General features: G+C 61.3%; 49 protein-coding genes, 1 tRNA gene and 2 pseudogenes (2 of these 52 cut by a window edge). 41 read left to right on the top strand and 11 right to left on the bottom strand.

The window, feature by feature from the left end; genetic code table 11:
- From ACTAQJ_RS03450 to ACTAQJ_RS03440, 3 genes are all read left to right on the top strand, one after another.
- Positions 1-848: the 3' portion of a circularly permuted type 2 ATP-grasp protein gene (locus ACTAQJ_RS03450; protein WP_498700712.1), read on the top strand. 709 nt of this gene lie to the left of the window's left edge; 848 of the gene's 1,557 nt are visible here — the last part of the coding sequence; its start codon lies off the left edge, out of view; it ends in the stop codon at positions 846-848.
- A gap of 97 nt (positions 849-945) precedes the next feature.
- Positions 946-1,872, top strand: coding sequence for an alpha-E domain-containing protein (locus tag ACTAQJ_RS03445; protein WP_216925742.1), 927 nt, complete (start codon positions 946-948; stop codon positions 1,870-1,872).
- The gene (locus tag ACTAQJ_RS03440; RefSeq protein WP_477515641.1) at positions 1,869-2,720 is read left to right on the top strand and encodes a transglutaminase family protein; all 852 of its coding nucleotides are present in this window, start codon (positions 1,869-1,871) and stop codon (positions 2,718-2,720) included. Before ACTAQJ_RS03445 ends, ACTAQJ_RS03440 begins: the two co-directional genes overlap by 4 nt.
- Before the next feature lie 75 nt (positions 2,721-2,795).
- Here the strand turns inward: ACTAQJ_RS03440 and ACTAQJ_RS03435 are convergent, their stop codons facing one another.
- Both ACTAQJ_RS03435 and glgC read right to left on the bottom strand, forming a co-directional pair.
- Positions 2,796-4,247, bottom strand: a complete 1,452-nt coding sequence (locus ACTAQJ_RS03435) for an SDR family NAD(P)-dependent oxidoreductase (protein WP_498700707.1) — start codon at positions 4,245-4,247, stop codon at positions 2,796-2,798.
- 75 nt (positions 4,248-4,322) lie between these two features.
- A complete protein-coding gene (glgC, locus tag ACTAQJ_RS03430; RefSeq protein ID WP_431115247.1) occupies positions 4,323-5,735 on the bottom strand; it encodes a glucose-1-phosphate adenylyltransferase in 1,413 nt (470 codons plus the stop codon).
- A gap of 93 nt (positions 5,736-5,828) precedes the next feature.
- On the opposite strand from glgC, the gene glgA reads away from it, so the two are divergent.
- On the top strand, positions 5,829-7,025 hold the full coding sequence (gene glgA / locus ACTAQJ_RS03425) for a glycogen synthase (protein ID WP_498700702.1): 1,197 nt from the start codon (positions 5,829-5,831) through the stop codon (positions 7,023-7,025).
- A gap of 135 nt (positions 7,026-7,160) precedes the next feature.
- Here the strand turns inward: glgA and ACTAQJ_RS03420 are convergent, their stop codons facing one another.
- Positions 7,161-9,299, bottom strand: a complete 2,139-nt coding sequence (locus tag ACTAQJ_RS03420) for an acyl-CoA dehydrogenase family protein (RefSeq protein ID WP_498700698.1) — start codon at positions 9,297-9,299, stop codon at positions 7,161-7,163.
- Between the two features lie 46 nt (positions 9,300-9,345).
- Positions 9,346-10,146: a TetR family transcriptional regulator gene (locus ACTAQJ_RS03415; RefSeq protein WP_498700697.1), complete on the bottom strand. Its 801-nt coding sequence runs from the start codon at positions 10,144-10,146 to the stop codon at positions 9,346-9,348.
- Between ACTAQJ_RS03415 and ACTAQJ_RS03410 the strand changes: the two genes are divergently transcribed.
- The 6 genes from ACTAQJ_RS03410 (at position 10,145) to ACTAQJ_RS03385 (ending at position 15,652) form a co-directional block, all read left to right on the top strand.
- The gene (locus ACTAQJ_RS03410; protein ID WP_498700696.1) at positions 10,145-11,533 is read left to right on the top strand and encodes an acetyl-CoA C-acetyltransferase; all 1,389 of its coding nucleotides are present in this window, start codon (positions 10,145-10,147) and stop codon (positions 11,531-11,533) included. The two genes, ACTAQJ_RS03415 and ACTAQJ_RS03410, sit on opposite strands and share 2 nt — an antisense overlap.
- Before the next feature lie 9 nt (positions 11,534-11,542).
- Positions 11,543-12,883: a 3-oxoacyl-ACP reductase gene (locus ACTAQJ_RS03405; RefSeq protein ID WP_431115252.1), complete on the top strand. Its 1,341-nt coding sequence runs from the start codon at positions 11,543-11,545 to the stop codon at positions 12,881-12,883.
- Complete coding sequence (locus ACTAQJ_RS03400) at positions 12,880-13,806, top strand: MaoC/PaaZ C-terminal domain-containing protein (protein ID WP_498700693.1); 927 nt, start codon at positions 12,880-12,882, stop codon at positions 13,804-13,806. The genes ACTAQJ_RS03405 and ACTAQJ_RS03400 overlap by 4 nt, the downstream gene beginning before the upstream one ends.
- A 72-nt stretch (positions 13,807-13,878) precedes the next feature.
- Positions 13,879-14,820, top strand: a complete 942-nt coding sequence (locus tag ACTAQJ_RS03395) for a glycosyltransferase family 2 protein (RefSeq protein WP_498700690.1) — start codon at positions 13,879-13,881, stop codon at positions 14,818-14,820.
- A 34-nt stretch (positions 14,821-14,854) separates the two neighbouring features.
- Positions 14,855-15,307 carry an SRPBCC family protein gene (locus tag ACTAQJ_RS03390; RefSeq protein ID WP_498700687.1) on the top strand — a complete coding sequence of 151 codons (453 nt, stop codon included), beginning with the start codon at positions 14,855-14,857 and terminating at the stop codon, positions 15,305-15,307.
- 60 nt (positions 15,308-15,367) lie between these two features.
- On the top strand, positions 15,368-15,652 hold the full coding sequence (locus ACTAQJ_RS03385; protein ID WP_498700685.1) for a hypothetical protein: 285 nt from the start codon (positions 15,368-15,370) through the stop codon (positions 15,650-15,652).
- Positions 15,653-15,750: 98 nt separating this feature from the next.
- Here the strand turns inward: ACTAQJ_RS03385 and ACTAQJ_RS03380 are convergent.
- Positions 15,751-15,833: transfer RNA gene (locus tag ACTAQJ_RS03380), tRNA-Leu, on the bottom strand.
- A 268-nt stretch (positions 15,834-16,101) separates the two neighbouring features.
- Between ACTAQJ_RS03380 and ACTAQJ_RS03375 the strand changes: the two genes are divergently transcribed.
- Both ACTAQJ_RS03375 and ACTAQJ_RS03370 read left to right on the top strand, forming a co-directional pair.
- Complete coding sequence (locus tag ACTAQJ_RS03375; protein ID WP_477515653.1) at positions 16,102-17,406, top strand: M20/M25/M40 family metallo-hydrolase; 1,305 nt, start codon at positions 16,102-16,104, stop codon at positions 17,404-17,406.
- Between the two features lie 29 nt (positions 17,407-17,435).
- Complete coding sequence (locus ACTAQJ_RS03370) at positions 17,436-18,596, top strand: acyl-CoA dehydrogenase family protein (RefSeq protein WP_498700681.1); 1,161 nt, start codon at positions 17,436-17,438, stop codon at positions 18,594-18,596.
- Between the two features lie 30 nt (positions 18,597-18,626).
- Here the strand turns inward: ACTAQJ_RS03370 and ACTAQJ_RS03365 are convergent, their stop codons facing one another.
- Complete coding sequence (locus ACTAQJ_RS03365; RefSeq protein WP_216925728.1) at positions 18,627-18,860, bottom strand: DUF5703 family protein; 234 nt, start codon at positions 18,858-18,860, stop codon at positions 18,627-18,629.
- A 39-nt stretch (positions 18,861-18,899) separates the two neighbouring features.
- Between ACTAQJ_RS03365 and ACTAQJ_RS03360 the strand changes: the two genes are divergently transcribed.
- The 13 genes from ACTAQJ_RS03360 (at position 18,900) to ACTAQJ_RS03300 (ending at position 33,893) form a co-directional block, all read left to right on the top strand.
- Entirely contained in the window at positions 18,900-19,157 is a 258-nt protein-coding gene (locus ACTAQJ_RS03360; protein ID WP_431115260.1) for a hypothetical protein, read from the top strand.
- Between the two features lie 276 nt (positions 19,158-19,433).
- Positions 19,434-21,140: a sugar transferase gene (locus ACTAQJ_RS03355; protein WP_498700680.1), complete on the top strand. Its 1,707-nt coding sequence runs from the start codon at positions 19,434-19,436 to the stop codon at positions 21,138-21,140.
- A 62-nt stretch (positions 21,141-21,202) separates the two neighbouring features.
- Entirely contained in the window at positions 21,203-22,312 is a 1,110-nt protein-coding gene (locus ACTAQJ_RS03350) for a Gfo/Idh/MocA family protein (RefSeq protein ID WP_431115262.1), read from the top strand.
- Positions 22,309-23,328 (top strand): NAD-dependent epimerase/dehydratase family protein, encoded by a 1,020-nt coding sequence (locus ACTAQJ_RS03345; RefSeq protein ID WP_498700676.1) that lies wholly within the window; start codon positions 22,309-22,311, stop codon positions 23,326-23,328. The genes ACTAQJ_RS03350 and ACTAQJ_RS03345 overlap by 4 nt, the downstream gene beginning before the upstream one ends.
- On the top strand, positions 23,325-24,491 hold the full coding sequence (locus ACTAQJ_RS03340) for a DegT/DnrJ/EryC1/StrS family aminotransferase (RefSeq protein WP_498700673.1): 1,167 nt from the start codon (positions 23,325-23,327) through the stop codon (positions 24,489-24,491). Before ACTAQJ_RS03345 ends, ACTAQJ_RS03340 begins: the two co-directional genes overlap by 4 nt.
- Positions 24,488-25,150, top strand: coding sequence for an acetyltransferase (locus ACTAQJ_RS03335; RefSeq protein WP_431115265.1), 663 nt, complete (start codon positions 24,488-24,490; stop codon positions 25,148-25,150). The genes ACTAQJ_RS03340 and ACTAQJ_RS03335 overlap by 4 nt, the downstream gene beginning before the upstream one ends.
- Positions 25,147-26,610, top strand: a complete 1,464-nt coding sequence (locus ACTAQJ_RS03330) for an oligosaccharide flippase family protein (protein ID WP_498700671.1) — start codon at positions 25,147-25,149, stop codon at positions 26,608-26,610. Before ACTAQJ_RS03335 ends, ACTAQJ_RS03330 begins: the two co-directional genes overlap by 4 nt.
- Entirely contained in the window at positions 26,607-27,872 is a 1,266-nt protein-coding gene (locus ACTAQJ_RS03325; protein WP_498700670.1) for a glycosyltransferase family 4 protein, read from the top strand. Before ACTAQJ_RS03330 ends, ACTAQJ_RS03325 begins: the two co-directional genes overlap by 4 nt.
- The gene (locus ACTAQJ_RS03320) at positions 27,872-29,932 is read left to right on the top strand and encodes a glycosyltransferase (RefSeq protein WP_498700669.1); all 2,061 of its coding nucleotides are present in this window, start codon (positions 27,872-27,874) and stop codon (positions 29,930-29,932) included. Before ACTAQJ_RS03325 ends, ACTAQJ_RS03320 begins: the two co-directional genes overlap by 1 nt.
- Positions 29,932-30,663 carry a hypothetical protein gene (locus ACTAQJ_RS03315; RefSeq protein WP_498700667.1) on the top strand — a complete coding sequence of 244 codons (732 nt, stop codon included), beginning with the start codon at positions 29,932-29,934 and terminating at the stop codon, positions 30,661-30,663. Before ACTAQJ_RS03320 ends, ACTAQJ_RS03315 begins: the two co-directional genes overlap by 1 nt.
- Before the next feature lie 2 nt (positions 30,664-30,665).
- Complete coding sequence (locus tag ACTAQJ_RS03310; RefSeq protein ID WP_498700666.1) at positions 30,666-31,331, top strand: YveK family protein; 666 nt, start codon at positions 30,666-30,668, stop codon at positions 31,329-31,331.
- Between the two features lie 2 nt (positions 31,332-31,333).
- Positions 31,334-32,758, top strand: coding sequence for an O-antigen ligase family protein (locus ACTAQJ_RS03305; RefSeq protein WP_498700664.1), 1,425 nt, complete (start codon positions 31,334-31,336; stop codon positions 32,756-32,758).
- A complete protein-coding gene (locus tag ACTAQJ_RS03300; RefSeq protein ID WP_498700663.1) occupies positions 32,739-33,893 on the top strand; it encodes a glycosyltransferase family 4 protein in 1,155 nt (384 codons plus the stop codon). The genes ACTAQJ_RS03305 and ACTAQJ_RS03300 overlap by 20 nt, the downstream gene beginning before the upstream one ends.
- 18 nt (positions 33,894-33,911) lie before the next feature.
- On the opposite strand, the gene ACTAQJ_RS03295 is transcribed toward ACTAQJ_RS03300, so the two are convergent.
- The gene (locus tag ACTAQJ_RS03295) at positions 33,912-36,536 is read right to left on the bottom strand and encodes a WecB/TagA/CpsF family glycosyltransferase (protein WP_498700661.1); all 2,625 of its coding nucleotides are present in this window, start codon (positions 36,534-36,536) and stop codon (positions 33,912-33,914) included.
- A 441-nt stretch (positions 36,537-36,977) separates the two neighbouring features.
- Here ACTAQJ_RS03295 and ACTAQJ_RS03290 point away from each other — a divergent pair, with 441 nt between their 5' ends.
- On the top strand, positions 36,978-37,838 hold the full coding sequence (locus ACTAQJ_RS03290; protein ID WP_498700657.1) for a glycosyltransferase: 861 nt from the start codon (positions 36,978-36,980) through the stop codon (positions 37,836-37,838).
- Here ACTAQJ_RS03290 and ACTAQJ_RS03285 read toward each other — a convergent pair.
- Together ACTAQJ_RS03285 and rfbB are read right to left on the bottom strand one after the other, a co-directional pair.
- Complete coding sequence (locus ACTAQJ_RS03285) at positions 37,830-39,239, bottom strand: sugar nucleotide-binding protein (RefSeq protein WP_498700655.1); 1,410 nt, start codon at positions 39,237-39,239, stop codon at positions 37,830-37,832. The two genes, ACTAQJ_RS03290 and ACTAQJ_RS03285, sit on opposite strands and share 9 nt — an antisense overlap.
- 3 nt (positions 39,240-39,242) lie before the next feature.
- On the bottom strand, positions 39,243-40,241 hold the full coding sequence (rfbB, locus tag ACTAQJ_RS03280) for a dTDP-glucose 4,6-dehydratase (RefSeq protein WP_431115276.1): 999 nt from the start codon (positions 40,239-40,241) through the stop codon (positions 39,243-39,245).
- Positions 40,242-40,295: 54 nt separating this feature from the next.
- Here rfbB and rfbA point away from each other — a divergent pair, with 54 nt between their 5' ends.
- Positions 40,296-41,162, top strand: a complete 867-nt coding sequence (rfbA, locus tag ACTAQJ_RS03275) for a glucose-1-phosphate thymidylyltransferase RfbA (RefSeq protein WP_431115277.1) — start codon at positions 40,296-40,298, stop codon at positions 41,160-41,162.
- Positions 41,163-41,174: 12 nt separating this feature from the next.
- Here the strand turns inward: rfbA and ACTAQJ_RS03270 are convergent, their stop codons facing one another.
- Positions 41,175-42,107, bottom strand: coding sequence for an aldo/keto reductase (locus ACTAQJ_RS03270; protein WP_498700651.1), 933 nt, complete (start codon positions 42,105-42,107; stop codon positions 41,175-41,177).
- 51 nt (positions 42,108-42,158) lie between these two features.
- Between ACTAQJ_RS03270 and ACTAQJ_RS03265 the strand changes: the two genes are divergently transcribed.
- Entirely contained in the window at positions 42,159-42,992 is an 834-nt protein-coding gene (locus ACTAQJ_RS03265) for an undecaprenyl-diphosphate phosphatase (RefSeq protein WP_431115279.1), read from the top strand.
- A 15-nt stretch (positions 42,993-43,007) separates the two neighbouring features.
- Positions 43,008-44,285 (top strand): cysteine--1-D-myo-inosityl 2-amino-2-deoxy-alpha-D-glucopyranoside ligase, encoded by a 1,278-nt coding sequence (gene mshC / locus ACTAQJ_RS03260; protein ID WP_498700648.1) that lies wholly within the window; start codon positions 43,008-43,010, stop codon positions 44,283-44,285.
- On the opposite strand, the gene ACTAQJ_RS03255 is transcribed toward mshC, so the two are convergent.
- Positions 44,282-45,187, bottom strand: coding sequence for a PAC2 family protein (locus ACTAQJ_RS03255; RefSeq protein ID WP_431115281.1), 906 nt, complete (start codon positions 45,185-45,187; stop codon positions 44,282-44,284). The two genes, mshC and ACTAQJ_RS03255, sit on opposite strands and share 4 nt — an antisense overlap.
- Before the next feature lie 122 nt (positions 45,188-45,309).
- Between ACTAQJ_RS03255 and ACTAQJ_RS03250 the strand changes: the two genes are divergently transcribed.
- The 12 genes and pseudogenes from ACTAQJ_RS03250 to ACTAQJ_RS03195 all read left to right on the top strand — a co-directional run.
- Positions 45,310-46,029 carry an HAD family hydrolase gene (locus tag ACTAQJ_RS03250; protein WP_498700644.1) on the top strand — a complete coding sequence of 240 codons (720 nt, stop codon included), beginning with the start codon at positions 45,310-45,312 and terminating at the stop codon, positions 46,027-46,029.
- A complete protein-coding gene (locus ACTAQJ_RS03245) occupies positions 46,030-47,193 on the top strand; it encodes a site-2 protease family protein (protein ID WP_431115283.1) in 1,164 nt (387 codons plus the stop codon).
- 119 nt (positions 47,194-47,312) lie between these two features.
- Positions 47,313-48,400, top strand: a pseudogene (locus ACTAQJ_RS03240) (tRNA (adenine-N1)-methyltransferase).
- A gap of 97 nt (positions 48,401-48,497) precedes the next feature.
- Positions 48,498-50,308 (top strand): annotated as a pseudogene (gene arc, locus ACTAQJ_RS03235) (proteasome ATPase).
- A 50-nt stretch (positions 50,309-50,358) separates the two neighbouring features.
- On the top strand, positions 50,359-51,978 hold the full coding sequence (gene dop / locus ACTAQJ_RS03230) for a depupylase/deamidase Dop (RefSeq protein WP_498702145.1): 1,620 nt from the start codon (positions 50,359-50,361) through the stop codon (positions 51,976-51,978).
- A 117-nt stretch (positions 51,979-52,095) separates the two neighbouring features.
- Complete coding sequence (locus ACTAQJ_RS03225) at positions 52,096-52,299, top strand: ubiquitin-like protein Pup (protein WP_216925702.1); 204 nt, start codon at positions 52,096-52,098, stop codon at positions 52,297-52,299.
- 80 nt (positions 52,300-52,379) lie between these two features.
- The gene (gene prcB, locus ACTAQJ_RS03220; RefSeq protein WP_431115287.1) at positions 52,380-53,189 is read left to right on the top strand and encodes a proteasome subunit beta; all 810 of its coding nucleotides are present in this window, start codon (positions 52,380-52,382) and stop codon (positions 53,187-53,189) included.
- 1 nt (position 53,190) lies between these two features.
- Complete coding sequence (gene prcA / locus ACTAQJ_RS03215) at positions 53,191-53,898, top strand: proteasome subunit alpha (RefSeq protein ID WP_431115289.1); 708 nt, start codon at positions 53,191-53,193, stop codon at positions 53,896-53,898.
- A gap of 1 nt (position 53,899) precedes the next feature.
- Complete coding sequence (gene pafA, locus ACTAQJ_RS03210) at positions 53,900-55,264, top strand: Pup--protein ligase (RefSeq protein WP_477515676.1); 1,365 nt, start codon at positions 53,900-53,902, stop codon at positions 55,262-55,264.
- A gap of 129 nt (positions 55,265-55,393) precedes the next feature.
- Positions 55,394-56,323 (top strand): FKBP-type peptidyl-prolyl cis-trans isomerase, encoded by a 930-nt coding sequence (locus tag ACTAQJ_RS03205; RefSeq protein WP_216925698.1) that lies wholly within the window; start codon positions 55,394-55,396, stop codon positions 56,321-56,323.
- 87 nt (positions 56,324-56,410) lie between these two features.
- Positions 56,411-56,806, top strand: a complete 396-nt coding sequence (locus ACTAQJ_RS03200; RefSeq protein WP_216925697.1) for an FKBP-type peptidyl-prolyl cis-trans isomerase — start codon at positions 56,411-56,413, stop codon at positions 56,804-56,806.
- Between the two features lie 98 nt (positions 56,807-56,904).
- Positions 56,905-57,671 carry the start of a helix-turn-helix transcriptional regulator gene (locus tag ACTAQJ_RS03195; protein WP_498700640.1) on the top strand. Its footprint extends 1,273 nt past the window's final position, so the window shows 767 of its 2,040 coding nt (coding positions 1-767); the start codon lies at positions 56,905-56,907; the stop codon falls past the right edge of the window.

Raw genomic sequence — 57,671 nt, 5'->3', positions numbered from 1 at the left:
ACTTTGAGCACACCCTCCTTGCCGGACTCATGGGCGTGGAATTGGTGGAAGGCCGGGACCTGATCTGCCGCGGCAACCGTGTGTACATGCGGACCACAGCCGGCGAACAGCGCGTGGATGTCATTTACAAGCGCATCGACGACGACTTCCTGGATCCCTTGCAGTTCCGTTCCGATTCCATGCTCGGTTGCCCTGGCCTGGTCAACGCAGCCCGCGCTGGTGGCGTGACCATCGCCAACGCCGTAGGCAACGGCGTAGCCGATGACAAGCTCGTGTACAGTTACGTGCCTGACCTGATCCGGTACTACCTTCACGAAGAGCCGATCATCGCCAACGTCGACACTTTCCGGCTCGAGGAAAAGGAAGCCAGGGAACATGTTCTGGACCGCTTGGAGGAGCTGGTGGTCAAGCCAGTCGATGGTTCAGGCGGCAAGGGCCTGGTCATTGGCCCGGATGCTTCCAAGGACGAGCTTGACGCTTTGCGGAAGCGCGTGATTGCAGATCCGCGTGGCTGGATCGCCCAGCCCGTTCTTCAACTCTCCACAGTGCCCACGCTCTCCGGAGACAAATTCGGCCCGCGGCACGTGGACCTCCGCCCCTTTGCAGTCAACGACGGCGACGACGTCTGGGTCCTTCCCGGTGGCCTGACCCGTGTGGCGCTCAAGGAAGGTTCCCTGATTGTGAATTCCAGCCAGGGCGGCGGTTCCAAGGACACCTGGGTGTTGGCCAATTCGCCACAGATGCCTGCCGAGATCATTCCGCGCCAGTCCGTGACGGTCCGCGAACAGGTTTCTGTGTGGCCCGTGGAAAGCAATTGGCGGGACCGCCAGACGGAGCAGCAGCAATGATCCGGATTGCAGGCCTGAGAAGGACCCCTGCTCCATTGACCCCAGCTCCATTGACCCCTGAACTTCGACAAGCACCACGCGAAGGAGGCGCAGTTTCATGCTGAGCCGTATTGCCGAGTCACTTTTCTGGATCGGACGCTATGTAGAGCGGGCCGACGGCACTGCCAGGATCCTGGACGTGCACCTGGAGCGCCTGAACCACCTGCCCCTTGAAGAGCAACGCAGTGTTGCCCGTGAACTCCTCGCCGTAATGGGCGCGAAGCCACAAAGCGAAGACTTCGGCCTGCCCGAGCTGCTGCATGCACTTGCGTATGACAAGCAGAGCGCGTCCTCCATCGCGGGCTCGCTTGGCGCTGCACGTGAGAACGCCCGCAGGGCGCGGGAGACCGTCTCGCAGTCACTCTGGGAAAGCCTGAACACCACGTATTACGGCCTCAGCCAGCATCGCAAGGACGTCGTGGGAACCTACCGTTTCTGCAACTGGGTCCTTGAGCGGACCGCCATGGTGCGCGGGCTGGCCGACACCACCGTCAGCCATGACGAGAGCTGGCTGTTCATGGTCCTCGGGCGTTCGCTTGAGCGTGCCGACATGACAGCGCGCATGTTGTCCACGCGGGATGTGCAGTCCGCCGGAATGTCCTGGGTGAACATGCTGCGGTGCGCTGGCGCGTACGAGTCCTTCATCCGGACCCGGAGGGCCGCATTTGGCGACCAGCACGCAGCCGAGTTCCTGCTTCTGGACCGGTTGTTCCCTCGCTCGATCGTCTACGCCCTGCGCGACGCGGATGAGTGCCTGGCAAAGCTGGACCCTTCAGCCCAGCGGGTCGGCTTCATCAACGATGCCCGTCGGATTGTTGGGCAGGCCAGAACGTTCCTTGAGTTCCACCGGACGGATGACCTGATGTCCGAATTGCCCGAGCATATGGAACGTGTGCAGAAGGCTGTGACCCAGGCTTCGGACGCGATTTCCCGTAAGTACTTCAATCAGGCTGATGAGCATGCCTGGGTGGGAGAAGTTTCATGACCCGGCTGAGCATCGTCCACAAGACGGCCTACAAATACAACCGACGCGTGACGTTGTCCTACAACGAGGCCCGGATGACTCCGTTGACGGACGGCCAGCAGGTGGTCCTGGAATCCTCGTTGAAGGTTTCACCCAACCAGGCTTCGGTCAGCACCTACCGCGACTACTGGGGCACGCGCGTCACTGCCTTCGATATGCAGATGCCCCACGAGAGCCTCGAGGTCCTTGCCACGGCCACCGTGGAAGTGCACCGGACCGAGCGAGTGGCAACCGAGGACGACATCGTGGGCTGGGACGTCATCGCCTCGGAGAAGATCCAGGACGAATTCAGCGATTGGCTGCCCCAGTCACGCTTGAGCGGTCCAGGTGAGGAAGTCCTCGGCATCATCCCAGGCGTGGTCGATGGCAAGAACCCCCATGAGGCGGCGTTGGCCGTCTTTTCGTGGATGGCCGGGGAGATGACGTACATGAAGGGCACCACAGGCGTCACGACGAATGCCGAGCAGGCGTGGACGCAACGCCAGGGTGTCTGCCAGGACCTTGCCCATTTGGCCATTGGCGCGTTGCGTAGCCGGGGCATACCGGCCCGCTACGTTTCGGGCTACATCCATCCGCGGTCCTCCGCTGACATCGGCGAAACCGTTGCCGGGCAGTCCCACGCGTGGCTGGAATGGTGGGACGGCGAATGGCGCAGCTGGGATCCCACTAACCATAAGCCTGCCGGCGACTACCACGTGACTGTGGCGAGGGGACGGGATTACCGGGATGTTCCGCCCCTGAAAGGCATTCTTTCCGGCGGCGGAGGTTCGGGGCTATCCGTTTCCGTGGAGATCACCCGCCTCGCATAAGTAGTTTGTGAACAGATAGGCCCCCAAGAAGCGCTTGGGGGCCATATCTGTAAACACACTCGAAGAATTTTGGATTTACCAGGGGGAGGGCTTGTAGTCCTTGAGGAACACTCCGTACTGGTCCTCGCCGTTCTCGCCCATCACGATGGGGTCGTACACGCGGGCAGCACCGTCCACCAGGTCCAAGGGCGCATGGAATCCTTCTTCCATGAGCCGCACCTTGGTGTAGTGCGGACGTTCATCGGTGATCCAGCCGGTGTCCACGGCGGTCATGAGGATGCCATCGGAATCCAACATTTCCTGGGCACTGGTGCGCGTCATCATGTTCAAGGCAGCCTTGGCCATATTGGTGTGAGGATGTCCCGGACCCTTGTAGGCGCGGGAGAACTGCCCCTCCATGGCCGAAACGTTCACGATGTACTTTCGCCATGCCGTTGAACGCTTCATGGCATCGCGGAGACGGCTGACCAGCAGGAACGGAGCTGTGACGTTGCACAGCTGAACTTCGAGCATTTCGAGCGGATCCACTTCGTCCACTACCTGCGTCCAGCTGTTAATGGAGGCGAGGTCAGGGACCAGCCCACCGGCATCGATGGCCGTTCCGGATTCGATCCGGGCCAAAGACGCCGAGCCAGTAGAGAGCGCCAGGGAAGTGATGGCGTCTCCGGCAAGGACAGGATGTTCGGTGACGCTGCTGGCCAGGGCCAGTGGATGCTTGTCATGGGCGTGGCCGAACGTGACCAGCTCGGGGCCTCCGTTGGCAGCCTCCAATGCGGCCGGCAAGGGCTCGTCCTCGGCGTCAACCAAAGGTTTGTAGGCGTTGCCGGAGCGTCGCACGGTTTGCGCGGCATTGTTGATGATGATGTCCAGCGGGCCGGCCTTGTTCAGGGAGTCCGTCAGGGCCATCACCTGGGCGGGATCACGGAGGTCAATGCCAACGATCCGCAGGCGGTGCAGCCAATCCGCGCTGTCTTCCATTGCGGCAAATCGACGTGCCGCGTCTTTGGGGAAGCGTGTTGTGATGGTGGTGTGGGCGCCATCCCTGAGCAGACGGAGCGCAATGTACATACCGATCTTGGCGCGGCCACCGGTCAACAGGGCGTTGCGGCCCGTGAGGTCGGTGCGGGCGTCGCGTTTGCTGTGGCTGAATGCAGCGCACTCGGGGCACAGCTGGTGGTAGAACGCATCCACCTGCGTGTAGTGCTGCTTGCAGATGTAGCAGGGCCGTGAACGGATCAGGTGGCCCGCGACCTCGCCGGTTGCTGAAGGAGCAAGCTTGTTGCCACGGGTTTCGTCATCAATGCGGTCCGGCGCAGCTGTTGCGGTGAGGGCAATGACTGCACGGTCGGCTTCCGCGATCAGGTCCCGCTTGGTGACGCGGCGGTGCCGTTTGACGGCTTTGAACATCTTGCCCGTTGCACGACGGACGGCGACGTAGTCCGGGTGCTCCTCGTCATAGACGTGGATTGTGGTCAGAACCTTGAGGCAGGCCTGGATCTCTTCAGGCGTCAGATCGGTGGAGCTCATTGACCTGATTTTACAGCCTTGGGAGCCTGAGGCCTGCCTCGGGTTCTACCAGCGCAGCCGGTGCTGGGCGGGAGCCTAGCGGCCAGCGCCCTGCGATGCTGCGTCTACCACCCGGGCCTGGATGCCGGCAGCTACCTTTTCTGCAGAATCCCGGATATCGGGGTCATCCTGCGTGGCAGCCTTAACGGCTTCCGGCAGGCCCCGGCGGTACTCTGCGGACAACGCGAGCTCCTCTTCGCCAGGTTCAGGAACAAGCTGTCCCTTGGCAAGGACTGTGATCCCGGATTCGGTGACCTTGTAGCCACGGGCCTTGTCCAACGCCGGGTCCAGTCCGATCGCGGCGCCGGCCGGGACCTTGACGTTCTTGTCCAGGATTGCCCGCTTGATCACTGCACCTTCGCCGACGCGGACCTTATCCATCAGTACTGAGTCCTGGACACGGCTGCCCGCCTCCACGAAGACGTCGTTGGAGAGCACGGACCCTTCAACGATGCCGCCTGAGATGACCACACCGCTGGCCACGATGGAGTCCAGCGCGGTACCCACCGTGCTGTTCCCGCCGCGGACAAACTTGGCGGGAGGGGAGATGCTCTGGCGGGTGTAGATGGGCCACTCGGAGTTATAGAGATTGAAGATGGGAACGGGGGAGATGAGGTCAACGTGGGCGTCGTAGAAGGAGTCGATGGTGCCAACGTCCCGCCAGTACGTACGGTCACGTTCCGTCGCACCAGGGATGTCATTAAGCGTGAAGTCATAGACTCCGGCCTCACCCTTGTCCACGAAGTAGGGAATGATGTCCCCGCCCATGTCGTGCTTTGTATCCAGGCGCTCGGCGTCCACATGCAGCGCCTCAACAAGGGCGTCCGCGTTGAAGACATAGTTGCCCATGGAGGCGAGGAACTGAGTGGGATCGGCCGCAAGCCCGGGCGTGCTGGCCGGCTTCTCCACGAATGCCGCGATCTTCTGGGGATCGTTCTGGTCAACTTCAATCACACCGAATTGGTTGGCCATGTTCAGCGGCTGCCGTACGGCTGCGACGGTAGCCTTCGCGCCACTGGCAATGTGCTGTTCCACCATTTGTGAGAAGTCCATGCGGTAAACGTGGTCTGCGCCGACCACAACCACAATGTCCGGAGCGTCATCGTGAATAAGGTTCAGAGACTGGTAGATGGCGTTGGCACTGCCAAGGAACCAGCTCTTGCCGACGCGCTGCTGTGCGGGAACGGAAGCTACGTAGCGGCCCAACTGTGTGGACATGCGCCAGGTCTCGGAGATATGGCGGTCAAGGCTGTGCGATTTATACTGCGTCAGAACCACGATTTTCAAATATCCCGAATTGACCAGATTCGATAGTGCAAAGTCAATAAGCCTGTAGCCCCCCGCAAACGGAACAGCTGGCTTTGCCCTGTCCGCCGTCAAAGGCATGAGGCGATTGCCTTCGCCGCCAGCCAACACGATTGCCAATACTTTCTTCAACGCCATGGTCATAGCTCCCCGTACGTCTTCGTAGCCCCCAAAAGTCCGATTTTCCGGACCCTTTCACACTAGAACACATACGCCGGAACGACTACGTTGGGTAACGTGCGAATAGACATTGTGACTAAAGAATTCCCTCCGGAAATTTATGGCGGTGCCGGTGTCCACGTTGCCGAGCTCAGCCGTGTGCTGGCGAAGCACGTGGATCTTCATGTCCGGGCGTTTGGCGCCCCACGTGATGCCGACTACCATGGTGCCACCGTGGCCTCCTACGCCACACCTGAGGACCTCGGCGACGCCAATGCTGCGCTCCAGACGTTGGGCGTGGATCTTCGGATCGTTCCGGACATTGCGGGAGCGGACCTCGTCCACTCGCACACCTGGTACGCCAACATGGCAGGACACCTCGCTTCGCTGCTGCATGGCATTCCCCACGTGTTGAGCGCCCACAGCCTGGAACCGCTGCGTCCGTGGAAGGCCGAACAGCTCGGTGGCGGCTATGCGTTGTCCTCATGGGTGGAGAAGACGGCCTACGAAGCGGCCGCGGCGATCATTGCCGTATCGGATGGAATGCGGCAGGACATCCTGCGCAGCTACCCTGACGTTGACCCGGCGAAGGTCCGGGTTGTACATAACGGGATCGACGTTTCCCTCTGGGAACGGGACGAAGAGGACGACGCCATCCGCGCGTTGGGTATAGATCCGGCCAAGCCAAGCGTCGTGTTTGTTGGCCGGAACACCCGCCAAAAGGGCGTCCCCTACCTGCTTCGCGCCGCTTCCAGCCTTCCCGCCGATGTTCAACTCGTCCTCTGCCTGGGCGCAGCTGACACTCCCGAATTGGCAGCTGAAACAGCACGCCTCATTGAGGAGCTCCAAAGCAAACGCGAGGGCGTGATCCTCATTGAGCGGATGCTCCCGCGCCGGGAACTCATCCAGGTCCTCAGCCATGCCACGGCATTCGCCTGCCCCTCCATCTACGAACCGCTGGGCATCGTAAACCTTGAAGCGATGGCTTGCGGCGCCGCTGTGGTAGCAAGCGCAACCGGCGGCATTCCAGAGGTGGTCCAGCATGGCGAAACCGGCCTGCTGGTCCCCTTGGAGCAGATTACCGACGGTACGGGAACGCCCCTGGATCCACAGAAATTTGTGGCCGACTTCGCCGCAGCCTTGAACGAGGTTGTGGCAGATCCAGAGCGCGCGCGCAAGATGGGCATGGCAGGCAGGCGCCGCGCCGAGGAACATTTCTCGTGGGAATCGATCACTGAAACCACCCTTGAGGTATACCGCTCAGTTCTTAACTGAGCAGCGTTGGTTCAGCCCCGGCCCGTCCGGAAAAGCAGTCAAAACCACGACGGCGCCGCCCCCTTGAGTGGGGACGGCGCCGTCGTGGTTTTGCGAAACTTCCGAAAAAGTTCACTGACCAGAAATCTCGTACTGTTACCGGGACTTGGACGCCTTCAGCGCCAGGAGTGACTTCTCGTCCGCTGGTGCGGATCCGCTGGCGCGTTGCTTACGGAAGTGGGTACTGGCCTCGTCCTGGCGGCTTGCTTCAGCGCCGGTCGCGATAGCTGCCCGCAGGTGCTCAGGACCATAGCCAAAGGCATCCACGAGGTCCAGGGCGTGCGGACGGATCTTGACCAACAAACGGTTGATGTACGTCCCTACGGTCCGGCCGCGCTGCATCGACAACCGGCCGTTCATGAGGTACCACGACAAGTGCTTCTCGATGAGCGAAAGCCCGAACAGATCCCGCAGCCAGGTGAGGACCCGCTTGGTTCCCTCATCGGAAACCTCGGCCAGCGCCTCCGTGAATGCCTCCCACTGGAGGAGCTCGGCATGGGCTTGAGCGGCTTCGATGAGTTCATGCTGGTGCTGGTTGAACAGGGCTGCCGCCTGGTGCTGCGGCAGCTTATTGGCGCCCTTCAGCGCAGCACCTACTTCTGCCACCATGGACTGCACGCGGTCAGTCAGCAGGGTCCGCTGGCCTTCCTCGTCGCGCAAAGCCAGTGCTGCTTTCTGCACCGAACCCGTGTCCGCTACGAACTGGGCAACCTGGCGAAGGCCCGTCCTGTGCAAGGCGACACCCGCGGCCTGGTCCACTACATAGCGGGCAAGCACGCCGAAGTCTGCGCTGCGGAATTCCTTGGCGTAATCGGCCAGGAGACGCTTGGCCACCAACTGCAGCAGGACGGTGTTGTCGCCTTCAAAAGTCACATAAACGTCAAGGTCCGCGCGCAACGAGGCAAAGCGGTTCTCAATCAGGAATCCCGCGCCACCGCAGGCTTCGCGGCATTCCTGCAAGGTGTCCAGCGCATGCCAGGTGCTGAGGGGCTTCAGCGCGGCCGCCAAGGTTTCCAGATCCTGGCGGTCGGCGTCGGTGTCATGGGCACCGGAGAAGACGTCGTCGAACTTTTGCAGGAGCTGCTCGTGGGCAAAACTGGCGGCGTAGGTCGTGGCAAGCCGCGTGAACAGGCGCCGCTGGTGACGCTGATAGTCCAGCAGGACTTCTTCGTCAGTGGGGGAGGAAGCGTTGAACTGACGGCGTTCGGTGGCGTACTGGATGGCTGTTTTGAGCGCCACCTTGCTGGCCGCCACAGCTGCCCCGTCCAAGGAGACCCGGCCCTGGACCAGGGTTCCTAGCATCGTGAAAAAGCGGCGGCCCGGGCTCTCGATGGTTGACGAGTACGTTCCGTCGGCAGCTACATCGCCGTATCGGTTCAGGAGGTTGGTGCGGGGGATACGGACATCGGTGAAGTGGAGCCTGCCGTTGTCGATGCCGTTGAGGCCGCCCTTGATGCCGTCATCCTCCCCGCCGATGCCTGGCAGGAATTCTTTGGTGGTGGGGTCGCGCAGCTCTACGTAGAAGGCGTGGACGCCGTGGTTAACGTTCTTGGTTACCAGCTGCGCGAACACGACGGCGGCCAGGCCATCGTTCGCGGCGTTGCCGATGTAGTCCTTCCAGGCTGCCCGGAAGGGGGTGTTGATGATGAATTCCTGGTTCACTTCGTCATAGGTGGCCGTCGTGGCGATGCTTGCGACGTCGGAGCCGTGCCCCGTCTCGGTCATCGCGAAACAACCGGGAATTGCCAGGCTCATGATCCCGGGGAGCCATTGGTCGTGGTGCTCCCGGGTACCAAGGTGCATGACAGCGGAGCCGAAGAGGCCCCACTGAACCCCGGCCTTGATCTGCAGCGAGGGGTCGGCCGTGACGAGCTCTTCAAATCCGGCGATATTGCCGCCGTGATCATCCGAGCCTCCCAGGCGCGTGGGGAACGCCCGGTGGACGGCATTGTTATCTACAAGGAACTTCAACTGTTCAAACACGCGGGCCCGGTGTTCCGTGTGGTGCAGGCCTTCGATCTTCTGGACATCGGGATGACCCGCTACTTCGCGGGCTTGGTGCCGGATGTGAGCCCACTTGCCCAAGAGCTGCTCACCCAGCGCCGCGACATCCACCATCGGATCCGCACCCTGCTTGCCGGATCCAGTGCTGCCGGATCCACTGGTGCGCATGGCCGCGTCCTCGCGGCCGGACGGTTGATGGGCTGATGGCGCCCGGTCCACTACTTCAGTCATGTTGATTCCTTCTTTGGTTCTTACAACTGATGGATCTTTGCTCATGTCAGTTGGCTGCTTTGAGTTCAGGAGCGATGCCCAGGCATAGCCAGTCCGTAATGTGCCCGGCCATGGTTGCCTGGTTCGGCTTGCTGTCGGAGGCAGGGCTTCCCAGCCACATTTCGCCGGCGTTCCGAACGAGCCCTATGGCTGCCGTGGGCCAGTACTCGATCAACGCCTCTTTCTCTCCACCGAGATACTGCCGCATGGGTGTGGCGATCATGTCGGTGATTTGTTCGAAGAAGTTTCCCAGAGCGCCCGACGCCGCAATGGCATCCTGCGAGGAAGCTTCCCCGGGCGTCAACCGGGTGATGAACGCATAAACGTTGGGGCTGGATTCCGCCATTTGCAGGTAGGCCGAAACCATGGCGTAGAGCCCTTCACGTGGCGTCTGCGCCAATTGGGCCGCTTCTTTCATGCGGCGTTGCATTTGCCCCAACACCACTTCTCCCATGGCCTGTTGAAGGCCGGCCTTATCGCCGAAATAGCGGTAGTACACCGACTTTGAGGTGCCCGCGGCACCGGCGATGTCTTCCATGGACGACTCACTGCCCAAGGCGTGCACAGCCCTGCGTGCTGCCTTGATGAGCTCGCGCCGACGCTCCTCGCGATGGCTCTGCCACCTCGCGGCGCGCCCATCTACCGCAGTGTCCGGGACGGCGTTGCCGGACTCGACGGCGGTATCAACAGCACCAGCCCCGGAAGAGGCAGGTTCGTGTGGAAAATCTGTACGACGACGGTTCACGATACCCAGCGTATCAGGTACGCTGGGTATCAGTAACTGGTATTCATATAAGGAGTCAAGCATGGCTGCAGCAGACGCACCCGCGGGCACGAACACAGGTACAAACGGCTTCGCAAGCGCAGAGCGGAGCGCCGAGCAAGACAAAGGCATTCAAGGGACACGTTCTGCCGTCATCGTCGGAGGCAACCGGATCCCCTTTGCCCGGACGGGCGGCGCCTACGTGAAGTCCTCCAACCAGGACATGCTTACTGCTGCATTGGATGGGCTGATCGCGCGCTTCGGGTTGCAGGATGAGCGGATCGGCGAAGTAGCGGCTGGAGCCGTGCTGAAGCATTCACGGGACTTCAACCTCACCCGGGAGGCTGTACTCGGTTCGGCGTTATCTCCAGAGACACCCGCATACGACCTTCAACAGGCATGTGCAACGGGACTGGAAACCGTGCTTGGGCTTGCGAACAAGATCAAGCTTGGCCAGATCGAATCCGCGATCGCCGGCGGTGTTGACTCTGCGTCCGATGCCCCGATTGCCGTCAGCGAAGGGCTGCGGGAGATCCTGCTGGACCTCAACCGGGCCAAGACCTCCGTCCAGAAGCTGAAGGTCCTGGCCCGTATCCGTCCAAAGGATCTGGCCCCCGATGCTCCCAACACCGGCGAACCACGTACCGGCCTCTCCATGGGCGAACACCAAGCCCTCACCACGGCACACTGGAACATCAGCCGGGAGGCACAGGACGAGCTGGCCTTCAACAGCCACCGCAACCTCGCCGGCGCCTACGAACGAGGCTTCTTCGACGACCTCATCACTCCCTACCGGGGCCTGAACCGGGACTCGAATCTTCGCGCGGACACCACCTTGGAGAAGCTCTCCACGTTGAAGCCTGTCTTTGGCAAGAACCTGGGATCCGAGGCCACAATGACCGCCGGCAATTCGACGCCGCTGACCGATGGCGCCGCAACGGTCCTGCTTGCCACCGAAGAGTGGGCGGACAGCCGCGGCCTGCCCAAGCTCGCCACCGTCCTGGACGGTGAGGCGGCCGCCGTCGACTTCGTCCACGGCAAGGACGGACTTCTGATGGCGCCGGTCTTCGCCGTACCGCGCCTCCTCGCCCGCCATGGGCTGACTCTGGAGGACTTCGACTTCTTCGAAATCCATGAGGCGTTCGCCGGGACCGTCCTCAGCACCCTGGCTGCCTGGGAAGACGAGGACTTCGGACGAACGCGGTTGGGGCTGGACGGCGCCTTGGGAAAGGTGGACCGTACCAAGCTCAACATCAACGGTTCTTCGCTCGCTGCCGGGCACCCATTTGCTGCAACCGGTGGCAGGATCGTGGCCTCGCTGGCAAAGATGCTCCATGAAAAAGGCGCCGTGGATGGAAGGCCGGCACGTGGCCTGATTTCCGTGTGCGCTGCCGGCGGGCAGGGCGTAGTTGCCATTCTGGAAGCAGCCTAGGGGAGCCTGATGACAGACAAGTACACCAAACTCGTCAGCCAGGGACTGGGCAAGGACGTCGCCAAAAGGCTCGGCCTGCCGCAGCCTGTTGAACTGCGTCGACACCAGCCAGGCGCGCCGCTCATCACTGGGCCGGTGCTGGTCAACGGTGACAGCCGCGGCGCGGATGACCTCGCCACCACGCTTCTTGGCTGGGGCCTGGACATCCGTCGCCACGCCTTGCCCAAGGAAAAGCTCGGGGCAATCGTTCTTGTCCTCGACGCCGTTCAGCACCCAGAGGACTTGCACAAGCCTGTGCTGGCAATTGGCGCCTCTATGCGGGACCTCGCGCCCAACGGACGCGTCATTACCGTCTCCAGGACGGTCAAGTCGGCACCCGCGCCCGCTTCCGCCGCGGCCCGGCAGGGCATCGATGGCCTCCTGCGTTCACTGGCCAAGGAATTGCGTGCCGGAGCAACCGCAAATGGCATTCTTCTCGACGCAGATTTAGCCACCACCAGCCCGTCCGCGCTGGGAGCCCTCCGATTCTTCCTTTCCGGCCGCTCCGCCTACGTGGATGGCCAGTTCCTGACGATCAGTTCTTCCTCCGGTAGCCTGCCCTTCGACGCCGACAAACCCCTTGCCGGAAAAGTTGCCGTGGTCACTGGTGCAGCGCGGGGCATTGGTGCCGCGATCGCCAGGACGCTCCACCGTGATGGCGCAAAGGTTGTGCTGGTGGATGTCCCTGCAGCGGGGGATCATTTGGCGGCAGTGGCCAACGAGGTCCATGGGACCGCCCTCCAGCTCGACATCACCCGGGACGACGCCGGTCACCGGATCATCGACCACGCAGTGGAACGCCATGGCAGGCTCGACGTCGTAGTCCACAACGCCGGCATCACCCGCGACCGGCTCCTGGCCAACATGGATGAGGGCCGCTGGCAGTCTGTCATCGCCGTCAACATCGCCGCGCAATTGAGGATCAACGAGACCCTCCTGGCATCGGAGCACTTCAAGGACAAGCCGCGCATCGTATCGGTGGCATCCACCAGCGGGATTGCCGGTAATAGAGGCCAGACCAACTATGCCGCGTCCAAGGGTGGCGTCATCGGAATGGTGCGCTCAACGGCGCCGCTCATGGAGTCCTTCGGGGGGACGATCAACGCCGTAGCACCGGGGTTTATTGAAACAGAGATGACGGCCCGGATGCCGTTCGCCATCCGGGAAGCTGCGCGAAGGGTCAATTCCCTCAGGCAGGGTGGCCAGCCTCAGGACGTGGCGGAAGCCATCGCTTTCCTGGCGAGCGATGCCGCGGGAGGAATCTCGGGCGAAGTCCTTCGCGTGTGCGGACAGCAATTGGTGGGAGCATGAGCAAACCGCAGCCGGTCATCCTTGGGGAGCTGCCATCGCTGTCCAAGCTCTACATGAATGCCGCGGCAACTGCCGCCCGCCGGCGCGTGCTGGGGTCATCGGCGGGGCAGGCAACATTGCCCGCGGTTAGCCACGAGGTCAAGGGAGTCCAGGCGGACGTCGCCAACCTGACCGCCTACCAGCACCTTCTGGGGGAGACCGCCAGCGACATCCTGCCGGCAGGATTCGTCCACGCGCTGGCCTTTCCGGTGTCCATGAGTGTGATGAACCGGGATGATTTTCCGTTGCCTTTGCTCGGGATGATCCACCTCAGGAACCATGTGGAGCAGTGGGTTCCCATCCAGTTCACAGAAGCCCTGGACATCCGGTCTTGGTCGGAGAACCTTTCGGGTCACCGGGCGGGTACGCAAGTCGATGTCATCGCCGAAGTCCGCTCCAGCTCCTCAGGCGTGCTCTTGTGGCGGGGAATTTCCACATACCTTGCGAAAGGGGTCTTCCTGCCTGGTATCGACAAGCCGGGAAACTCAAGCGGCTCCGGGGATGGTGGCAACTTTTCCCCGCCGGACCCCACGGCCCTGTGGAAACTGGACCTGGACATCGGACGCAGTTATGCCGCCGTCTCGGGCGATTTCAATCCCATCCATTTGAGCGTCCTATCGGCCAAGGCATTGGGTCTGAGGGGATCCATTGCCCACGGCATGTACCTTGCCTCCCGAGCGTTGGCAGACGTCGGAGCGGTTAAGTCTGACGCCTTCAGCTGGGACGTGACGTTTGAAGCGCCGGTGTTTCTGCCGGCCAGGGTGGCGCTGGACATCTCCACCCTCCAGGCGGAAACCGGGGCCTGGCAGCGTTCGGACTACGTGGCGTGGAACCCGCGCAGCGGCCGGCGTCATTTCAGGGGCAGCGTGGCTCCATTGTCATAAGGCTCTCCATAAATTCTTAGGGGAGGGATATTCTCTTCAGACGGACCGCCCGCAGGAGGAGAGTCTTGCCACATGAACCAGATCAGTTTGTGCGTCTCGACCTACAACCGAGTTGATGATCTGAAGAGGCTGCTCTCCAGCGCCCTCGCCCAGGAACCCGCAATTCCCATCATCGTCTATGACGACGCATCCTCGGACGGCACTTCAGAGGTGGTCCGAGAGCAGTTTCCCGCCGTTGAGCTTATTACGGGTCAGGAGAATGTCGGTTTGATCGCTGCCCGGAACATCTGCATCCGGGCAGCATCCACTCCGTTCGTCCTCATCCTCGATGATGACGCGTACTTCACGTCCGCCTCCACGGCTCGGCAAACCGTGGCCGACTTTTCCTCGCCTGCAATTGCCGCAGTTGCGGTCCCCTTTGCCGAGAACGGCGCCCTGATGCAGGGCGACCAATCCGGGGATACTGTTCAGCTGGCACGGAGCTTTATCGGCGCGGCACATGCACTGCGCCGGGACGCCGTACTGGCCTGTGGCGGTTTGCGTGAATCCTATAGGTTCTACTGTGAGGAATCGGATGTATCGATTCGCCTGTTGGCTTCCGGCCTCGTAGTCAGGCACGGAACCTCGGATCCGGTGGAGCACTGCCCGAACCCTGACCGTCAACCTCTGCGTAGGCGCCAATTGCGTTGGCGTAGCGAACTTCGCTTCAAGTGGTGCCACACACCAGCTCTGTTTCTGGTGCCCGCGCTCGTTGGTCATGTGGGTCTTCTGCTGGTGAGGTCGGGGCAATTTGGTGGCCTTCGGGAATCCCTTCGGCTGTGCTATTCATCCTGCAGGGACGTCTTCATGTCGCGGTTCGAACGCAAGGGAGTGGATATTCGGATCTACCTCCTGTGGAGACGACTTGCCAAGCTTCCCCGGTTGACCCTGGACGCGGCCGACCACGTTCTTGCAGTTCGACGTGCTCCTCAAGAGCGGCACGTTCAGGGGCACGGCCTGTCCGTCAAACCATGAGCCACGTAAATTCCATCAGCCGGGAGTGATGATCATGAGGGAACGCCACCTGACCGTACGGCGACAAGCGGCCGCATCCAGTGCATCCCTCTGGGCTGTGTTAGCGGATTTCGGGAACCTCGCCGACGTCTGGGACGGACTAAGGGCATCACAAGCCGTCGGTAACAAGACCCAAGGGCTGGGCGCCCGCCGTCAGGTGCACCTGTCGCCTGTCGGCTCGATGATCGAAACTGTCACCGAGTGGGAGGAAGGCCGCGCCCTCGCAACGAAGAACGAGCCGTCGGCACTGGTGCCCTTCAAACAAGCGAAGTCCAGGCTCGTCCTCCAGCCAGATGGCGATGGAACAGCGATGGCCTTTGACTACCGTTATGTGCCCAAGGGTGGGCCCGTCGGCCGCCTGACCGGCCCTCTGATTGACAGAATGCTGACGGCGACCTTCGAAAGCATGCTGGCAGCGGTGGAAAAGGCAGCCCGCCAGGGCAACTGACAAGTGATGCCTTTGTGCAGACCCTCAGCCATATTCGAATATATGTTCTATTCTTAGTCCATGAGACCCAAGCAAGACTCCAAGGCTTTCGCCCGCATGATGTTGCAGACCGAGGCTGAGGCAAAGCACCCCAAACCTGACGATGGCAAAATTATGGAGCTGGAGCAGGGTGCCCAACCGCTTGTCCGCGTAGGTGAAGTCTATGGACGGGCGATCAAGTACACACGTACCTACGGCCTTGTGGAGTGGATGGATGACAGGCGGGACTATCATGTGGAATGGTTTCCAGCCGGACAGATCAAACGGGTAGCCCAGGAGTCATGGAGGGGCTGGCCGTTGGCTTAGTACACGCCACCCAGGACTGAAACGGGGCCCGTGGTTGGAAATGGGCCCAGGCATGGTTGAGGGCACAAAAAAACCCCGGTTTCCCGGGGCCTTCTTTGTGCGCGGAGGGGGACTTGAACCCCCACCCCCTTTCGAGGACTAGCACCTCAAGCTAGCGCGTCTGCCATTCCGCCACCCGCGCAGGTGGTGTTCAGAGAAGCCATTCTGCACCTTCCGGTGCTTCATTTTCCTCCGAAGCAGCGAGAAAAACTCTAACACGGTTTGAAGCAACTAAAAAATCGATGCTGGTCAGGACGGGCTGCTGGCTTTCAACGCGTGGCGGCGCCCGGAATTGCTCAACCGACGGCGCTTCCGGTGAGTAGGCTGGTGGAACACGGGACGGTAGAGCTGCGGGGTCCGCAGTGCGCGTCGCCGGCACCTGCAGCCCAGCCAACGCAAGGAGAATTTCCATGTCTGTCATCCGCCCCGAAGACGAAGTTGTCCGGATCTGCCAGGAGCTCATCCGGATCGACTCCTCCAACTTCGGCGACGACACTGGACCAGGCGAACGTGCTGCTGCAGAGTACACGGCCGGCCTGATCACGGAAGTGGGTCTCGAGGCCGAGATTTTCGAGTCAGCACCGGGACGCGCCAACGTGGTCACGCGCATGGCGGGGGAGGACCCCTCAGCTGACGCGCTGGTGGTCCACGGACACCTGGACGTTGTACCGGCCCTGAAGGATCAGTGGAGCGTTGACCCCTTCAGTGGTGAGTTGAAGGACGGACTGATCTGGGGTCGCGGTGCCGTGGACATGAAGGACATGGATGCCATGATCCTGTCAGTGATGCGGGACTTCGCCAGGACTGGTCGCAGGCCCAAGCGGGACATCATTTTCGCCTTCTTCGCAGACGAGGAGGCCGGCGGCACTTATGGCGCCCGGTATGCCGTGGAGCACCGGCGCGAATTGTTCGATGGCGCCACGGAGGCTATCTCCGAAGTGGGCGGCTTCTCCGCGACTATCGGCGGCCAGCGAACCTACCTGCTTCAAACTGCCGAAAAGGGCTTGTCCTGGTTGCGGCTGGTGGCCCATGGACGGGCTGGCCACGGCTCGCAAATCAATACGGACAACGCGATCACCCGGCTCGCGGCGGCCGTCACCAGAATCGGCGAATACAAGTGGCCTGTGGAGCTGACTCCCACCACCAGGCAGTTCCTGGACGGCGTGACTGAACTCACCGGAGTCGAGTTCGATGCCGACAACCCGGACATCCTGCTCAAGGAGCTTGGCACGGTCGCCCGCTTTGTGGGGGCAACGCTGCAAAATACCTCCAACCCCACCCTTCTCCGCTCGGGCTACAAGCACAATGTCATCCCGGAATCGGCCGAGGCATTCGTGGATTGCCGCACGCTGCCCGGCCAGCAGGAACTGGTGTTCGAGACCATCAAGGAACTCGCTGGGGACGGCATTGAGATCAGTTACGTCAACAAGGATGTCTCGCTGGAGGTGCCGTTTGCCGGCAATCTGGTGGACTCCATGATCGACGCCTTGCACTCAGAGGACCCGGGAGCCAAGGTGCTTCCCTACACCCTCTCCGGAGGCACGGACAACAAATCCTTGAGCAAGATTGGTATCACCGGGTATGGCTTCGCTCCTCTGATGCTTCCGGACGAGCTTGACTTCACGGGCATGTTCCACGGAGTGGACGAGAGGGTGCCGGCCGAGTCCCTGCAGTTCGGCGCGCGGGTCCTCAACAGGCTGCTGAGCAACTACTAAAAAGCAATCCCCAGGAAAGACGGTTCGCGATGACTCCAGAGGAAATCCTTCCGGATGAACTGTTGGAACGGCTGCGCGGGCGGGCGGCCGGTTATGACCAAAACAACCTCTTCTTCCATGAAGACCTTGAAGAGCTGGCAGCCGCCGGTTACCTGAAACTGTTCGTGCCAGTTGCCGACGGCGGGATGGGACTGGGTCTGGAAGCGGTAGCTGCGTTGCAGCAGCGCCTCGCCACGGCAGCGCCTGCCACAGCGTTGGCAGTCAACATGCACTTGGTCTGGACCGGCGTCGCGCACGTAATGGCTGCCAGGGGAGAGGACTCGCTGGACTTCGTGCTGAAGGAAGCCGGCAAGGGGGAAGTGTTCGCTTTCGGAATTTCGGAAGCGGGCAACGATTCAATGCTGTTCGATTCCACGACCGTTGCAGAGCCCTTGCCCGATGGAGGTTATCGATTCACCGGACGGAAGATCTTCACGAGCCTCTCCCGTGGCTGGACCCGTCTGGGAACGTTCGGCAAGGACGCTAAGGCCAGGAATGGAGAGGGCGAGCTGGTTTTCGGTTTCATCCATCGTGATGAACCCGGGCACGAAACCCTTGACGATTGGGACACCCTGGGCATGCGGGCCAGTGCCTCGAACACCACACTGCTGCAGGGAGCCGCGGTTCCTGCCGAGCGGATCTTTCGTAAACTGCCTGTCGGGCCTAACCAGGACTTACTGATTTTCGCAATCTTTGCCTGCTTTGAGACCTTGTTGGCAGCCGTCTACACGGGATTGGCGGAGCGCGCATTCATGCTGGGCATTGAAAGCGTCAAGCGACGGGTCTCGGCGAAGCACGGAGGACGCAGTTTCGCCCAGGACCCGGACATCCGTTGGAAAGTTGCCGACGCAGCCCTGGCCATGGACGGCATCTATCCCCAGTTGTCGGCAGTAGCGCGCGACGTCGACAACCTGGTGGACCATGGAGCCCAGTGGTTCCCCAAGCTTGTTGGACTCAAGTCGCGGGCCACAGAAAATGCCCGCTACGTGGTGGATCTGGCGATCAGGGTCACGGGAGGATCCAGTTACTTCCGCGGTTCGGAACTGGAACGCCTCTACCGGGACGTTCTCGCTGGAATTTTCCATCCGTCCAATGACGAATCCGCGCATAGCACGGTGGCAAACGCTTGGTTGGGACCCTTGGACAGCTGAGGAAACCGGACAGCTGAGGAAACCAGCTGACTAAACTGTGCGCTGCACGGAATAGACTTTGCGGCGCAGCCAGAAACGTCTGCCGCCGCCGAGGTATAGACGGCTGCGTTCCAACTCCCACTTCCCGTACTCCGAGTGCTCTGCGAGCCGACGCCGGGCTTCGGGCAGTGAATCGTCAGGTCCTACCGTCAGTACGAGGTACTCGTACTGACGTGCATAGTCACGTTGGCGCTCTTCGGAGCTGCCTCGAAATTGTTCCTTCATCCCTCTCCATTTTCGTCCTTTTCGGGCTAACGTGAAGTCATGAGCATCGATCCGCGTGTCGCGCTTCAGTCATTGACTGCTGCCCTGGAAGAGCATTTGGCCGCCGCTTCCGCCCGTCGGGGCGAGGGTGATCCCAACGTCGAGGCGGCGTTCTTCGCCGTCGCAGATGCCTTCGAGGTTTACGAAGACGCCTTGTACGAGGCATATTCCGAGGTTACTCCGCTGCAAGTGTTTGATGACGAGGAAGAGGACGATGACGAGATCCTTGACGAAGACCTCGAAAGCCTGGAGGACTAGCAACCTTCAATAAGCGGCAACTAACCGGCCACCGACGGTGGCCGGTTTTTTGTGTCGTTTCGCGACCTCTTTGTCCTGTTTCCTGCCCGAAATGTAGCGGTTTTCGGTGGTTCCGTGAGGTTTAAAGCACGTAGTCCTGCCTCATCCGGCTAGGTACTCGCACGTAGGAGCCATGGGTAAACCTGCGCAAACTTGAGTACCGACTACTGGTGCGCCTCCTGACAGCCGCCGCTTCACTGGGATGTAGGCAACGGCAGGTCTGCGAAGAAGGCTGACATGGTAAAAGTTCCAGTCTTGCGTTCGGGCAAGGTGGCAGCACCACAAGGTGCGCACGACTTTTCCTTGGGCGCGGCGTTCACAGCGAAACCGGCTGTTGTCGATGTCAATCCGCCGGTGTCTCCCTGGATTGACAGGTCCGTTGCTGCACAACGGGCTGAAAAGGCGGGACTGGCGGCGTTGAGGGCAGATGTCACCCTGGACCTCAAGCCGCCAGTCACCCACCGCAACTCCCGCAGCGCGTCTTCCCTGTCCAACCCATCCCGCCGGTCTGAGCGGTACAACCGGTCCGGTTGGACCAAGGCGCTCACCAACAGTCTTCGATTGGCAGACAGCGCCCTGGTAGCGGCAGCAGTCACATCGGGTTTCCTCCTGAACACTGACGGTCTGGCCGTTGCGGCAGGCGGCACGGGACATGAGCGGCACCTCATGCTCGGTTTCATACTTGGCATTGCCTGGCTGGGCGCGCTGGAGGTCTACCGGACAAGGGATCCGAAAGTACTCGGGGTTGGGCCCGAAGAATACAAGCGTGTCCTGTCCGCAAGCCTGCGCGTTTTCGGTTTCCTGGGGCTCGTGGCAGTCGTTTTCCGGCTGGAGTCCGCAAGCTCATTCGTCCTGGTGTCCCTGCCGGTGGGCTTGGTAGCCCTGACAGGGAGCCGCTGGATGTTCCGCCGATGGCTGACGCGCGAAAAGTCTCGCGGCCGCTGCCTCTCCCGTGCCATTGTGGTGGGGGAGCCACAGGACGTCAGATACGTCATCAAGCAAATCAACCGGAAGTCCGGTGCCGCGTACAACATCCTGGGGGCATGCCTTCCAGGGGCTCGGCGTGGCGCCGTCCTGGTGGTAGACAACGAGCGCGTTCCTGTCCTGTCATCGATTTACGGCATTGCCCACACTGTGCGTCAGACGGGCGCCAACGCGGTGATCGTTGCCGGTCCGGTCCCTGGGGGCAGCCAGTTCATCCAGGAGTTGGGCTGGCGCTTGGAAGAAGATGCCGCTGAATTGGTCCTGGCGGCAACGTTGACCAACGTGGCAGGCCCGCGCATTCACTGGCGTCCCGTTGAGGGTCTGCCCTTGATGCACGTGGATATTCCGCACTACTCCGGTGGCAAACACACACTCAAGCGCCTGATGGACGTTGTGGTCTCGGCTGCTGCTTTGCTTTGCCTGGCGCCACTGTTGGCTGTTTTGGCGCTGATAGTCAGGTTGGACAGCCCGGGTCCGGTGCTTTTCCGGCAGGAACGGATTGGCAGGCGAGGCACCACCTTTCAGATGCTGAAGTTCCGTTCCATGGTGGTTGATGCCGAAGCGCGACTGGAAGAACTCAGCGGAAAGGACCAGGGCGCCGGTGTCCTCTTCAAGATGCGCGATGATCCCCGCATCACCAACTGCGGCCGTTGGATGCGCAAGTACTCCTTGGACGAGCTACCCCAGTTCTGGAATGTGCTGGCCGGGAACATGAGCCTGGTAGGCCCGCGTCCGCCGCTCCTTCGCGAAGTCAGTGGCTACGAACGGCATACCCATCGCCGGCTGCTCATCAAACCGGGAATTACTGGCTTGTGGCAGATCAATGGACGATCGGACCTTCCCTGGGATGAAGCCGTCCGCCTGGACCTCTATTACGTCGAAAACTGGTCGATAGCGGGCGACCTGATGATCATGTGGCGGACGTTCAGGGCCATGATCCAGCCCTCCGGTGCCTACTGAGCGGCACAACAAGCATTACCTGAGAAAGAACCGAGCTAGCCAACACAGAATCCGAGTGGAAAATGAGCATAGGAACTATTCCATCAGGCCACGTTAACGGCCACGGGATGACCCCGAAGTTACGGATCGCCGTGGTCGGAGCGGGATATTGGGGCCCGAACCTCGCCAGGAACCTTAAAGCCAGCCCGGATTGGGAACTGGTGGCAATTTGCGATCTTGACGTGGAGCGCGGACTTCGGCTGGCCGAAACGGTAGGCGGCGTCGCCGTCGTCGAGTCCTTGGACGAACTTCTGGACACGTACAACCTGGACGCCGTAGCAGTGGCGACCCCGGCGCACACTCATCACGGAGTGGTGATGACTGCCTTGCGTGCCGGCATGCATGTACTCGTCGAGAAGCCACTCGCGGATAGCCGCGCCAAGGGCCTGGAAATGGTGGAGGAAGCCAAGGCCCGCGGCCTGGTCCTCATGGCAGACCATACCTATTGTTTTACTCCCGCAGTTTTGAAGATCCAGGAACTCGTATCAAGTGGGGCATTGGGCGACATCTTGTATGTCGACTCCGTGCGCATCAACCTCGGACTGGTCCAACCGGACGTCAATGTCTTCTGGGATCTTGCACCCCACGATCTCTCGATCCTGGATTTCGTCCTGCCGGGAGGCCTGCACCCCACCGAGATCTCTGCCCACGGCGCAGATCCGCTGGGTACGGGCCGTGACTGTGTAGGCCACCTGACCTTCGGCCTGCCAAACGACGCCATGGTGCATATCCACGTGAACTGGCTCAGTCCCACCAAAATCCGCCAGATGATCATTGGCGGCTCAAAGAGGACGCTCGTCTGGGACGACCTGAACCCGCAGCAACGCCTCAGCGTCTACGATCGCGGCGTCAGCCTGGAACAACAGCCACGGTCCGCGGCGGACAAAAAGAATTCGGCCATCTCTTATCGCCTGGGCGACACCTGGTCACCGGCGTTGCAGGAACGCGAACCGTTAGGCCAGGTGGTCGCCGAGCTGGCCGGCTCCATCCGGAACCACACGATACCGCGCACCAGCGGCGAATCCGGGCTCAGGGTCCTCTCAGTACTGGAAGCCGTCACCCGAAGCCTTGGAACAGACGGCCAGTCAACCATCGTTGCCGGCAACGAGGTCGCTCTCCAGGTCGCACAGTGAAGAAGCTGCTCGGCGCCAACGTCCTGGTCACCGGAGGCGCCGGAACCATCGGATCCACTTTGGTAGACCAACTGCTCGACGCCGGTGCGGCGCACGTGGACGTCCTGGACAACCTCGTCAGGGGGCGCCGGGCCAACCTCAACGATGCCTTGGCTACCGGACTCGTACAGCTGGTGGAAGGTGACCTGAGGGATCGGGACCTGGTCCACGACCTCACCAGGGGCAAGGAACTGGTTTTCCATCAGGCTGCAATCCGTATTACACAATGCGCCGAGGAGCCACGGTTGGCGCTTGAGGTCCTGGTGGACGGAACCTTCAATGTGTTCGAAGCCGCCGTTGAGCACAACGTGGAAAAGGTCATCGCGGCATCGAGTGCCTCCGTCTACGGAATGGCAGAAGATTTCCCCACCACCGAGAGACACCACCACCACAACAACGACACCTTCTACGGGGCCGCTAAATCGTTCAACGAGGGAATGGCGAGGAGCTTCCGGGCCATGTCCGGCCTGGACTACGTCCTCCTGAGGTACTTCAACGTGTACGGACCCCGCATGGACGTCCACGGCCTCTATACAGAGGTACTTGTCCGTTGGATGGAGCGCATAGTCGATGGCCTTCCGCCCCTGATCTTCGGCAGCGGCCACCAGACAATGGACTTCATCCACACCGCCGACGTCGCAAGGGCCAACATCCTCGCAGCCGCCAGCAACGTCCGGGAGGGCGTCTACAACGTGGCCAGCGGCACCGAAACCAGCCTGGCCGAACTCGCGCAAACACTGCTACGGGTCATGCAGTCCCCACTTCACCTTGACCACGGACCAGAACGGGCAGTCAACGGCGTTGCCCGCCGGCTCGCAGACGTCACCGCCGCCAAGCGGGACCTCGGTTTTGAAGCCGCAATAGAACTTGAAGATGGACTCCGCACACTCGTCACATGGTGGCGTCCGCTCCGGGAAGAAATCGCAGCCTCCCGGCAGCTTGCCCGGCCCGAAGCACCCTCAGTAGGTGCACGATGACCACCTCCGAAACCTCCCTGGCACGCATCGACGTCATGAAACCGTGGCTTGGGGAAGAAGAAGCCCAAGCAGTGGCCGAGGTCATCGCTTCCGGTTGGGTTGCCCAAGGCCCCAAAGTCAAGCAGTTCGAGGAAGCCTTCGCCCTGGAGCAACAGGCCGCTTTCGCCGTCGCAGTCTCCAGCTGCACCTCAGCCCTGCACCTGGCACTCGCCGTCGCCGGCGTCGGTCCGGGAGACGACGTCGTTCTTCCCTCCTTCTCCTTCATTGCAACAGCAAACGCCCCCAGCTACGTAGGCGCCCGGGCCGTCTTCGCCGACGTCGACGTACGAACAGGTTGTGTCACCGCTGAAACCATTGCCGCCGCCTTGACGCCTGCCACCCGCGCCGTCATAGCCGTGGACCAAGGCGGAGTACCCGTGGATCTCGATCCCATCCGGGCCCTGTGCGACCCCCTCGGCATCACCGTGGTGGAAGACGCAGCCTGCGGCATCGGTTCCCGCTACCGCGGCCGCCCGGTAGGAGCCGGCGCCGAACTGGTGGCCTGGTCCTTCCACCCCCGCAAAATCCTCACCACCGGCGAGGGCGGGATGCTCTCCACACCGCGGCAGGACCTCGCAGACCGGTCCCGCCGTCTCCGCGAACACGCAATGAGCGTCTCAGCCGCGGACCGTCATGCCAGCATCCTTGCCCCCGCCGAGGAATACCTCGAAATAGGTTTCAACTACCGCATGACTGACCTGCAGGCCGCCGTCGGGATCGTCCAACTCGGCCGCCTGCACCAAGCAGTACAACGCAGGCGCGAACTGGCCTCCAACTACTCACAGGCCTTCGCAGGTATCGAAGGCCTCCGCTTAGTGGACGACCCCGGATACGGAACCGGAAACTTCCAATCCTGCTGGCTGGAAGTAGGCACGGCTTTCCCCATGGGAAGAGACGCCCTGATGACCCGCCTGGCAGAGGACGGAATATCGGCACGACGCGGCATCATGGCCGCACACCGGCAACCTGCCTACGCCGGGACATCCAAGGGCGCGGTTTCGCTGGCAGCAACTGAATGGCTGACAGACCACACCTTGATCCTGCCTCTCTACCACCAACTCACCCTGGGTGACCAGGTCCGGGTCATCGACTCAGTACTTCGCGCGGCAGGACAGGGAAGATGACCGAGCTCCTCCTCATCGCCGCCAGCGGACTCGCCCGCGAGGTCCTGGCCATGGTCCGCAACACCGGACAATACGACGTCATCGGAATCCTGGACGACGACGAAGACAAACTAGGACGCGTCGTGGACGGCGCCCACGTACTGGGCCCCATCCGCGATGCCCTGACCTTCCCACACGCAATGCTGCTGGTCTGTATTGGATCCGGCCGAGGACGCGAAAGCGTCGTCATGCGGCTACGCACCCTTGGGCTCGCAGAAGACCGATATGCGACGGCAATCGACTCATCAGTACATCCACCGGAGGGATGCCGAATCGGCCTGGGGAGCATCCTCCTGGCCAACGTCACCATGACAGCCTCCGTCACAGTCGGAAGCCACGTAGTAGCCATGCCCGGCGTCACGCTCACCCACGACGACGTCGTCAGCGACTTCGCCACCCTGGCCGCAGGCGTATCCCTCGGCGGGAACGTCCACATCGGCAGGGCAGCCTACATCGGCATGAACGCCAGCGTCCGCGAGCGCCGCACAGTCGGCGCCGGCGCAACCATCGGCATGGGAGCGGCCGTGCTTAGCGATGTTCCCGCCGAGGAAACCTGGGCAGGGGTGCCCGCACGCGTTATCCGCCGCGGCTATTCCCCCGAGCTGGAGGACGCCCTGTGACCCTCCGTAGCCGTCCCGCAATCCCGCAAACGCCCACTCCAACACGGGCGTTTGTCATCAGCGTCCTGAACGCAGTCGTGACACGCCTGGGAACGATCGCAATTGGAATAGCACTTGCGCGGTTACTGGGGCCCGAGCAGTTCGGAACATACGCTGTGGCCTTTGTGGCACTAATGGCTGTACTGAGCTTCAACGAACTCGGGGTCAGCCTGGCAATCGTTCGATGGCCAGGGGATCCCAAGGAAATCGCAGCGACCGTGACGACGATCTCAACGGCATGCAGCATTGTTCTCTTCGCAGGTTCCTATGTGATGGCGCCATACTTCACGGCAGCCATGGGAAACGAAGCCGCCACCGACGTCGTCAGGGCGCTCGCCTTCTGCATCGTTCTCAATGGGCTGGTGGCTACGCCTGCGGCCGTTCTGCAACGAAACTTTCGCCAGGGCCAACGCATGATCATTGACCAGGTCAACGTTTGGCTTGGGGCAGGTGTCTCCCTGGTTCTCGTCATCATGGGCATGGGTGCTATGAGTCTTGCCGTTGGACGCGTGCTGGCCAGCCTCGTTTCCGCTGTCCTTTTCCTGATTTACTCGCCGTTGCCTTACCGCTTTGGGTTCTCCAGGAAGTTGGCGAAACAGCTGCTTGCTTTTGGGTTGCCCTTGGCGGGCGCGAGCATGGTGGTCTTCGGTGTGGGTTACGTTGACCAACTGGTTGCTGGAAAGATGCTCGGTCCGGTTGTGTTGGGATTTTATGTCATGGCCACGAATATGGCCGGTTGGCCGGCCAGCTTGTTGTCGCAGCCTTTGCGCAGCGTGGCACCGGCGACATTTGCCAGACTGCAGGATGCTCCTACGGAGATGCGTGCCGCCATGCTGTCAATTGTTGCGGTGGTGGCATCAGCCATGCTGCCGGTTTCGGCCGTACTGACTGCCTGCGCGGTTCCGGTCGTGACGCTGCTGTATGGGGAAGCGTGGGGGCCGGCTGCCGGTGCCTTGGCTTGGCTGGCACCGGTTGCGGTGTTCAGGGTTTTTCACGAACTTATTTATGACTACTTGGTGGTGATCAAGCAGTCGGTTCCCATTCTGAGGGTCCAGCTCTTGTCCCTCCTGGCCTTGATTCCGGCGCTTGTTTTGGGTGCCCAACTGGGCGGTCTCCAAGGCTTGGCGGCCGTTCCGCTGTTCATTGCGGCGGCCGTAACTTCGCCACTCTATTTAGGTGCACTCTCCCGGGCGGGCATTCCCTTGAGAAGCCTTGCGGTCAGCGTCAGTGTGTCCACCGGTATCTCGGTCGCCGCCGGAGTGGCCTGTTTCGTGCTGTCCTCTTTGATTCCTTCGCCCCTCCTGGCAGTTGGTGCCAGCCTGTTGGTTGGTTTGCTGGCCATCACGGTCTCGGTGTTCCTCCGGCTGGGAGACATTCATCAGTTGCGTCGAATGGGTCGGGAACAGGAGGCTGTCCGGTGAAGATTCTTATCTATCCGCATGACCTTCGAATTGGTGGCAGCCAGGTCAATGCCATTGAGTTGGGAGCCGCTGTCCGGGACCTGGGCCACAGTGTGGTCATTTTTGGGCAGCCCGGAACGCTTACGCGGAAGGTGCGGGAGCTTGATCTGGAGTTCATTCAGGCACCGGCCCCCGGCAAGCGGCCGTCCCCGTCAGTGTGCGCTGCGTTGGGCAAGCTCGCCCGTGGCCGCGAGCTTGACGTACTGCATGGTTACGAGTGGCCGCCGGCCCTTGAGTGCTTGATTGCTTCGAGGCTGGTACCCGGCAGCAGCAGCGTGGCGACTGTCATGTCCATGGCCGTTGCTCCGTTTATCCCCAGGACGATGCCTCTTCTTGTAGGAACTGAACAGATCCTGGAGGCGGAGTCAGCTTTCGGTCGCCAGCGCGTGGGGCTTCTGGAGCCCCCCATCGATGTCATCGCAAACAGTCCGTCAGCCGTTGCAGGGCAGGAGAAATTCCGGGAACGGTTTGGACTAAATGACCGGGCCCGCATAGTTGTTTGCGTTTCACGGCTCGCCCGGGAGTTGAAGCTTGAGGGCATCTTGTCCTCGATGGACGCAATCGCTGAATTGGCACGGCTGAGGGACGTTCGCCTTGTGATCGTTGGAGACGGGCCAGGGATGACGGACGCGATTGCCAAGGCTTCCGTTATCAATGACGGGCTGGGACGACGCGTGGTTCTGCTAACGGGGGAGCTTGAGGACCCCAGGCCAGCGTATGCGGCTGCTGATGTTGTCCTGGGGATGGGCGGCTCGGCCTTGCGCGGTCTTTCCTTTGGGAAGCCACTGGTGGTTCAAGGGGAGCGCGGCTTCTGGGAATTGTTGACCCCTGAAACTCTGGACCGTTTCCTCTGGCAGGGATGGTACGGCGTAGGCAGCGGCACGGAAGCGGGGCGGGAAAATTTGATTTCCATCCTTGGATTCCTGCTGGACAACGAGCAGGAACGAGCCAAGCTGGGCTCCTTTGGGCGCCAACTCGTTCAGGACAGGTTTTCGCTCACTAACGCAGCCCGGGTACAGGCGCAGTTTTACCGGCGTTCGTTGGAAGAAAGCAGTGGAACTTTCGCTTCGTTGAGGGCCGAGGCGGTAGCTGGTGCCCAATATGCCGCCTACGTGGGGCGTCGACGCTTTCAGCGCTATTTCGGGCACAACGCAGCTGATGACTTCAATGCCAAGCCGGTAGCCTCGATGCCTTCCCTGGCCGTGCGCGGACGGGACAGCTGATGGAAACGATTGTCTACATGTCCGGGACCCGCTGGGATAGCCTTTCGGGTACTGACAAGATGCTGGCCACCTCGTTGGCAAGGACACACCGTATTTTGTGGGTTGATCACCCGGTTCCACTGACCAGCTATCAGGATGTCCGACGCCACCTCATCCGGAGCCTTCGTGGTGTCGGCGAAAATGTGGGGACGAATATCAGCCGCCTTCGGATTCCGGCTCTGCCCGGCGTGAGCAAACCGGTTGTGCGTCGCTCTACGGATGCTCTTGTACGCCGCTGTGTAGATGCAGCCCTGGATCGGACTGCCGGGCGTATTGCCGGCATCGTCAATTCATCGCCGATCATGTTGTTTCCGTCCCGCCGCCCGGAAGGGACGCGGCTCCTGCACCTGACCGATGATTGGTTGGCGGGCACGAATCTCATGGGCTTCACTTCGTCCCATTTGATCCGCGTATTGGAAGAGAACATCCGATCTGCCGACGCTATCAGCGCAGTCTCTGAGGAACTGGCAGCCAAAATCTCCAGGTTTTCCGGCAGGCCCGTCGAAGTCTTGCCCAATGGCTGCACCCCTGCGACCACTCCATCAGGTTCCAGCCGCAGTCCGGTTGTGGCCCTGGTTGGTCAGCTCAACAACCGCCTGGATCTGGACGCCCTGGAATCCGTCGCCGCAACAGAGGTCCCACTGCTCATCATTGGTCCCCGGGCGGACGGGGATCCAGTTGTCCGCTCCAGGTTGGATGCCCTGTTGTCCAGGCCAAACGTGGATTGGAGGGGGTTGGTGGGCCAGGACGACGTCGCCCGATTGCTACAAACCGTGTCAGTCGGTATCACTCCCTATGCAGACACAGAGTTCAACCGATCAAGTTTTCCCTTGAAGACCCTTGAATACCTTGCTGCAGGGCTCCGGGTCGTAGCCACCGATCTTCCATCGACGCGATGGATCGGCTCGCCCGCCATTGCGGCAGCCAAAACACCGGCCGAATTCTCACAGCTTGTTCTAAATGCCCTGCGAGAGCCCATGACACACGAACTCCGTGAAGATATTGACGCCACTGTCCGGTCGCATAGCTGGGACTCACGGGCAGCCAAAATCCGAGGACTCCTGGCCACGGGGAAGCAGGTACGGAATGGCAGCATCGGGCACCCGACGCAACTGTCAGGTCCTGCAGTGCAGGGCCAGCCGGATGACGTGCAGCCAACGGTGGACCACGCGCTCCTGACCAGGTTCAACCTTCCGTCAAAGGGCTTTGAGAGCCTTGTCCGGGCTAAAGACGGATGGCTTCACAACCGCGTTGAACTCTTCGAGAGATATTGCCTTCCCTCGGTTCGTGCCCAGACACGCAAGGGATTTCATTGGATTGTCTATTTCGATCCCGAAAGTCCTGGCTGGTTGTTGGACCGGATTAAGGACCTGAGTGCCGATGGCCTGTTCACGCCGATTTTCCGTGCGGAAGTTTCAGCCGACGAGCTCCTGGCGGACATCGAAGAGGTCGCGGGTCGGCGGACACAAAATCTGCTGACCACCAACGTAGACAACGACGACGGCCTTGCCGCCGACTTTGTGGCCCAGGTACAGGACGTCCAGTGTTCCGAGTTGCCGTCAGCCATTTATTTGTCCTCCGGATTGGTAAAAGGAGGTGCCTCCGTCTATTTGAGGCACGACGACCGAAACGCGTTCTGCTCCGTGCGGTCCACCTGGAGTGCTCCCATTACATGCTGGTCAGCCTGGCATAACCAACTGAGCGAGATTATGGCCACGGAGGAAGTCGGTGGCCCGCCAGCATGGCTGCAGGTTGTGCACGGTTCCAACGTCAGTAACAGAATCCGTGGACGCCTTGTGGCCGCTGATCCATTTGCAGACAGGTTCCCTGGGTTGCTGGACGACGTGGCCGCTGTGAGGACCTTGGAATTAGTGCGCGACGCCCTGGTTGAGGGTCCGGTACGCCTGCTTCGCGACGGCCTGCGCAGCGCAATCAAAACGGCCACGGTCAGGCTCCTCGGCAGAAGTGGAATCGACAGAGTAAAGGTTTTCCTGGGACAGAGTAGGAGGGAGATCGGATAATGCAAATTAGAACGATTCTAAGAAGCCTGGGGCACAGGTGGTACTTCGTGATCATCGGCTTGGTGATGACCCTTGTGCTGTGTTTTCAGGTCCAACAGAACACCCCTGAGAAATTCAAAGCGCAAGCCAGCCTGGTGGTCATGCCATCAGCGCATAGCGTTGGCGTCGACGGTAATCCATACCTGAACCTGGGTGGCATGGGTGAGGCGCTGGACATCCTTACCCGCCGGCTCTCGGCCGAAGACATCCGTGGCAAGATCGCGGAGGACTTTGCCAACGCAAGCTACACAGCTGAGACGGATCGAGGCACGAGCGGAGCCATTCTTCTCATCACAGCCACGTCATCGAACCCGGATGAATCCTTGGGCACCATGCGGGCCGTCATGGACCAAGCACCGCTGTTGTTGGAAAACATGCAGGGTGCTCTGAACGTTCCCGAGGAGTCGCGGATCTCAACCATGACCCTTCTGGTCGATAGCCGGGCCACGCCGGAATCCAAGGCAAGGACCCAAATCCTCCTCGTTGCGGCAGCCGGGGGAGTAGGGCTGACCTTGGTGCTCACCGTTCTGTTGGACAGCCTGCTGAAGTCACGCAACGCCCGTCGCCGCAGGGAAAAGGGCTCCCGGATTCCGGAGGAGACCAACCATAGTGTGCCGGCTACAGCGGCAGCACTGGAACCAGCGCACGACGACGTCCCGGTCGCCTTGCCCGTCTCCCGAAGGCCCTCATAGCCATGACGCCCAAGACTCTGCTCCAGGTCCTGCGACGGAGGTGGTATGCCGCCGTCGCTGTTCTGTTGATTGGCTTCGCAGGATTGGGCGCGATCCGGTCTCTGGATCCCGTCTATTGGACCCAAGCAGAAGTCTCCTTTGTTGCACCCGATGGAGAACCTGCCTACTGGGTCCCAGGGGGAGACGTAGCCTCGCTGGTGCCATTCGCCGCTTTGGTCGAGCGGCGCGTCAACGACGACTCCGACTCAGTCAATTTGGTCCTGTCCCGGGGCACCCTCTATGGAGCGGGAGTCAAGCACGGATACTCCGTGACGCTGCCCAACACCGGAGGCCAGTGGACCAAGAGCTTTTCCCGGCCGGTGCTGGCGGTTCAGGTGGTGGACTCGAGCGCGGAGCGGGTGAACGAAGTACTGTCCGCGGTCATTAAGAGAATCCAGGAGGAGTCCACGGCACTGCAGAAGGAAACGGACGTTCATGGCGCCCTGATAACCACGGTGACCACGCCCTCAAGTCCCGAGATCATCTTCGGCGGCGGTACGCCGACGGACCGCGTCAAGGGTGCCAGCGTCTGGCTCGCCCTCGCTGGCGCTGCCGCCCTGGCCGTGGCCGCCACTGTTGAACGCCAGATTGCCCGGCGCCGTGGGGTACACCGAGGGGCAGGTCAGTAGATATGCGAGACACATCAGATAGTTGGGACCCGCGTGAAGTAACTGTGGTCCAGCTGGGAAAGCAGCGCGAGCGCTCGGACGTCGCCACATTCGTCACCATATATCTGGTGGTCACGTGTGCCGTTCCTTCCAACCTGACCATATCGGCCTTAGGCACCGTAGGGCGGCTGACTACCTTGTGGGCCCTTTTGGCACTCGTATGGTGGGTGCTGTACCAGGTCCACAGGACCAAGCCGGAGGCCATGGGGCGCCGCCCAGTCCGACTCGCCCTGGCCCTCTTTTTGGCTATTGCGGTAGCCAGTTACGCCGTGGCCATGCTCCACGGCCTGCCCGATAAGGAATCCAGTCCTGCAGATGGTGGACTCATTCGTTTGCTTGCCTGGGCGGGGATTCTCCTCCTGATCCACGATGGTCTCAAGAATCGACATGGATTGATTACCATCATGCGCAGTGTCGTCATGATGGGAACGTTCACCGCAGTCCTTGGACTTCTCCAGTTTGTCACCGGAGCATCCCTCATCGACTGGATCACCATTCCAGGCATGTCATCGAGCCCCGACTTCTCCAACATCGACGTCAGGGGCGGATTTGTCCGGGCCGCCGCCATGGCGTCACACCCCCTCGAGTACGGAGTTGTACTTTCGACCTCCTTTCCCATTGCTTTGACCCTGGCACTCACGCAGACCACAAGGAATTGGCTACTGCGGTGGCTGCCAGTCATGGCTATCGCCGTCGCTTCCGTCTTGTCGGTCTCCCGTTCTGCACTGATCGCAGTCGCCATCGCCTTCGTCATCCTCATCCCTGCATGGTCAAAGTCCATGCGGCGTCGGGCCTACCTGGCGTCAGTAGGCCTCGTGGGCGCCATCTACATCGTCACTCCTGGACTGCTTGGCACGCTTCGAGGCCTGTTCACCGTCGGCGGCGACGACACAAGCATTACTTCCAGGACAAATGGGTACTCCACTGCCTTGGGGATGTTGGAGAACAATCCCATCATTGGGCGGGCGTTCGGAACGTTCCTGCCCGAGTACATCATCGTCGACAACCAGTATTTGGGACTGCTTGTGGAACTGGGGGTTCTCGGACTGGCCCTGTTCCTGGCCCTCATCGTCAGTGGGCTCACGTGCGCTTGGCGCGCGCGGCGCTTGGCAGTGGACAACGACATGCGTCAGTTGAGCCAAGCAGTCCTCGCGTCCCTGGCAGCCGTAGCTGTCACCTTTGCGTTCTTCGACGGGCTCTCTTTTCCCATGGCCGCCGCGATGTTGTTCCTCATGCTTGGAGTCGCGGGCGCGTTATGGCGCATCGTGCAGGAAGAGCGAGGAGCTCTTCCCACGGGAAAGCTGAGTGCGCTACCCATCGGAAAGGCACCGGGAGTTGGATTGCTGCGCCCGTATCGAGACGGAGTTGATGATGGTTCGAACAGATGAGGTCTTCCGTGGAGATGAGCCGAGAATCCTCCTCGTCAAGACCAGGGGACGCTCCACAGTCTCGCGGAGCGAACGCCAGCTCCGCGAGTCCTCCGGCGCAGAGCCCCGCAGTCTCCTGTTTGAAGAAACCCTGAACTGCGATGTCCTCGATGAAAACACCATCCAACACGCAGAGGGCCTCCGGGCACATATCTATAAGCGTTTGCCGGCCTTTGTCGCCCAAGCCTTCGAAGCCGCACGGCTCAGCCGCTCCTACGACGTGATTATTACGTGGTCGGAACGGCATTCAGTTGCCGTTGCGGCACTATTCGCCATCCTCCGCATTAGGACTCCGCATTTGGCCATGATGTTCTGGCTTTCAAAACCGGCAGTTCGATGGCCCCTCAGGCTTGTCCGGTCCGGCATTGACAGAATCGTGACATGGAGTTCGATCCAACGGACCGTGGCGATTGAACGGATTGGGTTTAAGCCCGATGACGTAGTGCTCGTTCGCCATCCCGTAGATCTTGAATTCTTCAAACCAGTCGATTCCGAGCGTGAGATCATCTTTTCAGCCGGCTCCACCCAACGGGACTTTCCAACCTTCGCAGACGCAGTCCGGGGATTGGACGCGCCGGTTCATATAGCCGCCTCGCTGGTGGTTGCCCTTGACGGATACAAAATCATCACGCGGGACGTTCGTGATGAACCGGGCTGGCCAGAGAACTGCCAGGTCCGACCACTCACCTCCATTGAGCTGCGCGACGCGTATGCGGCCGCCAAGGTGGTGGTTGTCCCGCTTTTGCCCACCGACATTGACGCAGGCGTGAACGTCATTCTGGAGGGCATGGCTATGGGAAGACCTGTCATTGTCTCTGAAACCCAGGGCCAGGTGGACGTTATCCGTGACGGCGACACCGGAGTATTCGTGCCGACAAGAGATTCCTCGGCCCTCAGGAGTCGCATAGAGTCTCTCCTGGCCGACCCCGAAGCTGCCGAGGAAATGGGGCGTCGTGGTCGCGCCTATGTGGAGCAAAACCACCGTTTGGAAGACTTCATAGACCACGTCAGGAGCAATGTGCTCGAGTTGTCGGCGCGGCCAAGCAGAAGAACCTTTTGGTCCCGGAGGAGCAGCGTGCCGCTAAAGGCCAGGTAGAGCCCGGCCACGGGGCTTCTACTGCCTGCTGCTCTCATCGCGTTCCCAGGAACCGCTCGCCGTCCCCGCAAAGAATGCTCCGTACCGGCCAATAACAGCGAAAGCTGCATATACCAGCGCATCGAATGCACTGAGCGGCCCGCGTACTGAAACGGCTAGCTCCTGCAAAGTCCGCGACGTCGAGGAGGCTGCGCCAGATGACGTCGACAGTGGGCCCCGTGAGGGTCTTTGCTGTTGGTTTCCGCGGTAAGTGCGCCGAAGAATCGCGAGTAACGCCCTCGACGAGCGGGGGGTCCTCACAACGACAGGGTCGGTTGCCAGAACAGCTTTTTCGCCGGGTTGGAACAAACGGTCCACGTAGTAGTCGTCGCCGGTCAGAGCGGGAAATTCTCCGAGCCGCTCATGTCCATCTGCGTTCATCGCATAGGCTCCGGCCCCCCACAGCCCCTGCACGTTTCCAGGAATTCGGTTCCGGGCCCTGTAATAAGCCCTGACCAACACAGAGGCTCCGCTCGTGTCGTAGCGGAAGGCTGGCCGTGCAGCCAGAAGGGGCCCGGCCTCGAGAGCCTTGAAAACGGCGTGGAGGGCCCTGGGGTTGAGCTCTACATCAGCATCAAGATACAGTCGCGGCCACCGTTCGGTGGCACCGTCCGCCGCGTTGAGCGCTGCTGTTTTGGACGCACCCTCGACATGCAGGACCTTGATGCCGTGGTACTGGGAGGCGACAATTTCCGTGTCATCCGTGCAGCCATTGCACGCCACGATGACGTCCACAGTTCCGGCACTTATGACTTCCTTCAAAGAATCCAGTGTCCGGCCAATAACTTTTGATTCATTGTGCGCCGGGATGATGACGGCTCCGGTTGGAAGGCCCTTCGAAAAATCCGGGGATCGCGTGGCATGAGGCAACGTCTGCCATAGCCGTTTCCTCAAAAGGGCCCGCGCTGCTTCCCGGTGGCCAGGTTTGTTGATGCGTGCCAGCTCAGCGGCGCAAACGGCGGCCCGGAAGAGCAGAGCCCTGCTCCGCCCGAGATGTTTGGCTGCATAGCGAACACGATTCACGGACAGCAGCGCCGTCAGCTGAGGCGAGGTACCCGAACCCCCGCCTTCATGCCACATCCTTGCTGTGGGCTCGAACCAGATTGATTTCCCTGCTTCACGGATTCGATGGCAATAATCTGTCTCCTCCGAATACAGGAAGAATTGCTCGTCCCATTCCCCCACGGCCTGGGCTGCCTCGTCGCTTATCAGGAGAGCCGCGCCTGTGGCCCATTCGATGCGATGAGCGTATTGGTAGCCCTCCACGTCGAAGTCCATTTCCGAGAGCCAGGCCGGCCGCCGGCGCAGATGGCTGCCCAGTGCGGCATCGCCCAGGGCCCGCATCACGCTCGGCTCGCGGCGCAGCGAAGGGTAAACACTGCCATCATTTTCCAGCAGGACCGGCACAACCGCCCCAGCGTGGGACAGCCGCATTCTTCGGCGCAATGCTGGCACTGCGCCCGGCTCCACCCGCAGGTCCGGATTCAAGATGAGGTAGGCGTCGGCGGGGCCCGCCACCCGCATCGCCGCGTTGATGCCACCCGCGTAGCCGAGATTTCCCCCCGTCCGCAAAGAGATGACATCCGAATGCTTCGCCAGCTCGGTCATCGTGTCACCGTCAGGAGAATTGTCAGCCACCACTACCTTCATGGTTTGGTCACCCGTCATGGCCCTCAGGCTCGAAATCAGGGGTCCGACGTCGTCGGCGTTGTTGTAGGTAACAACTATGGCTGCCACCTCTGCCCTCGCGTCAGCCGGGAGAAAGGGCTGCGGGGCCTGGTTGCTGATCGGGGCAGGGGCAATTACCGAATCCTCTGGCTTCCGGCCCGCCGGCAGTGCGGCGGGAAGAACGTCTGCAGCGCTGACCTGACGCAACTTCAGGTACGCCTCGGGTCCATCTATCAGGTACCGGCGAGCAAGCCTCCGAGGTTCCAGCATGAGTCGCCAAGCCCACTCAAACCCGTGGGAACTGATCCAGGATGGGGCGCGCCGGATTCGACCAGCCAGGAAATCGACAACAGCACCGAACGCCAGCAGAATCTTGGCTCCCGTGAGGCGACCATACTTGCTGACCCACAATTCCTGGCGGGGCTTGCCCATGCCCACCACCAGGATGTCCGGAGCAGTGGCCGCTATCTGCGCGGCGAGTTCCAAGGAAGCCTGCTCATCACTGATCACGGACCTTTCCGGGGCCCACCAGCCTGCAATCGCCAGATCCGGACGCTCTGTTGCGAACCTGCTGCGGATAAGCTCCTGGGCCTGCTCCGTCCCACCGAGGAATCCCACGCTTAGGCCACGGCGTTCCGCTTCGTCCAGCAGGGGCTCCACAAGATCGCTTCCCGCCAATCGTGGCCAAGGCTGGTCGGTGAGACGACGGGCTTCAGCAACCAGTGGGGCTCCGTCCAACAATGTCAGCCACTCCACCGACGCGTGCTCCGCCATCGCGCCCATCCACCTGCTTCCGGCCCCAAAGTGCAGGATATGGTCCAAGTTCGCGGAACAAACGCCGAGAGGTGACCCGCCAACTGAAGTTGCCCGGTCCATGATTTCCCGCAGGGCGCCATCAAACTCCAAGAGCTTCACGGGAACTCCGCCCAGGCTCACCCACAGACCCTGCCCGGCTGGGGAAACTGTTGGCGGTCGGGAACCATGCCCTGTTGCTTCCCCCGGGCGAAGCCGGGGAGAACTGTGGCGGGTGGCAACCCGGGAGGGCGCAGTCTCTTGGTGCAGCATTCTCGGCTCCAGGCTCGATGATCCAACTCACGGCACAAAAATGTGCCGGCGATCCAAGTCGCTGCACTTCCTGGATCGCCGATGCCGGACGGCGGGTGCCGCCCGAACTTACTTCCTTGAGTTGTCTCCCGGCCCTACTGTTTCGAGGCTGCCGTAGGGCTACTTTAGGACGATTTGCCTGCGTGCACCAGAGCCCGCGTTTGACTCATGGGAAGGTCCGCAGCCGCAGGGTATTGCCTGCCGGCCCCTGCCGGGAGAGGATGCGTAATGTCGACACCGAGGGGACCAACTCTGACCACGTAGAGGACGGACATGGGCAGCGAGATCACAGACTGTTTGGGGGGCTCGGCAACGCATTTTGTTCTGACACGCTTCAATGTCCGCAGCTTTTATCACAAGGCAGAGCCCACGGACGCATGGCTTCGCGAGCGCCTTCAACTCTTTGAAATGTACTGCATCCCGTGCTTCCGGAATCAAACGGAAACCCGGTTTACTTGGCTGGTTTTCCTCGACTCCCTGTCACCCCTGTGGTTGAGGCAGGAAATTGACAAACTGTCCCAAGGCGTCTTTTGCGCCGTTTACGTTGAGGGTGCCTGGTCGCAGGAATTCCTTAGCCGGACAATTGGCCAACTTAGTGCCACGCCCTACGTCATCACCACGCGGGTGGACAACGACGACGCAGTAGCAAACGACTTTATTCAGACAATTCAAAGTTGTTTCACGGAACAGGACAAAACCTTCGTTAATCTCGTGAACGGTGCGCAGTATGCCGGGCGGAAACTTTACGTCCGCCCCTACACGATGAATCCATTTTCGAGCTTGATAGAGCAGGTTACGAACCACAGTCCGGCCACCGTGTTCGTTGAACATCATTACCGGATCGATGCATATGCCCCTGTCCTGAATGTACGGACCGCACACCCGATGTGGTTGCAGGTGATCCACGGCGGTAACGTCCTCAACGAGGTCGTCGGCCTGCGGACGAGTGCCCGACGCATTGCCCCGCACTTTTCTGTGTCCCTCGACGTGGATGATCGACTGTTCAGCCGCAGCGTGGACAGGGTCCTGGGCGCCTGGAAAATTCTCCTGCGCCTGCTCCGAAAGCCATCGCGGCTCAGGGACTTGACCAAGACCCTCGTAGCGCGGAAAGCGGGAACCTTCGTCTCAAAGTGACGTTCCGGAACGCAGGTATGCTTCCAAGCGGGAATGCGACATGGACGGAGTGAAGCCCGCTTCCTTTATTTTCGAAAGGTCCAGCACGCTGCTGCCTGGGCGCGGCGCCGTCCCGGATTTTGCGTATTCGGAAGTGCTGATGGTGGTGATTTTTCCAGGATCCGCACCGCAGAGGCGATAGACGTCCTGTGCAATTTCCGCCCAGGACTGCGGCTCGCCGTCGCTGGTGAGGTTGTACGTTCCGTAAGGTGCCTGTTGGCTGATCAGGTGCCTGATACCTGCGGCAATATCAGAGGCAAATGTCAGCCGCCCCCATTGGTCACCCACCACTGTGGGCGTCACGCCTTTCGCGGCCAGTCCAGCCATGGTACGGACGAAGTTGCGGCCCTCGCCCACTACCCAACTGCTCCGCACAATGTAGTGCCGCGGCACCGCAGCAACGGCAGCGTCTCCGGCGGCTTTGCTTTGCCCGTAGACACCCAGGGGAGCGGGGGCCTCGTCCTCCCGGTGCACGGCGGCCGTACCGTCGAACACATAGTCGCTGGATACATGAACAAGCGTCAGTGAATGTTCGACGGCGGTCCTGGCCAAGCGGGACACTGCGGCTGCGTTGATGCTCCAGGCAGCAGTGCGGCCTTCCGCTGTCTCCGCGGCGTCGACTCCCGTAAAGGCGGCGGCGTTGATGATGGTGGAGTACTTGCGCCAATCGGTGGCGAGATAGGAATTCTCTGCCGAGATATCAAACTGGGCCCGCCCCGCAAAGTCCACCGTTGGGTCGCCGTCGAACTCCTGTCTGAGCGCTTTCCCCAATTGTCCGTCCGCGCCGAGTACCAACGTCCGCCTGGATTGCATGGGCGTGACTGTTGCCAGCCTCGGATGGTTGCGGTCCTGCGGTGAAAGGATGGCCTGCTCCAAGGGTATGGGCCACGGGACAGCGACGTTTTCGTCGCCAACGTTCAGGAACGTATATTCGGCCTGGGCGCCGGCGCTCCAATGGTCGTTGACCAAGTAGGTGTAGGCGGTGTCATCCTCCAGGGTCTGAAAAGCATTGCCCACACCGCGCGGAACGAAGATAGCGTCCTTGGCCGTCAGCTCGGCATGGAACATCGTTCCGAACGTAGGCCCATCCCGCAGGTCCACCCACGCACCAAAGATCCGTCCTGAGGCGAGGGAGATGAACTTGTCCCACGGTTCGGCGTGGATACCCCGCGTGGTCCCGCGTTTGGCATTGAAAGAGATGTTGTTCTGCACAGGCCCAAAATCCGGCAGGCCCAAAGCCATCATCTTGCTACGGTGCCAGTTCTCCTTGAACCATCCTCGGTGGTCTCCGTGGACCGGCAGCTCGAAAAGCACCAGGCCAGGGATCGGCGTACCGCGGGATGTCAATTCAGCCGGTTCCATGGGTTAGTGGCCTTGATCTGCATATTTGGTTTCGGTCGCAGCTTTTTGGGGCCGCCACCAAGCTTCGTTGTCCTGGTACCAGCACACAGTGTCAGCCAAGCCGGCGTCGAAGTCTGCAAACCGGGGGACCCAACCAAGTTCCTTTCGAAGCTTGCTGGAGTCAATCGCGTACCGAAGATCATGACCAGGCCTGTCAGTCACCAGATCATAGGCCTCAGGAGACTGTCCCATCTGCCGAAGCAGCTTCTCCACGACGTCCCGGTTGGACTGCTCACCGTCAGCACCGATCAGATACGTTTCACCAATCCGCCCACGTTCCAGGATTGCCGCCACGGCCGAGGAGTGGTCCTCCACATGGATCCAGTCCCGCACATTGTGGCCGTTGCCGTAGAGGCGGGGACGGTTGCCATCCAGGATGTTGGTGATCTGTCGTGGGATGAATTTCTCCACGTGCTGATAGGGCCCATAGTTGTTCGAGCAGTTGCTGATGGTCGCTTGGAGGCCGAAGGAACGAACCCAGGCCCGAACCAACATGTCTGAACCGGCTTTGGTTGCCGAGTAGGGGCTCGTGGGCCGGTAGACCGACCCCTCGGTGAACCGTTGCGGATCTTCCAGGGCCAAATCCCCATACACCTCATCTGTGGAGATGTGGTGGAAGCGGGTACTGTGCTTCCGCGCCGCTTCAATGAGCGTGAACGTACCTACGAGGTTAGTGTCCACGAACGGCCGGGGATCCTGCAGTGAATTGTCGTTGTGTGATTCAGCCGCAAAATGGACCACGGCGTCAACGGCTGCCGTCAGGCGGTCTACCAGCCGGGCATCGCAGATATCGCCCTGGACGAATTCGAAGCGTTCAGGAGGCAGGCCGGCGAGGGACTCGATGTTTCCGGCATAGGTGAGTTTGTCCAGGGTCGTGACATGGAGGCGTGAGTGCCCCATGATGTAGTGGATAAAGTTGCATCCAATGAATCCGGCCCCGCCGGTGACAAGGATTCTCTGCATGGCCATAGCGTAGCCGCCAATTGGGGCTATGTGCAGCGGGAAGGGACAGCTAATATGCGCGGCATCGTTCTTGCAGGCGGCACGGGCTCCCGGCTTCACCCAATAACGCTTGGAATCAGCAAGCAATTAGTCCCCGTATTCGACAAACCCATGATTTATTACCCGCTTTGCACGCTGATGCTTGCCGGTATTCGGGACATTCTGGTGATTACTACACCCACTGATGCGCCCCAGTTCGAGAACTTACTGGGCGACGGATCCCAATTCGGCATAAACCTCACATATGCACAACAACCCACGCCTGATGGATTGGCCCAGGCATTCATCCTGGGGGAGCAGCACATTGGCAATGGCAAAGTAGCGCTCATCCTGGGGGACAACATCTTCAACGGTCCCGGGATGGGTAACCAATTCCGCAAGTACGCCGACGTTGAAGGCGGCGCGATTTTCGGTTACTGGGTCAAGGATCCTAGTGCTTACGGCGTCGTGGAATTCGATGACGATGGTCTGGCCGTCTCCATCGAAGAAAAGCCCGCGTCCCCAAAGAGCAACTACGCGGTGCCGGGCCTGTACTTCTACGACAATGACGTCGTCGCCATGGCAAAAGACCTCAAACCTTCCCCTCGGGGGGAGCTGGAGATCACGGATATCAACCGGCAATACATGGAGCTCGGAAGGCTCCATGTGCAGAAATTCCCCCGCGGGACCGCCTGGCTGGATACGGGAACCTTCAGTGACCTCAACGATGCGTCAAACTATGTCCGAACCACCGAGAACCGGCAGGGCCTGAAGATCGGAGCGCCGGAGGAGGTGGCGTGGCGAATGGGCTACCTCAACGACGACGAACTCCGCCAACAGGCGTCCAAGCTCGCCAAGAGCGGCTACGGCAGCTACCTGTTGGACATCCTCGACCGCCAGTAAGGACCTCGAGGGCTATACCGCCGAGACGTCCTCCAAAGCGCGCGAAATTTCGGCAGGGAGAACCGTCAACTGGGCATCCAGCAATTCCTTGAGCTGGACGGCGTTCCGGGCTCCCACTATCGCCGTGGCAACGCCGGGACGCGAAAGCAACCAACTCAGCGATACGTCCAGTGGCGATCGCCCCAGACCCCGCGCGGCCATGGCGACGGCCTCCACTACCCGTGATGCCTTCGGTTCAAGGTATGTTTCAACGTACGCAGCAAGCCTGCTCTGCGCAGCACGGGAATCCGCGGGAATCTGGCCCCGGTACTTTCCGCTCAAGACACCACGGCCCAGGGGAGCCCAGGCCATCAGGCCGAGCCCGGCATCCTCGACGGCAGGAATGAGCTCTTCCTCCGCCTTTCGCTGCACCAGGGAATATTCGGATTGGTTGGCTACCAGCGTGAAACCAGCGACTGCCGCCGCTTTCGCTGTCTGCCACCCGTTGTAGTTGGAAATTCCCACGTATCGGGCACGTCCCGACCTCTGCGCGAGCTCCAGTGCTGACAGAGTCTCGTCCAAGGGAACATTCGGGTCCCACTCATGAACGAACCAGATATCGAGGTAATCGGTTCCAAGCCTTGCCAGGCTGGCGTCCAACGCTGACAACAGGGCACCGCGTGATGCGTTGATGTTGCGCCTGGATTCCGACGACGAGACACCGGCTTTGGTAGAAATCACGACTTCGGAGCGAGCCACGACATCACCCAACATGGAGCCCAACATCGCCTCAGCCTGGCCTTGGGCATACGATGCAGCGGTGTCGATCACGGTGCCTCCTGCGTCCACGAAAGCGTGGAGCAATTCGGCAGCGTCCTGCTCATCCGTCTCCTGCGCCCAGGACATTGTTCCGAGGGACAAAGAGGAGACACGGAACCCGCTGTTCCCGACATAACGCTGCTGCATGCTGATAGCTTACGGGGAGTTCCCAGTCTTCATGACGTAGGGTCTATTCACGTGAACTGGATAGAAGCAGCCTTGCTGGGCCTGGTGCAGGGCCTCACCGAATTCCTCCCGATCTCCTCAAGCGCGCACCTGCGGATCGTGGGCTCATTCCTTCCGAATGCAGCCGATCCCGGAGCCGCCTTCACGGCCATCACCCAACTGGGTACGGAGACGGCGGTCATCGTCTATTTCTGGCGCGACATTGTGCGGATCATCGGGGCCTGGTTCAGGTCCCTGGGCGGAAAAGTCCCACGAAACGACCCGGACGCCCGCATGGGATGGCTGGTGATCCTGGGCAGCCTTCCCATCATCATTCTCGGCTTGTTGTTCCAGGACCAGATCGAGTCGGTCCTGCGAAGCATGTGGATAGTTGCCACCATGCTCATTGTCTTCGGCATGATCCTGGCAGTTGCCGACGCCGTTGGCCGCCAGGAACGGGATCTCACACAGCTCAGCTATAAGCACGGCATTCTGTACGGTTTTGCGCAGGCAATGGCGCTTATTCCCGGTGTTTCGCGTTCCGGCGGAACCATCACTGCCGGGTTGCTGATGGGGTACACGCGTGAAGCTGCGGCCCGCTACTCGTTCCTCCTCGCCATTCCGGCGGTTTTCGGCAGCGGCCTCTACCAGCTGTACAAAACGGTTTCCAAGGAGGGCCTGGCCGGTCCCTACGGCCTCCCGGAGACAGCCCTGGCCACAGTCATCGCTTTCGTGGTGGGCTACGTGATCATTGGTTGGTTCCTTAAGTTCGTCTCCACACGCAGTTACAGGCTCTTTGTCTGGTACCGCATCCTTCTCGGCCTGGCCTTGTATGTCCTGCTCGGTTTCAATGTGATCAGCGCCTAGCACTAAGGTTGAGTCGTGAAATCGTGGACTTCCCGCCCTGTTCCTGAGCTGCCCGGCACAATGCCGCAACTACGCCTCTTCGACACCGCCCTTGGCCGTGTCGCGGAGATAGAGCCGCAGCCGGAACAATCGATGTACGTCTGCGGCATTACGCCGTACGACGCCACGCACATGGGCCACGCCGCCAGCTATGTGGCCTTCGACCTCCTCAACAGGGCCTGGCGCGATGCCGGAATCCGGGTGGCCTACGTTCAGAACGTTACGGACATCGATGACCCGCTGCTTGAGCGCGCCACCGCCACCGGCGTGGACTGGCGTGACCTGGCGCAGAGCCAGATTGAACTGTTCCACACTGATATGGACGCCCTCAACGTCCTCGCCCCAAATCATTACATCGGCGCGGTCGAAGCAATCCCGGACATTGTGCCCGCCATCGAGCGCCTTATTGCCGACGGCGTCGCCTACCGCGTACAAGGTACAGACGGCGAACCCGACGGCGATGTCTACTACGACGTCGAAATGGCCGGCAAACGATCCGACGCCACTGATGCATGGACGCTGGGCGACGTTTCAGGACTCGGCGAAGCGGAAATGCTTGCCCTCTTTGCTGAGCGTGGCGGCGATCCGGACAGGGCCGGCAAACGCCAGGCGCTTGATCCCTTGCTCTGGCGGGTAGCACGTGAAGGCGAGCCCAGCTGGCCGGGGGCTACCTTGGGCGACGGCCGTCCCGGGTGGCACATCGAGTGTACGGTTATCGCGCAGAAATACCTGCCCGCCCCTTTCACCGTGCAGGGCGGCGGCTCCGACCTCGTGTTCCCGCACCACGAAATGGGAGCAGGACATGCTTACTCACTGGCGGGCGTCCCACTTGCCCGCCACTATGCCCACGCCGGCATGGTGGGCCTTGATGGCGAAAAGATGAGCAAGTCAAAGGGCAACCTGGTTCTTGTCTCCAAGCTCCGTGCTGCGGGCGAAGAACCAGCAGCCATCCGCCTTGCGATCCTCGCCCACCACTACCGCTCTGATTGGTCCTGGACTGAGGCGGACTTCGGGGCAGCAAAGGATCGGCTCGCCCGGTGGCGCAATGCCCGCGACGCTGCCCCTGCCGGTTCGGCCGGAGCACTCGTCGCCGCCATGCGCCTGGAATTGGCCAACGACCTCAACGCTCCCGGAGCCATTGCCGCCGTCGATCTCTGGGCTGAGGAGGCATTGCGGAACAACGCCCCGGTGTCCGGGATCGACGCCGCACTTATGGGCGATGCCGTCGACGCGTTGCTCGGCGTGGAGCTTTAGGGCCGGTCCTTACCGCGTCGCTTCAAATACCGCTCGAATTCCCGGGCAATGGATTCGCCTGATGCCTCCGGGAGGTCCGCTGTGTCCTTGGCTTCCTCCAACTGGCGCACGTAGGCGGCAATCTCAGGGTCTTCGGTGGCAAGTTCGTCCACTCCGCGTTCCCAAGCCTCGGACTCTTCCGCCAGGGCCTGGCTGTCCAGGGGAACCTGGAGGAGGTCCTCGATCTTGTGAAGGATGGCCAGTTGGGCTTTGGGCGAGGGTGGTTGTGCGACATAGTGGGGGACCGCTGCCCACAGGGAAACTGTTGGCAGCCCTGCCAGCATGGCAAACTCAGCCAGCACACCCACAATGCCCACGGGCCCCTCGTATTGGGAAGCCTCCAGGTTCAAGCGTTCCCGAAGTGAACTGTCTTCCGTGGTGGTGCTTACCGGAATAGGCCTGCTGTGGGGAACGTCGGCCAGCAGCGCACCCACAAGAATCACCGAGTCCACCTTCAGTGCCTCGGCATGGACCAGGAGTTCGGTTGTGTAGGCGCGCCAGCGGTATGAAGGTTCGGTGCCCAAAACAAACACCACGTCCACATTGCTGTCCGGAACTGACGCTTTGTAGATCCGAGTTGAGGGCCATTTGACCTTGCGCGCGCCGGAGGACGTGCGCCGCACGGTGGGCCGGGTGAACTGGAAGTCGTAGTACTCCTCGGCGTCCACTGTGGCAACCTTCTTGCCGTCCCAGAGCTTGTTCAAATAGTGCAGCGCATCGCTGGCGGCCTCACCGGCGTCGTTCCAGCCTTCAAACGCGGCGATCATTACGGTGACGCGCTGGCCCTCCGCGGGTTCCTTAAGGAAACGCTCGGGCTCCGCGGTGATGTCCTGTCCTTCGGGGGTCCCGTCCACACTGTTCATCCACTCACCCTACGTCCAAGTCCCGTGTGGATGCATGGCATTTCGCGCCGAAGCGTGTCCTGTATTCGCCCACAGCGCAAGCCCGTCGGGAAGCGCCCCGGCTTCCACGTAGACTTGAAACCATGCCTTCGTCATCCAGTCAGCCCCTCCTCAAAGCCGTGCTCTGGGATATGGATGGCACTCTTGTGGACACTGAGCCTTACTGGATCGCCGCCGAGCGGGCACTCGTGGAGGCGCATGGTGGGACCTGGTCACACCAGCAGGCCATGCAGTTGGTGGGCCAGTCCCTGCTGCACTCCGCCGCAGTGCTCCAAGCTGCAGGAGTCCGCCTTGAAGCCCGGGAAATCGTGGATACGCTCAGCGCACAGGTGATCATGCACATCCGAAATGAAGTTCCCTGGCGCCCGGGAGCACGCGAGTTGCTGGACGAATTGCACCAGGCAGGCATCCGTTGTGCCCTCGTTACCATGTCCGAGGGTCCGCTGGCCGGCGTTATCGTTGAAAGCCTCCCCAAGCCCTACTTCGAATTCCTGGTCACGGGAGACACCGTCACCAACGGCAAACCGCATCCGGAGGCCTACCTCACGGCCGTTGAACGGCTTCGGCTCGACGACCCGTCACTGACCATCGATCACTGTGTTGCGTTGGAAGATTCCATTCCTGGCGCCACGGCTGCCCTGGCATCGGGCGTACTGACAGTGGGCATCCCGCATCAGGTTCCGTTGCCCGAGTACCCTGGCATGGTCATGTGGGAAACCCTGGTGGGCCGGTCCGCAGCAGACGTCAGCCAGCTGGTTGCCGATCGCTTCGCACCAGGAAACCTGCTTGAAGGGGCAAACTAGGTGAGCAGCTCCTCCACGCCACACCATGCCGTTACCAAAAGGGACGGCATCCCGCTGGGGAAGATCGCCGGAATCTCCGTGTACCTCGCATACTCCTGGTTCGTTATCGCCGGCTTCACCGTCATCGTCTATGGGCCTGCCCTGCTGGTGCGAATGCCCAACCTGGGCATCTGGGCCTACTTTGTTGCCCTCGGCTATGCCTTGCTGCTGGCGCTCTCCGTCCTGGTCCACGAGCTTGCCCATGCGCTCAGCGCCAAAGCGTTCAACTGGCCAACGGAAAAGATTGTCCTGAACCTGTGGGGTGGCCACACCCAATTCGAGAGCTTCACCGCATCCCCGGGACGCTCTGTCATCGTCGCCCTTGCCGGACCGGTGTCGAACTTTGTCCTGGCCGGCGGCATGTGGGCTGTCCTTTCTTCAGGCATCCTCGGTGGCGTCGCGGAAATCCTGGCAAACATCCTGATGTGGGCCAACCTCCTTATTGGCATCTTCAACGTTCTTCCCGGTTTGCCCTTGGATGGCGGCCGCTTGGTGGAGTCGGCGGTATGGAAGGCCACGGGCAGCCAGGACAAGGGAACCATTGCGGCAGGATGGTCAGGCCGCGTCATCGTCGCCGCACTTGTCATTTGGTTCATCGGAGTGCCGTTCCTCACCGGCGCGCCCCTTGACATCAGCCTCATGCTCATCACCGTCCTTGTTTGCGGTTTCCTGTGGATGGGCGCATCGAGCTCAATCAACCATGCAAAACTCCGCAGCCGCCTTTACCTGGTGAGCGCGGCCGGGCTCGCGGAGCCCGCAGTGGGCCTCCCGAACGCGGCTACTGTGGCGGACGTCCTGGTGGTATCACCGGCCGGGAGTCCCGCGGTCGTAATTTGCGGACCTGACGGAAAACCGCAGGGAGTGGTGGATCCGGGCGCGGCCGCCGCGGTTCCTCCCGAGGCCATAGCGACCACGCCGGTCACCGCCGTAGCGCATGCCCTGGCGGCCGGCGCGTACGTCCCGGAATGGTCCAAGGGCCAGGAGCTGATCCAGTATCTGGCGCGGCTGGAGGGTGGCGAATACGCTGTGGTGGACCACAACGGAACCGTGACCGGGTTGCTCCGCCAGCAGGCAGTAGTGACAGCGATAACAGGTAAAGAAGCCCGGGGCAGCGGGCGCGCCTAACGCCCTTGCCGGTAGAGTTACGTGCCGGTCCATAAAACAGACAAAACAAACCATCCTTTTCGGCGCCCATACGGCAGCAACACATGGCGGCGCAGCCGCCCAGGAGCGAGGAACACCACATGAGCAGCGAAACCGCCGCGGCGCAGACAAGCGCAGGCACTGTCACGGGCGCGGACACAGGCATCGACAAGCCAGCCACTGACTCTGCCACGCAACCAACCGGGGCAGCCCGGCGCCGTGGGCCTTTCCGCGTGGGCGAGCGGGTGCAGCTCACCGATGAGCGTGGCCGGATGAACACCATCACGCTTGAGGTGGGGGGAGCTTTTCATACCCACCGCGGGTTCCTGAACCACGACGAAATAATCGGCAAGGTTGATGGTTCGGTAGTCAGCAATAACATCGGGCAGCAGTACCAAACGCTGCGTCCCCTCCTCTCGGACTTCGTCCTGTCCATGCCTCGTGGCGCGGCGGTTGTCTATCCGAAGGATGCCGGCCAGATTGTCACGATGGCAGATATCTTCCCCGGTGCGCGCGTTGTTGAAGCTGGCGTGGGCTCCGGTGCGCTGTCCATTTCCCTGCTCCGTGCAGTAGGCGACGGCGGCTACCTCCATTCCTTTGAGCGCCGGGAAGAATTCGCGGACATCGCCCGGGGAACGTCGAGACGATTTTCGGTGGCCCGCACCCCGCTTGGCAGATCTCCCTGGGTGACTTCCAGGAAGAAGTGGTCCGTGCCGAAGCACCTGGCTCCGTAGACCGGGTAGTGCTGGATATGCTTGCTCCCTGGGAGTGCCTTGACGCTGTGGCAACTGTTCTGGCCCCAGGTGGCGTCTGGATCAATTACGTGGCAACAGTGACGCAGCTTTCCCGCACCGCCGAGGCCATCAGGGCTGATGGACGCTTCACCGAGCCGGATGCCTGGGAATCCATGGTCCGCGGCTGGCACCTTGAAGGACTTGCAGTGCGCCCGGACCACCGCATGGTTGCCCACACTGGATTCCTCCTGGTCACCAGGCGGCTCGCGGACGGCGTCACTGGAATCTCCGTCAAACGGCGCCCATCCAAGACCGAATTCAGCGAGGAAGACCTGAACGCTTGGACTCCGGGAGCAGTAGGGGAGCGTGCCGTATCGGACAAGAAACTCCGGCGCGCCGCACGTGATGCCATCGCCGGAACCAACGTCCAGGACGATCCCTCGGTCACAAACTGAAAAGGTCACAATAGGGTCCGCATTCCGGATGTCACCAGAGCACCCTGAGCTTTTCGGGACTAAGGTCTTGTTAAGCGCAGGAAGGGGCTGATGAATCGTGGATACGTCGAACAACAACGACATTGGACGGCCGACACCGGAGGAAGCTAACGCCGCTGCTGAAGAGGCAGCAAACCGGAGGCTTGCCGCCATCCAACCGCCCGACCCATCCAGTGAATTGACCGTGGCCGAACGCCAGATCAACATCCTTCGGGACAAGCTTCGCCACATCGACCGCCAGCTTGCCGCCGCCACCCAGAACAACAGCAAGCTCGTCAGCATGCTTGAAACGGCGAAGAGCGAGATCCTCCGTTTGAAGGGTGCGTTGGAGCAGGAAGGGCAGCCGCCCTACAGCTTCGGAACAGTGGTACAGATCAACCCCCGCAGGCAGCCGGGCCCGGGAAGTTCCGGCCAGGCGGCCACGGAGGAATCCGTGGACATTTTCAATGCGGGCCGCAAGATGCGTGTTGGCATCAGCCCGCTGGTAAATGTCAACCAGCTCGCCGTTGGCCAGGAAGTCCTCTTGAATGAGGCCCTGCTGGTGGTTGCCGGACTCGGCTACGAACGGGCGGGTGAACTCGTTACGCTCAAGGAGATGCTGGGCAAGGACCGTGCATTGGTAGTTGGCCGGGCCGACGAGGAACGCGTAGTCCGCCTTTCCGGAGCGTTGCAAAGCGTGCACCTGAAGGTAGGAGACGCGCTCTCACTGGATTCGCGCACCGGCTATGCGCTGGAGAAAGTCCCGCGCGCTGAGGTGGAGAACCTTGTCCTGGAAGAAGTCCCGGACATCACCTATCAGGACATCGGCGGCCTTGGTCCCCAGATCGAACAGATCCGCGATGCTGTTGAACTCCCGTTCCTGCATCCTGACCTGTACCGGGAACACGGGCTCAAGGCGCCCAAGGGCATCCTTCTCTACGGTCCGCCAGGTTGCGGCAAGACCCTCATCGCCAAGGCTGTGGCCAATTCCCTGGCAGCCCGTGCCGCTGAGCGCGCAGGCAACACCGACCTCAAGAGCTACTTCCTCAATATCAAGGGTCCTGAGCTCCTGGATAAGTACGTTGGCGAAACCGAACGGCACATCCGGCTGATCTTCTCCCGCGCCAGGGAAAAAGCGTCCGATGGCAGCCCCGTGGTGGTTTTCTTCGATGAAATGGATTCGCTGTTCCGCACCCGTGGCACTGGCGTGTCTTCGGACGTCGAAACCACCATCGTCCCGCAGCTGCTCAGCGAGATTGATGGCGTGGAGCGATTGGACAACGTGATCGTCATTGGTGCCTCAAACCGCGAGGACATGATCGATCCCGCGATCCTCCGGCCGGGCCGCCTTGACGTAAAGGTCAAGATCCAGCGACCCGATGCCGAGGCCGCTGCAGACATCTTTGGCAAGTACATCACCACGGACCTGCCTTTCCATGCACAGGACCTGGCCGAGTACGGCGGGGACGTCCAAGCTACTGTCGACGCCATGATCCAGCGCACCGTGGAGGCAATGTATTCCACCGAGAAGTCGAACGAATACCTTGAAGTCACGTACGCCAACGGTGATACGGAAATGCTGTACTTCAAGGATTTCAACTCAGGCGCCGTGGTTCAGAACGTCGTGGACAGGGCTAGGAGTACGCCATTAAGGACCTGCTGACCAACCATCAGAAGGGTCTGAGGATCGATCACCTGCTGCGTGCAGTGGTGGATGAATTCCGGGAACACGAGGACATGCCGAACACCACAAACCCTGACGACTGGGCAAGAATTTCAGGGAAGAAGGGTGAACGGATCACGTACATCCGTACGATCGTGCAAGGCAAGGCCGGCCAGGAACCTGGCAAGTCGATCGAGACCACAGCCAACACGGGTCAGTACCTGTGACGGCCAGAACCGAGGGTGTGCCCGGGGAAAGGTTGCCTGTGGGTGGCGCCATGCGCGTCATGGGTTCCGAAACCGAGTACGGAATCCATGCGCCATCAGCGCCCGGGGCGAACGCCACCATGATGTCCGCCCGGATCATCCAGGCCTATGCCACGGTCACGCGCCAACGTGCCGCCGGGGGAGCGGAAACCCGTTGGGACTACACGGACGAAGAACCTCTGCACGATGCCCGCGGTTGGACCGTTGACCGGGCGTCCGCCGATCCCAGCCAGTTGACTGACCAACCGCCAGTGCTCGACGCCGAGGCAGTTGCGTTGGCCTATGGCCGCCAGGAACTGGAACTGGATGGCCAGGACGAGTCCGGTTCGCTCCTCATGAACATGGTCCTCGGGAACGGCGCGCGCCTTTACGTGGACCATGCACACCCGGAATACTCAAGCCCTGAAGTCACCAACCCACGGGATGCGGTGGCTTGGGATGCCGCCGGCGATCTCGTCGCACTTGCCACGGTGAGGAAAGTTGCGGCAGACACCAGCCTTCCGCCGATCAATCTCTACAAGAACAACACTGACAACAAATCGGTGTCCTATGGCTCGCACGAGAACTACCTCATGCCCCGTTCAGTTCCCTTTGGCGACATCATCCGGGGGCTCACACCATTCTTCGTGTCCAGGCAGGTGATTTGTGGTGCCGGGCGTGTGGGGATCGGACAGGACAGTTCCACTGCCGGCTACCAGATCAGCCAACGGGCAGACTTCTTCGAGGCTGAGGTCGGCCTTGAGACCACTATCCGCCGCCCCATCATCAACACCCGGGACGAGCCCCATGCCACCGCGGATAAGTATCGGCGGCTTCACGTCATTATCGGCGATGCGAACCTCAGCCAGGTTTCGAACTATCTGAAGTTCGGCACCACGGCCATGGTTCTCAGCCTCATTGAAGCTGGCCAGGCGCCCCGCATCGAAGTCCATGAACCCGTTCAGGCGCTGCAGGCCATCAGTCATGACACAACCCTGGCCACTACCGTAAGACTGCTGGACGGACGAAGGGTGACCGCCCTGGACATCCAGTGGATGTACTACGAAGCCGCCGCAAAGCTGGCGCAAGAGACCGGAGTTGCCGATTCCGTCACTGGCGACGGGCACACGCATGGCGTCCTTGAGCGCTGGGAATCCACCCTGTCAGTGCTGGGCAGCGACCCCGCTGCTGCTGCGTCATCCGTGGAGTGGGTAGCCAAGAAATCCCTCCTTGAGGGGTACCGGAACCGGGACGGCCTTGGTTGGGACGATGCCAGGCTCGGGTTGGTCGATCTCCAATGGTCCGATATCCGGCCGGAAAAGGGTCTTTACTACAGGATGCTGTCCAGGGACAGGATGATCCGGATCGTCGACGACGCCGACATCGCCAGGGCGGTGGGTGAACCGCCGTCGGATACGCGCGCGTATTTCCGCGGACGGTGCGTTTCCAGCTTCGGCAAAGACGTTGTGGGCGCCAGTTGGGACTCGGTCATCTTCGATGTTCCGGGACTTGGGAAACTGCAGCGCGTCCCCACCCGCGAACCGCTTCGGGGAACCCGCGCGCTCACAGGAGCGCTCTTTGACCGGCATCAGGAGGCAGGCTCGTTCCTGGCCGAATTGCTGGGCCAAAAACCGCCGCCGCCCAAGGACTGAGGCGTTCAGGCACGGGGAAAAATGGTGCCCCGGCAAAGCCGGGCGCAGCAGCCCACGGCGTGGCAATATGGCAGTAGGAAGTCCCCACAAACGGGGGCTGACAGTAGGGAGAATGAAATGGCAGCTCAGGAACAGCAGCAACCGCAGTCACGGGACACCGAGACTGAAGTAGACGTCCCGGAGGCCCCACCGGCAGCACCCGAAGCCCAGGCCTCGGACGCGACACAGGGTGTGGACGATCTCCTTGACGAAATCGATGGCGTCCTGGAATCCAACGCTGAAGAGTTCGTCAGGGCCTTCGTCCAAAAGGGCGGCCAGTAAGCGGACCCGGACAACCTATGTACTGCCCGGCCGGCGCGAGGCCGCCGGGCATCGGAATGCAGAGTCGAAGGAGTGCAGCAATGCAGGACCCATCAACCGGCCCCCTGGCCACCCAGGCAACGTCTTCATTCACGGAGCACCTTCAACGCTCGCGTCCCGAACTCCTTCCCTTCAACCAAACGTTGCCTGCCGGCACCGTACCGTCCTCGCCGCATGCGACCACCATCGTCGCCTTGACGTATGCCGGCGGCGTGCTGATGGCGGGGGACCGGCGGGCAACCATGGGAAACGTGATCGCCAGCCGGCACATTGAGAAGGTCTTTCCCGCGGACCAGTATTCAGTTCTGGGCATTGCCGGTACCGCCGGCCTGGCGATCGATATTACGCGGCTCTTCCAGGTGGAACTGGAGCACTACGAGAAGATTGAGGGCACGCTCCTTAGCCTGGTGGGCAAGGCGAACCGTTTGGGTGCGATGATCCGCGGCAACCTGCCCATGGCAATGCAGGGAATGGCGGTGATTCCCTTGTTTGCCGGTTTCGACCACGTATCGGGCACCGGGCGGCTTTTCTCCTACGACGTAACGGGTGGGCGCTACGAAGAACAGGAACACCACTCAGTGGGTTCCGGTTCTGTTTTTGCACGCGGGGCCCTGAAAAAACTCTGGAAGCCGAACCTTTCGGAAGAACAAGCTGTGGCCGTCGCGGTTGAGGCCCTCTATGACGCCGCGGACGACGACTCCGCAACGGGCGGCCCGGACCCCGTCCGCCAGCTGTGGCCAGTGGTTTACACGGTCGACCGTGCCGGTAATCGCCGGGTACCTGAACGGGACCTGGCGGCGATAGCCGGTGCCATCGTCGAATCCCGTGCCATCGCCGGACGGGAGGCCTGACATGACGCAGCAGTTCTATGTCTCGCCCGAACAGCTGATGAAGGATCGTGCGGACTTCGCACGGAAGGGCATTGCCCGCGGACGTTCCGTAGTGGTGATCAGTTGCGCTGATGGCATCGCGCTGATTGCTGAGAACCCGTCACCTTCGCTGCACAAAATCGGCGAGATCTACGACAAAATCGCCTTCGCGGCGGTGGGCAAGTACAACGAGTTCGAAAGCCTGAGGCAGGCCGGGGTACGGTACGCGGACGTCCGCGGCTACTCCTACGATCGCGAAGACGTGACCGCCCGGGGACTGGCCAGCGTCTACGCGCAGAGCCTCGGCGCCGTGTTCACCGCCGAACAAAAGCCCTTTGAAGTGGAACTGGCCGTGGCTGAAGTCGCCCCGACGCAGGAGCAGGACCACCTGTACCGGCTCACCTTTGATGGTTCGATTGCCGATGAGAACGGCTTCGTCGTGATGGGCGGACTTGCCGATCAGATTTCCGACGTCGTCAGCGGGGCTTGGGAGCCTGAGCTTGGTTTTGCCGGGGCCATGAGATTGGCTTTGCGCGCATTGGCGACAGACAAGGAAGCCGATGCCCTCCCGGCGACCGCCGTCGAAGCGGCAGTCCTGGACCGCGCTTCGGAGAGTCACAGGGGTTCCCGCCGGGCTTTCCGGCGTCTGCTTCCCGAGGACATGACACAGTTGCTCACAGAGGAGGCTTGAGATGGACAAGCGCATATTCGGCATCGAGACGGAGTTTGGGATTTCCTATTCAAGCCCCGACTCACGTCCTTTGGCCCCCGAAGAAGTGGCCCGCTATTTGTTCCGCAAGGTGGTGAGCTGGGGCAGGTCTTCCAATGTCTTCCTGACCAACGGTTCACGCTTGTACCTGGACGTTGGTTCGCACCCTGAATACGCCACCGCAGAATGTGACGACCTCGCGCAACTCATCGCCCACGACCGCGCCGGCGAGCTCATCCTGGACGACCTCGTTGATGAGGCCCAGGCCCGGCTCGCCGCGGAGGGTTTCAACGGCACGGTGTACCTCTTCAAGAACAACACCGACTCCGCTGGCAACTCCTACGGCAGCCACGAAAATTACCTCATACCCCGCCGGGGTGAGTTCTCCAGGCTGGCCGAGATCCTCATCCCGTTCCTGGTGACCCGTCAGCTCATCGCGGGAGCGGGCAAGGTGCTGAAGACACCCCATGGTGCAACTTTCGCCTTTTCACAGCGGGCGGACCACATCTGGGAAGGCGTGTCCTCTGCCACCACCAGGTCACGCCCCATTATCAACACCCGTGACGAGCCGCATGCCGATGCCGAGTTCTACCGGCGGCTCCATGTGATCGTGGGTGATTCCAACATGTCCGAAACATCCGCACTCCTCAAGGTGGGCACGGTGGACCTGATCCTGCGCATGATCGAGGCAGGGGTGATCATGCGGGACATGCGAATGGAAAACCCCATCCGGAGCATCCGGGAAATTTCGCACGACCTCACGGGCAGCGCCTTGGTCCGTTTGGCAAACGGCAGGCAACTTTCGGCGCTCGATATCCAGCGGGAGTACCTGGCAAAGGTCACAGAGTTCGTGGCCGCGAACGGCGCACACAATGCCCATGTGCCGCTTATTCTCGATCTGTGGGAGCGGACCCTGGACGCCATTGAAAGCGGCGATACCAGCACTATCGATACCGAGGTGGACTGGGCCATCAAGAAGAAGCTGATGGACAATTACATGCGTCGGCACGACCTCAGCCTGGACTCGCCACGCATTGCTCAACTGGATCTCACCTACCACGACATTTCACGCCAGCGCGGCCTCTTCTTCCTGCTGCAATCACGGGATGCCGCACGGCGTTTGGTCCCCGAAACCGAAGTGAAGGACGCTGTTGACACTCCTCCCCAGACAACCAGGGCCAAGCTGCGGGGAGACTTTGTCCGGAGGGCGCAGGAACTTGGACGCGATTACACGGTGGACTGGGTGCACTTGAAGCTCAACGACCGCGCACACCAGACGATCCTGTGCAAGGACCCCTTCCGCAGCGTCGACGACCGCGTTGATGCGCTCCTGGACTCCATGGGCTAACAGCTTTTCTGAGCGGACTCCCAGCTTCACCGGCTATTCTGGACTGTGGCCTCTTTCCAAGAGGCCATTGGCTTGGATCTGCCATGCGCCTTTCCGAGTGTCCCTTGCCCCGACGAAAGTGTCTTTTTTGTGCGCCGACTCCTAGCAATTCTTCTTCCTGCCCTGCTGCTCATCACTGCGTGTGGGGGAGGGGGTACGCCAGCCGCCGAGCCCACCAGCCAGTCATCCGGCGATGTCTCCAAACTCGATTCCGTGAAGGTGACAGATAACGGAGATGACAAAGCCCCTGGTCTGGACTTCACCAAGCCGCTTACCGTCGCTGAACCAACCATCAAGGTAGTCAGTGAAGGCAACGGCGAGCGTATCAAAGCCGGCCAGGTTGCCGAGCTCGCATACATCGCCGTGGATGGCAATGACGGCAAGACCGTTGAAGACGTCTACAAGAACGGCCCCCAGCCCATTGAGCTGAATGACGAGCTCAAGAAGGGCAATGAGCTGATCTACAACGCCATTGTTGGCGCCAAGATCGGTTCCCACATCGCGTTCGCCGCGCCGGGTTCGGCAGCTACGGGCGCCGCAGCCGGCTCTACGCAGTTGGTGGTTTTCAAGCTGCTTTCCGCTAAGGAAGCAGCTCCGGTCCTGTCGAAGCCGGAAGGCGAGACCGTCACTCCTCCGGCTGGGCTCCCCACCGTGAAGGAAGATGACAAGGGCATCCCGCAGATCTCCGTTGACGGCGCAGCCGCTCCGAAGGAACTCATCGCACAGGACCTCATCAAGGGCTCCGGCGCTGCTGTTAAGGCCACTGACACCCTCACGGTGAACTACGTAGGCGTCAATCTTGTGGGCGGCCAGAAGTTCGACTCGAGCTTTGACCGGGGCCAGACAGCAAGCTTCGCGCTTTCCGGTGTCATCAAGGGCTGGACCCAAGGCCTGGAAGGCAAGACGGTTGGCTCCCGCGTTCTTCTGGTCATCCCGCAGGACCTTGCCTACGGCGCGGCTGGACAGGGTGAAGCCAAGGGCGATCTCGTATTCGTCGTTGACATCCTCGGCGTCAAGTAGGCAGCTACCTGATCCGGGACTGGCTAAGCTGGTTCCTGGCACCATTCGTCCCTCACACCCCTACGTCCCCCAAAGCAAGGAGCAACCATGTCATTTGGTCAGCGTGACTTCGACCGCACCAAGCCCGAAATCGACTTCCCGGAAGGCGACGTTCCCACCGAACTCGTCATCACGGACCTCATCGAGGGTTCCGGCGCCGAGGCCAAAGCCGGCGACACCGTATCCACCCACTACGTTGGCGTCGCCTGGTCTACGGGCGAAGAGTTCGACGCTTCCTGGGGCCGTGGTGCTCCGCTGGACTTCCGTGTTGGCGTAGGCCAGGTCATTCAGGGTTGGGACCAGGGCCTGCTGGGTATGAAGGTTGGCGGCCGTCGCCGCCTGGAGATCCCTTCAGAACTGGCGTATGGGTCCCGTGGCGCCGGCGGAGCAATCAAGCCCAATGAGGCCTTGATCTTCGTCGTTGACCTCGTAGCTGTCCGCTAGGGCGAAAGCTTCCTGCCAAGGCGCGTTACCTTCCGGCTTTTGCCGGGCCGGTGACGCGCCTTGCTGCTTTCGCCCAGGACTTTAGTAACGTAGCAAGCGTGTCCGCATCCCGCACTGAACGACTCCTGAATCTCCTGCTTGCCTTGCTCAATACCAGGGTGGGCCTTCCGCGCTCTGTCCTGCGGGAAAAGGTCTATCGCGACACCGCCGAAAACGACGTCGCGTTCGGACGGATGTTCGAGCGGGACAAAGTGGATCTGAAACAGTTCGGCTTTGAGATCGAGACCCTCACGGACCCCCGCAGTTTCGGGTCCGAGGATCCCGCATCAACCCGCTACCGCATTGGCAAGGACTCGAACAGGCTTCCTGATGTCAGCCTGACGCCCGCCGAATCCACCGTCCTCCTCCTTGCCGCCCAGTTGTGGGAACGTGCTGCTCTCGGCAACGCCGCAGTCAATGCCGTCCGCAAGCTGCAGGCCGCAGGTGGATTCACCGCCGTCGACCTTCCTGCCGGCGTCCAGCCGCGGATCAAGCCAGCCGGACAAGCATTCGACGACGTCGTTGCAGCCATGCACGGCCGGCATGGGGTCCGCTTCGGGTACCTCGCCGGAAGCACCGGGCGTGAGGAAGTGCGCGAGGTGGAGCCTTGGGGCCTGGGAAGCCGGTTTGGGCAGTGGTACCTCGTGGGATTTGACCGGGGGAGGGCAGCCAAGCGGATTTTCAGGTTGTCACGCATGACCACCGCCGTCTCGGCCATACCTGGCAGTTCCTTCGAGCCGCCAGCCGGTTTCAACGCCCGGGCGGAGCTGGATTCGCTCAACGAACTTCCCGTGCAGCAGGCTGTCATGGACGTAGACGCCGGACG

Source organism: Arthrobacter sp. alpha11c, from assembly GCF_054149985.1.
Note: the sequence above shows the minus strand (reverse complement) of the source record. Positions and strands in the feature narration are given on the sequence as shown.

Coding starts and splice junctions, on each gene's coding strand:
- ACTAQJ_RS03445 (WP_216925742.1), top strand. CDS start 946: ATGCTGAGCCGTATTGCCGAGTCACTTTTCTGGATCGGACGCTATGTA.
- ACTAQJ_RS03440 (WP_477515641.1), top strand. CDS start 1,869: ATGACCCGGCTGAGCATCGTCCACAAGACGGCCTACAAATACAACCGA.
- ACTAQJ_RS03435 (WP_498700707.1), bottom strand. CDS start 4,247: ATGAGCTCCACCGATCTGACGCCTGAAGAGATCCAGGCCTGCCTCAAG.
- glgC (WP_431115247.1), bottom strand. CDS start 5,735: ATGACCATGGCGTTGAAGAAAGTATTGGCAATCGTGTTGGCTGGCGGC.
- ACTAQJ_RS03420 (WP_498700698.1), bottom strand. CDS start 9,299: ATGACTGAAGTAGTGGACCGGGCGCCATCAGCCCATCAACCGTCCGGC.
- ACTAQJ_RS03410 (WP_498700696.1), top strand. CDS start 10,145: ATGGCTGCAGCAGACGCACCCGCGGGCACGAACACAGGTACAAACGGC.
- ACTAQJ_RS03415 (WP_498700697.1), bottom strand. CDS start 10,146: ATGCTTGACTCCTTATATGAATACCAGTTACTGATACCCAGCGTACCT.
- ACTAQJ_RS03405 (WP_431115252.1), top strand. CDS start 11,543: ATGACAGACAAGTACACCAAACTCGTCAGCCAGGGACTGGGCAAGGAC.
- ACTAQJ_RS03400 (WP_498700693.1), top strand. CDS start 12,880: ATGAGCAAACCGCAGCCGGTCATCCTTGGGGAGCTGCCATCGCTGTCC.
- ACTAQJ_RS03395 (WP_498700690.1), top strand. CDS start 13,879: ATGAACCAGATCAGTTTGTGCGTCTCGACCTACAACCGAGTTGATGAT.
- ACTAQJ_RS03390 (WP_498700687.1), top strand. CDS start 14,855: ATGAGGGAACGCCACCTGACCGTACGGCGACAAGCGGCCGCATCCAGT.
- ACTAQJ_RS03385 (WP_498700685.1), top strand. CDS start 15,368: ATGAGACCCAAGCAAGACTCCAAGGCTTTCGCCCGCATGATGTTGCAG.
- ACTAQJ_RS03375 (WP_477515653.1), top strand. CDS start 16,102: ATGTCTGTCATCCGCCCCGAAGACGAAGTTGTCCGGATCTGCCAGGAG.
- ACTAQJ_RS03370 (WP_498700681.1), top strand. CDS start 17,436: ATGACTCCAGAGGAAATCCTTCCGGATGAACTGTTGGAACGGCTGCGC.
- ACTAQJ_RS03365 (WP_216925728.1), bottom strand. CDS start 18,860: ATGAAGGAACAATTTCGAGGCAGCTCCGAAGAGCGCCAACGTGACTAT.
- ACTAQJ_RS03360 (WP_431115260.1), top strand. CDS start 18,900: ATGAGCATCGATCCGCGTGTCGCGCTTCAGTCATTGACTGCTGCCCTG.
- ACTAQJ_RS03355 (WP_498700680.1), top strand. CDS start 19,434: ATGGTAAAAGTTCCAGTCTTGCGTTCGGGCAAGGTGGCAGCACCACAA.
- ACTAQJ_RS03350 (WP_431115262.1), top strand. CDS start 21,203: ATGAGCATAGGAACTATTCCATCAGGCCACGTTAACGGCCACGGGATG.
- ACTAQJ_RS03340 (WP_498700673.1), top strand. CDS start 23,325: ATGACCACCTCCGAAACCTCCCTGGCACGCATCGACGTCATGAAACCG.
- ACTAQJ_RS03335 (WP_431115265.1), top strand. CDS start 24,488: ATGACCGAGCTCCTCCTCATCGCCGCCAGCGGACTCGCCCGCGAGGTC.
- ACTAQJ_RS03320 (WP_498700669.1), top strand. CDS start 27,872: ATGGAAACGATTGTCTACATGTCCGGGACCCGCTGGGATAGCCTTTCG.
- ACTAQJ_RS03315 (WP_498700667.1), top strand. CDS start 29,932: ATGCAAATTAGAACGATTCTAAGAAGCCTGGGGCACAGGTGGTACTTC.
- ACTAQJ_RS03310 (WP_498700666.1), top strand. CDS start 30,666: ATGACGCCCAAGACTCTGCTCCAGGTCCTGCGACGGAGGTGGTATGCC.
- ACTAQJ_RS03305 (WP_498700664.1), top strand. CDS start 31,334: ATGCGAGACACATCAGATAGTTGGGACCCGCGTGAAGTAACTGTGGTC.
- ACTAQJ_RS03300 (WP_498700663.1), top strand. CDS start 32,739: ATGATGGTTCGAACAGATGAGGTCTTCCGTGGAGATGAGCCGAGAATC.
- ACTAQJ_RS03290 (WP_498700657.1), top strand. CDS start 36,978: ATGGGCAGCGAGATCACAGACTGTTTGGGGGGCTCGGCAACGCATTTT.
- ACTAQJ_RS03285 (WP_498700655.1), bottom strand. CDS start 39,239: ATGGAACCGGCTGAATTGACATCCCGCGGTACGCCGATCCCTGGCCTG.
- rfbB (WP_431115276.1), bottom strand. CDS start 40,241: ATGCAGAGAATCCTTGTCACCGGCGGGGCCGGATTCATTGGATGCAAC.
- rfbA (WP_431115277.1), top strand. CDS start 40,296: ATGCGCGGCATCGTTCTTGCAGGCGGCACGGGCTCCCGGCTTCACCCA.
- ACTAQJ_RS03270 (WP_498700651.1), bottom strand. CDS start 42,107: ATGCAGCAGCGTTATGTCGGGAACAGCGGGTTCCGTGTCTCCTCTTTG.
- ACTAQJ_RS03255 (WP_431115281.1), bottom strand. CDS start 45,187: ATGAACAGTGTGGACGGGACCCCCGAAGGACAGGACATCACCGCGGAG.
- ACTAQJ_RS03250 (WP_498700644.1), top strand. CDS start 45,310: ATGCCTTCGTCATCCAGTCAGCCCCTCCTCAAAGCCGTGCTCTGGGAT.
- dop (WP_498702145.1), top strand. CDS start 50,359: ATGCGCGTCATGGGTTCCGAAACCGAGTACGGAATCCATGCGCCATCA.
- ACTAQJ_RS03225 (WP_216925702.1), top strand. CDS start 52,096: ATGGCAGCTCAGGAACAGCAGCAACCGCAGTCACGGGACACCGAGACT.
- prcB (WP_431115287.1), top strand. CDS start 52,380: ATGCAGGACCCATCAACCGGCCCCCTGGCCACCCAGGCAACGTCTTCA.
- prcA (WP_431115289.1), top strand. CDS start 53,191: ATGACGCAGCAGTTCTATGTCTCGCCCGAACAGCTGATGAAGGATCGT.
- pafA (WP_477515676.1), top strand. CDS start 53,900: ATGGACAAGCGCATATTCGGCATCGAGACGGAGTTTGGGATTTCCTAT.
- ACTAQJ_RS03200 (WP_216925697.1), top strand. CDS start 56,411: ATGTCATTTGGTCAGCGTGACTTCGACCGCACCAAGCCCGAAATCGAC.